This window comes from Streptacidiphilus sp. BW17 (assembly GCF_041262485.1).
In the GTDB taxonomy this organism is placed as follows: domain Bacteria; phylum Actinomycetota; class Actinomycetes; order Streptomycetales; family Streptomycetaceae; genus Streptacidiphilus.
Genome location: NZ_JBGCCR010000036.1, coordinates 1 through 55,569, shown reverse-complemented (window position 1 = coordinate 55,569; position 55,569 = coordinate 1). Strand labels below are relative to the sequence as shown.

Here is a 55,569-nt window from a genome sequence, read left to right as displayed (position 1 = left end):
ATCGGCCGTTCGCTGCGCGGCGTGATCGACCTGCGCGCGCTGTCGGAGAACACCATCGCCCTGGACTGCGACGTCCTCCAGGCCGACGGCGGCACCCGGACCGCCGCCATCACCGGCGCCTACGTCGCGCTGGTCGACGCCGTGCGCTGGGCCCAGGCGAAGAAGATCACCCGGGCCAAGGCCGAGCCGATCGTGGGCGCGGTCTCCGCCGTGAGCGTCGGCATCGTCGACGGCAAGCCGCTGACCGACCTCTGCTACGAGGAGGACGTCCGCGCTGAGACCGACATGAACATCGTCTGCACCGGCGACGGCCGCTTCGTCGAGGTCCAGGGGACGGCCGAGGGCGCGCCCTTCGACCGCGACCTGCTCAACCAGCTGCTCGACCTCGGCCAGCTGGCCTGCTCGGAGCTGGACGCGATCCAGCGCAAGGCACTGGAGGGCTGAGATGGCGGCGGTAGAACGGCAGCGCCTGGTCCTGGCCACGCGCAACGCCCACAAGGTCGGCGAGCTGCACGCGATCCTCGGCGCGGCCGGTCTCGACGTCGACCTGGTCGGCGCGGACGCGTACCCGGAGGTGCCGGACGTCCGCGAGACGGGCGTGACCTTCGCGGAGAACGCCCTGCTCAAGGCGCACGCGCTGGCGCGCGCCACCGGTCTGCCTGCGGTCGCGGACGACTCCGGCCTCTGCGTCGACGTCCTCGGCGGCGCGCCGGGCATCTTCTCGGCCCGCTGGGCGGGGAAGCACGGCGACGACACCGCCAACCTGGAGCTGCTGCTCGCCCAGCTCTCCGACATCGACACCCCCCACCGCGCCGCCCACTTCGCCTGCGCGGCGGCCCTGGCCCTGCCGGGCGGCGAGGAGCGCGTGGTCATGGGCCGTCTCCGCGGCACGCTGCGCTTCGCGCCCGTGGGGGAGTTCGGCTTCGGCTACGACCCGATCCTCCAGCCGGACGGATACACGGTCACCTGCGCGGAGTTGACGCCGGACCAGAAGAACGCGATCAGCCACCGCGGCGAGGCGTTCCGCGCCCTGGTCCCGGTGGTCCGGGAGCTGCTGGGCTGACGCCGGCGATGACGAGAGGGCTACCGCCGACTGGTGTCGGTGGCAGCCCTCTTCTCCGTGCGCCCGGTGGGACTCGAACCCACGACACACCGGACCTAAACCGGCGTCCTCTAGCCAACTGGGATACAGGCGCAGCAGGACCACCCTATCGCCCTGCGGCGTCACGGGGGATCGGGAGCCGGTTCCGGCTGTGGTTCCGGCCGCAGTAGGTGTCTGTTGTGGCGTGGCAGTTCGGGCAGAGGATGCGGAGGTTCTCCGGTCGGTTGTCGGCCCAGTCGCCATTGATGTGGTCGACCTCCAAGGTGAGGGCCCTTCCTTGCCAGACAGGGCCGATGCCGCAGGCAGCGCAGAGGTCCGGGCGGCCCAGCTCGTGCAGTGCCTGCCGCAGCCTCCAGCCTCGTACGCGACTGGAGTTCGGAGGGCGTCGGACGAGGACCTCGGCGGGGGACAACTTCTTCGGGCAGGAGCGACCCTTGTTGTAAGCCATGCCCGTGAAGTGACTTGTGTCGATCCCGAGGGCGCGGATTCGCCTGGCCACATGCGCGTGCGTGCCTCCCGCCGGCCGCAGATTCAGATGACGTAGCACCCCGGCATAGCTGTGCGAGGCGGCCACCGCCTCGGTGAGCAGCTCCGGCGAGTGTGTCCAGGAACGTGAGTCCGAAGGGATGGGCAAACCGTACTCGGCGAGCCGCTTGCGTAGGTAGCACCGTGCATGACTGCTGGGGTCCTTGCCCATGCGCCGCAGCATGTCGTCGAGTTGGCCGCCCTCGGCAGTGATCGCCGACAGGCATTCGCGCGTGTAGAGCACTCGCGTCGACATGGTCCACCCCCACAGCATCGGATCCAGATCTCATACGGAGAAACGAGGATCGAACGTGCGCGTCACGGCTGCGTGTGAGTGATCTGGGTCACACGCCCAAGGGGCGTTTGGCATCCATGTGGTTGAGACCAATAGGACTAGGCCAGTTTGAGCCATGGTGGCGCTGAGCTGCCTGTTTGGTGAACCTTAAGCGCTCTTAAGTGACACGTTGCCAAACGGGGTCTTGACGCTGGCCGATGGTCCAGGCCAATTTATCTGCGTGCGCAGCCGTTGACCCGAGACGACGTCCCTCGCGGAGGCAGCAGGTATGGAAGACAGACGTCCCACACGAGTGAAGGCACTGCTTGCAACATGTACCGCCGGGCTGCTGGCAGTCGGCGGGTTGGCGTTGGCCGGGGGATCGGCTCAAGCCGCAGCGACCGGGCAGTTGTTGGTGAACGGCGGGTTCGAGACCGGGGATCTGACCGGCTGGTCCTGCTCGGCCGACGACAAGGTGGTCACCACCCCTGTCGCGCAAGGGTCCTACGCGCTGTCGGGCACACCGACCGGCCAGGACGACGCGCAGTGTTCGCAGACCGTCTCGGTGCTGCCGAACTCCACCTACACCCTCTCCGGTGAGGTCGAGGGCGACTACGTCTACCTGGGCGACACCGGCACCGGTACCACAGATACGAGTAACTGGACGGCCTCCGCACCGAGTTGGCAGACGCTGTCGACCACCTTCAGCACCGGCGCGAGCACGACGTCGGTGACGGTGTGGGTCCACGGGTGGTACGGCGAGGGGACGTTCGGCGCGGACGCGATGTCCCTGGTCGGGCCGACGCCGACCGGCGGCGGGACCGGGAGTCCGTCCCCGAGTGCAAGCGCCAGTGCGTCCGCGTCCGCATCCGCATCCGCATCCGCGTCTACGAGCGCGAGCGCGTCGGCCAGTGCGTCCCCGAGCAGCACGGCGACGCCGCCGCCCGTGGACACGGGTTTCCACCACCCCGTCTACTTCATGCCGTTGGACAACTCGCCGCAGGCGATCTCCGACATCCTCGCCAACTCCTCGGAGAACCAGTTCAATCTGGCCTTCGTCCTCGACTCCGGCGGCTGCACCCCGGCGTGGGGCGGCAACGCGTCGACCCCCGTCTCCTCCGACTCCGCCGTGCTGGCGGACGTCAACGCGATCCGGGCCGCGGGCGGTGACGTCGCGGTCTCGTTCGGGGGCTACAACGGCACGGAGCTGGGCTCCAGCTGTGGCAGCGCGTCCGCGCTCGCCGCCGCGTACCAGTCCGTGATCAGCAAGTACAACCTGACCCGGATCGACCTGGACTGGGAGAACACCGCGCTCGACGCCAACATGGCCGTCCGCTGGGGCGCCATCAAGCAGTTGGAGTCCGAGGATCCCAACCTGATCGTCTCGCTGACGATTCCGGCCACCACCGTCGGCCTGCCCGACACCGGCAGGGACGAGATCCAGCAGGCCATCAACGACGGTGCGCGGATCGACCGGGTCAACCTGATGGACTTCGACTTCGGTCTGAACGGCGGTACCCAGACCGCTGCCGCCGAGACCGTCGCCTCGGACACGGCCGCCCAGTTGGAGACCCTCTACGGCTGGAGCGCGCAGACCGCCTGGGCGCACCTGTCCGTGCAGTTGATGAACGGTCACACCGACCAGCCCAGTGAGCTGTACACCCAGCAGACCTTCACCGACCTGCTCGGCTACGTGCAGGCCAACCACGCTGCGGCGTTCTCCTACTGGGACATCAACCGCGACCGTGCCTGCGACCCGAGCGTCGTGCACAACTGGGCCGACGGCGCGTGCTCCAGCGTGACGCAGAACCCGTACGACTTCACGAAGATCATCACCCAGTACAACGGCTGACCGCGCTCAACTGCCCGGAGAGCAGCCGTCGAGATCCCACCCGTGCCGGGAGGCCCCACACCCCGGCACGGGTGGTCGCGGAAGCACCACTCCGCATGACCGAGAAGCACCGCAGGTTCACCCCCACGACCCACGGAGTAGCTCCATGCACCAGCGTTCCCTGCCTGTTCCGTCCTCCCCGGAGCGGAGGACGAAACGCGGCACCGCCCTGGCGACGGTGACGGCGCTCGTCGCCGGATCCTTTGCGGTGGCTGCTGGATTCACCGGCGCCAGCGCCGCCTCCAGCAGTCTTCTGACGAACGGCGACTTCGAGGCCGGCAGCCTGAGCGGCTGGACCTGTTCCACGCTCGACTCGGTGGTCACCACTCCTGTCCACAGCGGTAGTTACGCGCTGGCGGGCGCGGCCTCGGCCGGTGACGACGCGCAGTGCACTCAGAACGTCGCGGTGCAGCCGAACACCACCTACACGCTGTCCGGCTTCGTGCAGGGCGACTACGTCTACCTCGGCGCCACCGGCACCGGCGTCAACGCCAGCACCTGGACGCCGGCCAACAGCAGTTACGGTCAGCTGTCGACCTCGTTCACCACCGGGGCGACCACCACCTCGGTGCAGGTCTTCACCCACGGCTGGTACGGCGAGGGCACGTTCTACGCCGACGACCTCACGCTGACCGGCCCGGCGGGTTCCGGCGGCGGGACCTCCAGCCCGTCCGCGAGTGCGTCCGCGTCGGCAAGTCCTTCGGCCAGCGCCTCGCCGTCGTCCTCCGCGAGCGCGAGCGCGAGCCCGAGCGCCAGCGCGTCCGCCTCGGCCAGCCCGAGTGCGTCGGCCTCTGCGAGCACCGGCAGCGGCGCTCCCGGCGGGGACGGGCTGGTCACCACCCCGAGCGGGATCACGGCCAAGGTCACCGGCAACGCGGTGACGCTCTCCTGGAGCGCCTCCACCGACAACTCGCAGACCGGCGACGCCCCGGCGTACTACGTCTACAGCGGCGCCAACCTGGTCGCGACCTCGATGGGCAGCTCGGTCACCGTCAGTTCGCTGCAGCCGAACACCGCCTACACCTTCACCGTCCAGGGCTACGACAAGGACGGCCACTCCTCCGCCCAGTCCGCGGCGGTCTCCGCGACCACGGGTGCGCTGCCGACGGGTGCGATGAAGTCGGCGTACTTCGACCAGTGGTCGATCTACGGCAACGCCTACTACCCGAAGAACGTGGACACGTCGGGCGCGGCCTCCGGCCTCAAGGTCATGACCTACGCGTTCGAGAACATCGACCCGACCAACCTGACCTGCTTCGAGACGGTCAAGGCCTCGGACTCGACCAACGAGTCGGACCCCAACGCCGGTGACGGCGCGGGCGACGCCTTCGCCGACTACCAGAAGTCGTACACCGGCGACATCTCGGTCGACGGCTCGTCCGACGCCTGGTCGCAGCCGATCAAGGGCAACTTCAACCAGCTGCGCGAGCTCAAGGCCAAGTACCCGAACCTGCGGATCGTCCTCTCCATCGGCGGCTGGACGTACTCCAAGTACTTCTCCGACGTGGCCGCCACGGACGCGTCGCGCAAGAAGTTCGTCTCGTCCTGCCTCGACATGTTCATCAAGGGCAACCTGCCGACCGGCATCTCCGGGGACGCCTCCGGCGGTCCGGGCTCGGCGGCGGGTCTGTTCGACGGCATCGACATCGACTGGGAGTACCCGGCGTCGGCCGCCGGCCACACCGGCAACCACTACTCGGCCGCCGACACCGCCAACTACACCGCGCTGCTCGGCGAGTTCCGCAGCGAGCTGGACGCGTACGGCGCGCAGGTGGGCAAGCACTACCTGCTGACGGCGGCGCTGCCGTCCGGCCAGGACAAGATCGCGCTGATCCAGCCCGCCGCGATCTCGAAGTACCTGGACTACGGCGACGTGATGACCTACGACATGCACGGTGCCTGGGAGACCGCCGGTCCGACGAATTTCCAGGACCCGCTGCACGACAGCCCGAACGACCCGAGCACACCGGTCGCGCCGGGCACGGAGAAGTACAACATCGACGAGACGATCAAGGCGTACACCACCGGCGATCCGGCCTACGGGATCACCGGCGGGTTCCCGGCCTCGAAGCTGGTGCTCGGAGTGCCGTTCTACTTCCGCGGCTGGAGCGGCGTCCCGGCGGGCAGCAACTACGGCCTGTACCAGACGGCGACCGGGGCCAGCCCCGTCCAGACCTACACCCAGCAGGCGGGCATCGCCGACTGGAAGGAGCTGGCGGCCCAGGGCCTGACGACAGGGGCCACCGTGCACTGGGACCCGACCACGCAGAGCTCCTGGATCTACAGCAACGGTGACTTCTACACCGGCGACACCCCGCAGGCCATCGCCGCACGCGGCGCCTACGCCACCGCGAACGGCCTGGGCGGCGTCTTCGCCTTCTCCTTCGAGGGCGACGACTCCTCCGGCTCGCTGATCCACGCGATGACCAGCTCGATGCAGTAACCGCTCGGCCCGTACGACATCAGCACGAAGCCCCCGCCGCACTGCGTCCGGCGGGGGCTTCGTGCTGATGTCGTACGGGGGCTGTCAGACCTTCAGGTCCTTGATCAGCTTGGCCACGTGGCCGGTCGCCCGGACGTTGTAGAAGGCGTGCTCGATCTTGCCCTGCTCGTCGACGACGAAGGTGGAGCGGATCACGCCGGTCACCGTCTTGCCGTACATGGTCTTCTCGCCGAAGGCCCCGTACGCCTGGAGCACCTCCTTCTCGGGGTCGGCCACCAGGGTGACCTTGAGGTGCTCCTTCTCGCGGAACTTGGCCAGCTTCTCGGGCTTGTCGGGGGAGACGCCGACGACGTCGTACCCGGCCTCGGCCAGCACGTCCAGGTTGTCGGTGAAGTCGCAGGCCTGCTTGGTGCACCCAGGTGTCAGTGCGGCCGGGTAGAAGTAGACGATGACCTTGCGGCCGAGGTGGTCCGCGAGGGAGACGGGCTTGCCGTCGGCGTCGGGCAGGGTGAAGGCGGGGGCGGTGTCGCCGGGCTCAAGTCGGGCACTCATGCTGCCGACGGTACCGCCTGGCACCGACGCGGACCGGTCGAGACCGGCCGGGACGCGGCCCCGGCCCGCCCGGCCCCGGCGATACCTGAGCCGGAGCGGGGTGCCGCTGCGCGCAAGGCGGTGCGACCTGACAGACTGTCCGTCAGGAGTAACAGTCGGGTAGGCGAGCGAGAGAGGTGTCCTCGTGGGCGAGGTCAGCACCAGGGACGAGAGCCGGGACAGGCGCAGCGCTGCCCAGATCGAGGCGGACATCGTCCGCACCCGTGCCCAGCTGGCGGAGACGCTCGACGAGCTGGCCGTCGCGGTGCATCCCTCGACGCTGATCGGTCAGGCGCGGGAGTCGGTCAAGGCGAGCATGGACCGCACCGTCGGCCAGGCCTTCGTCACGCTCAACCGCGGCGTCGAGCAGGTGAAGGCGCAGTTCGTGGACGAGAAGGGCCAGCTCCGCAAGGAGCGCGTGGTGCCGGTGGCCGCGGTCGGTGCCGCGGTCGTGGTCGGCCTGGTGCTGCTGCGCCGGAAGAAGTAGTCCTGCAGTAGTCCTTCGAACGAAGGAACCTTCGGCTGCCTGTACGGTTTCCGCGTGAACGCGGAAGCTCTGCGTGAGCGCGGAAGTCGACGCAGAGATCAGCGCGGATGAGATGGCGGACGGGACTGTGAGCAAGAAGCACGACTCCTCCTTCGGCGAGAAGCTGCCGATCCGGATGCTCCACGACCGGGTCCTGGTACGCACCGAGGGCCCGGAGGGGGATCGTCGTTCCACCGGCGGCATCCTTATCCCGGCGACCGCAGAGCTCTCCAAGCGATGCGCCTGGGCGGAGGCGGTCGCCGTGGGCCAGAACGTGCGCAGCATCGAGCCCGGCGACCGGGTCCTCTACGACCCGGAGGACCGCGCCGAGGTCGAGGTGCGCGGCATGCTCTACGTGCTGCTCCGCGAGCGCGACATCCACGCGGTCGCGTCCGAGCGCGTGAGCGAGGCGGACGGCAGCAGTACCGGGCTGTACCTCTAGCCGAAGCTGTCGCCGATCCTGCAGCCGAACTTCCGGCCGAGCCAGAGCCCCTCGCGGTTCGGCTCCGTCCCGTCAGTTCGTCACGGGACGCCGGGAAATCGCAGCTCAGCGGCCGTCGGCCTGATCGCGGGAGTGACGGCCGTGGCCGCCGCCCCGGCCGAGGCGGTGGCCAAGCCGGCCGCGGCCGCCTGCGCCTTCGCGAACGGCACGACGGGCACGTCGGGTGCCAACAAGCACGGTCTCCCCGAGTTCTTCGGCGGCTCGGAGTTCACCAAGCCGAGCGCGACCACCTGCCACGACTTCAACCTGTGGTCGGGCCAGGTCGGTGTCAGCTACGAGGGCTGGCTCTACTACGGCGACGGGAACTGGGGCGCGTGCACCGAGGGGTACGTCAGGTACTCCGGCGGCTCCATTCTCCTGTGCTCCAACGTGGCGGCGGGCACCATCGAGGGTGTGACCTCGAGCAACGGGTCCGGCCAGGGCATCGAGATCGAGGACTGACCTGATTCGACACGCCGCCCCACTGCCTTTCCGGCGGGCGCCGGCCCGCCGGAGGGGCGGTGGGGGTACGGACCGGCAACACGGGTCTGTATCTCTGATCACAGCCCAGGTGAGGGCCCCGCGAACGGCGTAGAGTCCGGGACATGAGTGAGCACTTTGATGTGGTGGTGCTGGGGGCAGGCCCCGGCGGTTACGTGGCCGCGATCCGGTCGGCGCAGCTGGGCCTGACCACGGCGATCGTGGAGGAGAAGTACTGGGGCGGGGTCTGCCTGAACGTGGGCTGCATCCCCTCCAAGGCGCTGCTGCGCAACGCGGAACTCGCGCACCTGTTCACCCAGGAGGCGGACACCTTCGGCATCCGGGTCGAGGGGAAGGTCAGCTTCGACTACAAGGCGGCGTTCGAGCGCAGCCGCCAGGTCGCGGACGGCCGGGTCAAGGGCGTCCACTTCCTGATGAAGAAGAACAAGATCAAGCAGTTCCAGGGCCGCGGCACCTTCGTCGACGCCAACACCCTGCAGGTCGCCCTGAACGACGGCGGCACCGAGACGGTCACCTTCGACCACTGCATCATCGCCGCCGGCGCGACCACCAAGCTGCTGCCGGGCACCTCGCTGAGCCCGCGCGTGGTCACCTACGAGGAGCAGATCCTCAGCGACTCGCTGCCGGAGAGCATCATCATCGCGGGCGCCGGCGCGATCGGCGTCGAGTTCGCGTACGTGCTGCACAACTACGGCGTCAAGGTCACCATCGTCGAGTTCCTGGACCGGATGGTCCCGCTCGAGGACGCCGACGTCTCGGCGGAGCTGGCCAAGCGCTACCGCAAGCTCGGCATCGACGTGCTGACCTCGACCCGGGTCGACTCGATCGACGACAGCGGCGAGAAGGTCCGCGTCACGGTCACCACCAAGGACGGCTCGCAGAAGGTGCTGGAGGCCGACAAGGTCCTCCAGGCGATCGGCTTCGCCCCGCGCGTCACCGGCTACGGCCTGGAGAACACCGGCGTGAAGCTGACCGAGCGCGGCGCGATCGACGTCGACGCGCGCTGCCGCACCAGCGTTCCGCACATCTTCGCCATCGGCGACGTCACGGCCAAGCTGATGCTGGCCCACGCGGCGGAGTCCATGGGCATCGTCGCGGCGGAGACCATCGCCGACGAGGAGACGATGGAGCTGGAGTACGTGATGATCCCGCGTGCCACCTTCTGCCAGCCGCAGATCGCCAGCTTCGGCTGGACCGAGGCGCAGGCGCGCGAGCAGGGCTACGACGTGAAGGTCGCCAAGTTCCCGTTCACCGCCAACGGCAAGGCGCACGGCATCGGCGAGCCGGGCGGCTTCGTCAAGATCATCGCTGACGCCAAGTACGGCGAGCTGCTCGGCGCGCACCTGATCGGCCCCGATGTCACCGAGCTCCTGCCGGAGCTGACGCTGGCCCAGCAGTGGGACCTGACGGTCACCGAGGTCGCCCGCAACGTGCACGCGCACCCGACGCTGGGCGAGGCGGTCAAGGAAGCGATCCACGGCCTGGCCGGACACATGATCAACTTCTGACGCGGCGACAGCACGCCGCGGCGGGAGGCGACAGGACGCGGCGACAGTTCGGCTGATCGTCGTTGATCGTACTGAGGGCATGGAGCACGATGGCTCCATGCCCTCAGATGTTTTTGTGCGTCAGGCAGTACCCGCGGACTACGACCGGATCGTCGCCGTCGCGGACGAGTGGTGGGGCCGTCCGATCAAGGCCACCCTGCCCCGGCTCTACCTGGACCACTTCCACGCCACGAGCCAGGTGGCGGAGGGAGCGGACGACGCCCGGCTGGCCGGGTTCTTCGTCGCTTTCCTCTCCCCCTCCCTGCCGGAGGAGGCGTACATCCACTTCGTCGGCGTCGACCCGTCCCTGCGGGGGACCGGCCTGGCGCGCCGCTTCTACCGCGAGTTCTTCGCGTACGCGACGCAGGCAGGGCGCAGCGTGGTCCGCGCGGTCACCTCGCCGCGGAACGAGGGGTCGATCGCGTTCCACAAGGCGCTGGGCTTCACGGCCGCGGGGCCGGTGGAGGGCTACAACGGGGAGGGCACGAGCCTCGTGCTCTTCGAGCGGGCGCTGGGCTGAACTTCTTGCAGGTGATGAGCCATGCACGTGCCAGGGGCCCGCGCCCCGCAGGTGCTGCGACTCCGCTGCGACGAAGTCCTCAAGGCACCAGCGGTGCCTGGGCCCGGCCGCCCTGGCTGCCGCTCGGGGTGGGGATCGGGGGGCCCGAAGGGGTTGAGGCCGTGGAGGGGATGGACGTCGGCGGGGTGAAGGGCGGGGAGTTGGACGGGGTGCTCGGCTGGGTGGTGCCGCCGCCCGTCGTGCCGCCGTTGGGGGTGCCGGTGTTGCCCGGGGACGGCGTGGCCGTCGGGGTCGGGGTGGCCGTGGTCGTCGGGGTCGGCGTCGCCGTCGGCTGCTGGGTCGGCGGGGTCAGCCAGGTGCCGGTCTGGAGGTCGAACGGCTGGTCCGGCTGGTTGGCCAGGGCCGCCGTCATGTAGTCCGTCCAGATCGCCGTCGGGAAGCTGCCGCCGTTGACGCGGCTGAGGCCGGCCGCCGAGCCGAGCGAGATCCGCTTGCTCGCGCCCTCCTGGGCGAACAGGCCGACAGACGTGGACAGTTGCGGGGTGTAGCCGACGAACCAGGCGGACAGGTTGCTGTCCGTGGTGCCCGTCTTGCCCGCCGCGTCGCGGCCCAGCGCCTGGGCCTTCGCGCCGGTGCCGTTCTGGATGACACCCTGGAGGACCTGGGTGACCGTGTCGGCGACGTTGCGGCTGAACGCCTGCTTCGCGGTGTGGCTCGGCAGTCCCGGGTTCTCGTTGAGATTGGCGTTGGAGATGGACTGCACCGCCCACGGGGTGATCTGCATGCCGTGGGCGGCGAAGGTCGCGTACGCGCCCGCCATCTGGATCGCGTTGGGGGAGGCGACGCCGAGCGCCAGCGTCGCCGAGCTCGCGCTCATCGACGGGGTGTCCGGCGGCAGGCCGGCGGCGATCGCGGCCTGGCGGACGTTGTTCAACCCCGCGTCCGCCGCGACCTGCGCGAACACCGAGTTGACCGAGTTGTCCATGGCGTTCTGGACGCTGATCTCACCGTAGTTGACATTGTCCTCGTTCGGCGGGGCCCAGGCGGCGACGTTCGAGGGCAGGCCCTGGACCGGGCGGCCGCTGGTGCCGTCGTAGAGGGTGTACGGGGTGATCGGCTGGCCGGACTGGGTGACCGCCTGGTTCTGCAGCGCCGCGGCCAGGTCGAAGGCCTTGAAGGTGGAGCCGACCTGGATGTCGGTGCGCAGCGCGTCGTTGTACGGCTGGGACGCGTAGTCCGGGCCGCCGTAGAGAGCGACGATCTTGCCCGTGCCGGGGTCGACCGAGGCCGCCGCGGCGCGGACGTCCTTGGCCTTCGAGGTGTTCGGCAGCGAGTTGCTGAGCTCGGTCTGCACCGAACCGACCAGGCTCTTCTGGTCGTTCTTGTCGAAGGTGGTGACGATCTTCCAACCACCCTGCGCCAGCTGGTCCCTGGTGACGACGTTGTTGCTGACCAGGTAGTTGTCGGCGGTGTCGATCAGGTAACCCGCCTGCCCCGACAGGCCCTTGACCGGGGCGACCGGCTTGACCTTCGGGAACGCGGCCTGGGCGCGCTGCTGCGGCGTCAGGTAGCCGAGCTTGGCCATGCCGTCGAGGACGTAGTTCCAGCGGTCCGTCGCGGCCAGCTTGCCCGCCGGGGTCGCGGTGGCCACGTCGTACGCGCTGGGCGCCTGCAGCAGGGCGGCCAGGTAGGCGCTCTGCTCGGCGTTCAACTGCGAGGCGTTGATGCCGTAGTAGGCCTGCGCGGCGGCCTGGACACCGTAGGCGTTGCGGCCGAAGTAGGAGGTGTTGAGGTAGCCCGCGAGGATGTCGCCCTTGCTTACGGTCTGGTCGACCTTGAGCGAGATGAAGAACTCCTTGAGCTTGCGGCTGACCGTCTGCTGCTGGTTCAGGTAGTAGTTCTTCACGTACTGCTGGGTGATCGTCGAACCGCCCTGCACGCCACGGCCGTTCAGGGTGTCCCAGGCGGCGCGGAGCATGCCGGTGGGGCTGACGCCCTGGTTGGTGTAGAAGGTGCGGTCCTCCGCGGAGACGGCGGCGTGCTGCATCTCCGGCGAGATCTGGTCGAGCGGGACGATGATCCGGTTCATGTCACCGGTCTGCCCGATCTCCGTCTTCCCGTCGGCGTAGTAGTAGACGTTGGCCTGCGCCACGGCGGCGGCGTTGGCGTTCGGCGGCTCGACCCGCAGGTAGATGCCGACGAAGGCGGCGACGCCGAGGCCGACCAGGCAGAGCAGGCCCACGGTGGACATGCGCCAGGTCGGGATCGCCCGGCGGTACCAGGGCATGGCCCTGCGCTGCGCCTTGCGAGCCGCCTTCTTCGCCCGCCGTCGATCGCGCCCACTGGCGCCCATGCCGCCTCCTTCAGCCCGGTCCTCGGCCTCCAGCGTGGTGCGGTCCATGGGGTTGGCGAGGCTGTCCGGATCGTCCATGCGGTCCATGCCTCTGTCGCTCCTGCCCATGCCGTCCTGCGCTTCGCCTTCGACCTGCCGGACCTGCTGTCCTGCAGAACCTCAGGGGCGAGGCCGCTCGCGCCGCCTCGCCCGCTTGATCATTAAACGCCCGAATCATGGCATTCCTGACTACTCTGCCGGATCGATCGTGCGGTGGCGAACAAAGATCACGCCGGAGGGCGTTTTGTGGCGGGCCTGTGACAGTCCTGCGTGGGCCTCGGCTACGCTGTGAGAGCTGAGTCACAGTGAGGTCGAGGAAAGTCCGCTCGTCGGACCGTCCGTCGAACCCTCGCTGCGGGTCGGTTGCACCGCAGCAGAACCCACAACCGAAGAGCGTTGGCGAGAGCCCCTTCGTGGCACCCCCCGGGTGTCGGCGAACGGGGCCATTTCGGCGTTCCCGCGCGAATGCGACCACCTCTCGCCATGGCCGCCGACATGTCGACTTTTGACGGGCATGCACGCGACAGTCCGCCGCTCCCACCTGGCCTGACCGCCACCGGTCCCCGGCCTGACCGCCACTGATCTGTTCGACCGCTGAGAGAGGAGTGTGATGTACGCCGCAGTCTGCGCACGCGGTTTCCGGCGCTACTCCACCTACCGCGCCGCCACCTGGGCGCGCGTGATCACCAACACCGTCTTCGGCTTCATCCTCGCCTACACCTACCTGGCCCTCTGGCGGGTCCGCCCCCACCTCGGCGGGTACGACCTGTCGGCCGCCCTCACCTACGTCTGGTTGGGCCAGGCCCTGTTCGCCTTCCTCTGCATGGCCGGCATGGGAGTGTTGGACGACCTGCAGACCCGGATCACCAAGGGCGACATCGCGGTGGACCTGTTCCGCCCGGTCGACCAACAGGCCTGGTGGCTGGCCGTCGACCTGGGCCGGGGCGGCTACCAGCTGCTCGCCAACGGCCTGGCGCCGATGCTGATCGGCGGACTCTGCTTCGACCTGCGCCTGCCACAGGGCGGCGCGTTGCCGGCCGCGGCGACCTGGGCGGCCTTCGCGGTCTCCGTCGTCCTTGCGCTGCTGGTCAGTTACGCGTTGCGCTTCCTGGTCGCGCTGACCGCCTTCTGGTTGCTCGACGGTCGTGGAGTGCAGATGATCTACTACCTGACCTGCAACTTCTTCGGCGGCTTCTTCCTGCCGATCACCCTTTTCCCGGCTCCGTTGGAGATGCTGGCCCGCGCGCTGCCCTTCGTCTCCGTCTTCCAGGTCCCCGCCGACGTCTTCCTCCAGCGCTACGACGCCGTTGGGACGGCGGCGGCGCTCGGCGTGCAGGCGGCCTGGGCGGTCGTGCTGCTCGGAGCCGGGCGTCTGGTCCAGGCCCGCGCCGTGCGGAAGGTGGTGGTCCAGGGTGGCTGACCTGACATCAGGCCAGGCATCGGGCCATGCATCGAGCCTGACCTCGGGCCTGGCATCGGGGTTCGCCACGGAGCTCCGGCACGCGTTGCGCAGCTACGGCTGGATCGTCGCGATGTGGACCCGCGCGGCCCTCGCCTACCCCGCCTCGTTCTGGATGACGACGGTCGGCAACATGGCCGCGTCCGGCATGGACTTCGTCGTCATCGCCGTGATCTTCCTGCACACCAGCGCGCTGGGTGGCTGGACGCTGCCCCAGCTCGCCTTCCTCTACGGCACCTCCGGGCTGACGCTGGGCCTCGCCGACCTGCTGGTCGGCAGCATGGACCAGCTCGGCGAGCGGGTGCGCGACGGTTCCATGGACACCACGTTGGTCCGGCCGGTGCCCGCGCTGGCCCAGCAGGCCGCGGACCGGTTCGCGCTGCGGCGGCTCGGCCGGATCGTGCAGGCGGGGACCGTCCTCACCTGGTCGCTCGGCCACCTCGATCTGGAGTGGACGCCGGCCAAGGTGTTGGTCTTCGTCTCGCTGGTGGTCTGCGGGGCGGTGATCTTCGGCTCGGTCTTCGTCGCCGGAGCGGCGTTCCAATTCGTCATGGCCGACGCGTCCGAGGTCCAGAACTCGTTCACCTACGGCGGTATGACGATGCTTCAGTATCCGCCGACCGTCTTCGCCAAGGACCTGGTCCGCTGCACCGTCTTCGGCGTCCCGCTGGCCTTCGTCAACTGGCTGCCCGCGCTCTATCTGCTCGACCGGCCCGATCCGTTGGGACTGCCCGGGTGGTTCCGCTTCGCCTCACCGGTCGCCGCACTGCTCAGCGCCGTCGTCGCCGGGCTGCTCTGGCGGGCGGGGGTTCGCGCCTATCGCAGCACCGGAAGTTGAGTCTGAGTCTTCGTCATCTCACTAATTCAGAAAGGGAATTGCCGTGAACGAGGTGCTGATCGAGGTCGAGGGCGTGACCAAGAGCTTCACCCTGCGCCGCCGCACCGGACGGTTCCGGCGCACCAAGGTCCGGGTGGACGCGGTCGCCCGGCTGGACTTCCAGGTCCGGCGCGGTGAGATGGTCGGCTACATCGGGCCGAACGGCGCAGGGAAGTCGACCACCATCAAGATGCTCACCGGCATCCTGCTGCCCAGCGGCGGCCGACTCCGGGTCGCGGGCGTCGACCCGATGCGCGAACGCGTGCGCCTGGCCCAGCGGATGGGCGTCGTCTTCGGCCAGCGCACCACGCTGTGGTGGGACCTGCCGCTGCGCGACTCGTACGAGCTGGCCCGGCGCATCTACCGGATCCCGGACGCCGTCTACCGGCGCAATCTCGACCGCTGCGTCGAACTGCTCGAACTCGGCGAGCTGTTGGACGTGCCCGTGCGCCAGCTCTCGCTCGGCCAGCGGATGCGCGGCGACATCGCGGCGGCGCTGCTGCACCAGCCGGAGGTGCTCTATCTCGACGAACCGACCATCGGGCTGGACGTGGTGAGCAAACGCCGGGTCCGCGAGTTCCTCGCCCAGGTCAACGCGGAGCAGGGGACGACCGTGCTGCTGACCACCCACGACCTCACCGACATCGAGCAGTTGTGCTCGCGCGTGATGGTGATCGACCACGGCCGGGTCGTCTACGACGGCGACCTGGACGGCCTCCACGACCAGGGCCGCAGCGAGCGCACGCTCGTCGTCGACCTGGACCGGGAGGTCCCGCCGATCGAGCTTCCGGGAACGCGGGTGCTGCGCGTCGAGGGCGCCCGCCAGTGGCTCGCCTTCCCGGCCGCGGCGAGCGCGGCTCCGCTGGTCGCGGCCCTGGCGGGCCGTTACGAGCTGCGCGACCTGTCGGTGCGTGAGCCGGAGATCGAGGACGTGATCGCCCGGATGTATGCGGGGGAGGGAGAGGGGGCGGTGGAGCCGGTCGCGGGGTGAGGCACTGAGGAGGTGGGCCTGTCGTAGCCGGATCCTGACGGCAGGCACACCCCCGTTTCGGGACAACTAACCCTCGGCGCAGTGAAGATGTTGTGCACTCAGCCACAGCGGGTGGGCGGGGCCTGCAGCGGCCCTAAGAAACGGATAAAGTCCGCATGTTTGAGAGTCAGCCGACATCGCGTTCCGTCGATGCCGACCGTTCGATGGGGGACAGTCCCGTGGCCACTCCGCCGCAACCGCCCGGCCCTGGCAACCCGTACGGGCAGCCCGGCCCGTACCAGTCCGCACCGCCGCCCGGCCCGTACTCGCAGCCGAATCCGTACGGCGGCCAGCCCAACCCGTACGGGGAGCAGGTGCCGGCGCAGGCCAACCCCTACGCGCAGCCGGCCGCGCCGCAGCAGGCGCCGCCCTTCCCGCAGCAGGGCGGAGCGCCGATGCCCCCGGCCCCGCCCGCGTACGGCTACCCGCAGCCGGGCGCACAGCCCGGGATGCAGCCGGGGATGCAGCCGGGGATGCCGGGCATGCAGCCGGGGATGGACCCCGGCGGGATGTACGGCGCGCAGCCGATGGGCGCGCCCGCGCCGAACGGGCTGACCTGCCGGTTCTGCGGCGGCTACCCGGCGATCGACGCCACGGTGCGTGGGCACCGCGGAATGTTCTTCGTCATGTCCTTTCGGCGGTTGCCCGGCCCGTTCTGCAAGACCTGCGGTACGGCGGCGATCCGCGACATGTCCGCCCAGACGTTGGTGCAGGGCTGGTGGGGTTACGGATCGTGGATCTTCGCGCAAGTTGCGCTGGTCCGGAACTTCCTGATTCACAACAAGATCAAGGCACTGCCCGAGCCCGCGCCCAACCCGCCCGGCCCGCCGATGTACCCGGGCAAGCCACTGATGAACCGCCCGCAGGCGCTGGGCTTCCTGATGCCGGTCTTCGTGGTGCTCATCTTCCTGATCGCCGTGATCGTGGGCTTGTCGAGCGGCAGCAGCGACCCCACCTACGTCCCGCCGGTGACCACCCCGACGGCGACCGCCACGGACAACCCGACGGACGCCCCGACGGACAGTCCCACCGACAACCCGACCGACAGCCCGTCGACGGGCGTCGGCACGGACCCGGCCCAGAGCGCTCAGGTGGGCGACTGCCTGAAGAACAACGGCACCAACTCCAGCCCGGACATGCAGATCGTCACCTGCGCCTCGGGCCTGTACCAGGTCGAGCAGCGTCTCAACAACACGACGGACACGACCGCGTGCCCGGCGGACTCGACGGAGAACTACACGTCGTACGGTGACAACTTCGTGCTCTGCCTGAAGACTTACTCCTGACGGACCGTCGCGTCACCGGTGGGGCGTCGCACATCACGTGCGGCGCCCCACCGGCGTTTCGCTCCGCCGCCTCAGACCGGCAGGGACGTGAGCGCCCGGTGCACCAGGTCGACGGTGGGCAGGGTCGTGGACGCGTGCGCGGAGAGCCGGAGTTGGTCGGGGCGGGTGGTGGCCACCACGCCGTGCTTGGCCAGGTGTTCGCCGACCAGCGGGGCCTGCGTGCGCGGCATGGCGAAGGCGACGATGCCCGCGCGTTCCTGCTCCGCCTCGGGGGAGAGGACGACGCCGCCCGCGCTGCGGACCGTGTCGATCAGCTCGGCGGTGCGCTGGGCGATGTGGGCCTGGATCCGCGCCACGCCCGCATGCTCGACCAGCTCCACCGCGGCGGCCAGCGCGCCCGCCGTGACCGGGCTGAGGTTGGTGAGCGAGAACCGTCCGGCGCCCGGGGCCACCGCGTGCTCCTGGCTGTCGAAGACGCCGACGTCGACCACGCCCGTCCAACCGGTCAGCGTCGGCTCCAGCCGCTCCAGGGCACGGTCGGAGGCGTAGAGGAAGCCCGTCGACCAGCCCGCGCGCAGCCACTTCTGACCGCCGGTCACCAGCAGGTCCGCCGCCGACCACGGCAGGTCGACGACGCCCATGCCCTGGATCGCGTCGACGATCAGCAGCCGGTCCGGGCCGATCACCTCGCGGATGCCGGCCAGGTCGGCGCGGTAGCCGGTGCGGTAGTCCACCGCGGAGACCGAGACGGCCACCGTCTCGGGCGTCAGCGCCTGCCGGATCAGCTCCGGCGTGATCCGGCCGAACGCGTCCGGCTCCAGCGAGACCGGCTGCACCCGCCCCAGCCGGGCCGCCCGCAGCCAGGGGTAGGCGTTGGACGGGAACTCCCGGGCGGGCACCAGCACCGTGCCGTGCGGCAGCCCGAACGCGGCGTGGAAGAGCCCGGTGCTCGCGTTCGGCAGCAGCGCCACCGCGTCCACCGGCACGCCGCCCAGCAGCCGCGCCGCCGCCTGACGGGCGCGCAGTTCCTGCTGCATCAGCTCGTCCACGGTGTCCGAGCCGGCGCGGGCGCTCTGCTCCATCAGCCGCCGGGTGATGTCCAGCACGTCCTTTGAGGGCGGTCCGAAGCGGCCGAAGTCGAGGTAGCCGGTGGGCTCGGAGAACCGCTCGCCGTAGCCGGAGAGCCCGGCCGTGGAAGGGGCCGCGCTGTGGGGTCGCGTGACGGAACTGCTGGACGACATCGTGGATCTCTCCGGCGGTTCGACCGTTTTGCTGGCGGGCGGGTGACACTTGCTGGGTGGATACGCTCCCGATGAAGCCGAAAGACGCGTCCGACGCGCAAGCCGACCGTATGCCAGCCGGGGCCGGTGCGGTGCGCTACACCGCCTCCGACGAGGTGAAACGGCGTGGCGTTCGGCGGATGAAGACCATTGCCACGGGGTTCCTCGTGGTGGCGACGGTGATCTACATCGTGACCACCTGGGCGCTGCGCTCCGGGGCGGGTTCGTGGGCCGGCTACGTCCAGGCCGCCGCCGAGGCCGGCATGGTCGGCGCGCTCGCGGACTGGTTCGCCGTGACGGCGCTGTTCAAGCATCCGCTCGGCCTGCCGATCCCGCACACCGCGATCATCCCGACCAAGAAGGACGCCTTCGGCGTCAGCCTCGGGACCTTCGTCGGGGAGAACTTCCTCTCCGTCGAGGTGGTCCGGGGCAGGCTCGCCGCGCTCGGCATCGGCAAGCGGGTCGGGCTCTGGCTGTCCGCGCCCGGCAGCGCGGAGAAGGTCACCCGCGAGGCCTCGGCCGCGCTGCGGGGCGCGCTGGCGGTGCTGCGGGACGAGGACGTCCAGGCGGTGGTCGGCGAGGCGGTCACCCGTCGCGCCTCCGCCCAGCCGATCGCCCAGCCGCTCGGGAGGATGCTGGCGCGCATCGTGGACGAGGGCGGTCACCGCGGGGTGGTCGACCTGTGCGTGATCCGCGCCCACGACTGGCTGGTCGAGCACCGGGAGCAGGTCGTCCGGACCATCTCCGAGGAGGCCCCGGGCTGGACGCCCAAGTTCATCGACAACCAGATCGGCGTCCGCGTCTACAAGGAGCTGCTCCGCTTCGCCACCGAGGTCCGCGACGACCCCGGCCACGCGGCGCGCGGCGCGGTGGACAGTTTCCTCTCCGACTTCGCGGAGGAACTGCGCGACGACCCGGAGACCATCGGCCGGATCGAGCGCGCCAAGGCCGACCTGCTGGCCCGCCCCGAGGTCCAGGACCTGATCGCCTCGGCGTGGAGCGCGGTCCGCGGCATGGTCCTGGAGGCGGCGGAGGACGAGAACAGCCAGCTGCGCGTGCGCATGCGCAGCGGCATCCGCAGCTTCGGCGGCCGTCTGGCCGCGGACGAGCGGTTGCAGGCCAAGGTCGACCGCTGGCTGGAGGACGCGGCGGAGTACGTCGTCGACACCTACCGCGCCGAGATCACTTCGCTGATCTCGGAGACGGTCGCAGGCTGGGACGCCAACGACGCCTCCCGCAAGATCGAGGCGAATGTGGGGCGCGACCTGCAGTTCATCCGCATCAACGGCACGGTGGTCGGCGCGATCGCGGGGCTGCTGATCCATACGGTCTCGGTGCTGGTGTGACGTTGTCGTGGCGGGGCGTCAGTGGCCCACGCGGCGCCAGGAGCCTCCTTGCCGCATGTTGCCGATGTCCGTCCGATCCATGTCCCGGAACCGCCAGGTGAACCCGTCCTGCTTGCGCGGCTTCTCGGGGCAGTCCGCCAGCCAGGTGGACCGCCCGTAGCGGTCCACCTGCTGGTAGGGCTCGCGCGGCAGGCGCTCCTGACCGGAGAGGAGCTGGCGTGCCAATTCCTCGGGGTCCTCCCTCAGCAGGTGTGATGCCGTAGCTTGGAAGAGGCCGAGCTCGGATCCGTGCAGGCTCAGCACCGCCTTGGAGAACGGGCTCCCGGCCAGCCAGACCCGCCCTGTGGGCCGCGGCAGCTCCACGCCACTCCCGAAGGGGAGCTGCTGAGGATCCAGATACATCTCGTTGATCGCCCGCCCCGAGCCGAGGTCGATCAGCTGCAGCACATCCGTCTTCTCCCATTCGACGAGTCGGAGCCCGCAGAACTCCCACGTCTGGACGCGCTCCCAGCGGCCCAGCCGGTAGCCGAACTCCCGCCAGGGGCAGTGCTGCAGCAGCAGTTCGTAGGCCGCCGCGTAGCGTCGCTTCTCCTTGAGCTTCGATTCCTTGCGCTTTTCGAGCTCGGCGCGCACCGCTGGGTTGTCGAGCGTGTTGGGGGATACGAACTGCTGCATGCAGGAACTCCAGGTTCTAGCCGAGCGCCGAGAGGATGCTGCTGGTCTCCGGCTCGGGCGGGGGCGCGTCGAAGCTGACGGAGGCGGCGAACTGGGCGAGCATCACCCGGAATTCGGGGCCCTGGTCGAGGAACGGTGTGGCGAACTCGACCGCGGCGAGAAGGTCTCCCTCGGGGGACGGGATCAGCGCCTCGATCGTGAACACGGGCGAGGTGGCAGCGGGATCGTCGTCCTCAGGCGTCGGCAGTCGACGGATGCCCTCGAGGAAGAGCACCGGGGTGCCCAGCAGGTCGACCAACTCCGCGTCGCCGTCCTCCACCGAGCTGGGGTCGACACGCTTCGCCATCTCGCCGAGCAGCTGCTTCGGGTCACCGGTCGCGTTGGTGGAGTGAAGCGTGACGACAAGCGTCGAACTGACCACGGTGCCGTCCAGCGGGGAGACGTGCTGTCCCAACCCGCAGTAGCTGGCGCCTCGTTCGCTGAGTTCGAGCAGCAGGACCTGCAGCAGGTCCGCGGTGGGCGCCACGAGCTCCAGTAGCGGTTCCGGGGCGAATTCGGCGACGACTTCCGCCGCACGTTCCAGGGTGCCGCTGATGTCGGTCAGCGGCAGGGCCGTGTAGCCCTCCGGGAGGTTGACCCAGATCTGCTGGGCCTCGTCCGGGGCCGGGCGGGCGCCGCCCAGCAGTTGGTCGATGCGGCTCATGCGGTGGCTCCCTGGCTGTTGCTCGACGAGTCGCCCGAGCCCGTGACGGTCTTGTAGATCGCGGTGACGGCCTTCTTGCCCTGGTTCACCTTCGTCGCGAAGAGTTCGGCGCTGTCGGTGGTCACCTTCGCGGCCACCTTCTGCACCAGCGGGCTCTTCGCCATCTGCTTGCCGGTGAAGCTCGCGGTCTTGATCGCGTCGTCGGCGATGTCCGAGAACTTCGACGCGAGCTTGACCCCTTCTTCCAGGCCCTTCGCGCCCTTGGTGATCCTGGCCGCCGCACCGATGCCCGGGATGACGCTGATCACGTCGGTGGCCACACTCAGCCCCGCTTCGAGGTTCTGCTTGGTGAAGTGCCCGGTCAGCAGACCGCCGATCGCGTCGCGGGTCTTCGGGTTGGCCAGGTCCGTCGCCAACGCTCCCACGCCCGCGGTCAGCGCGATGGCGCCGGCCACGATGTCGATCGGCGGCGGCGTGCACAGGGCGATCAGACCGGCGACAGCGGAGATGTCCGACAGGATCGTGTGGATCAGGTCCAGGTGGGACGAGACCCACTTGGCCACCGCGCTCAGGCCACTGGTGAATCCGTTCCACATCTGGCTGAGCAGGCCCGGCTTGTGCGGGGCCAGATCGTGGGCCGCGTGTTCCAGGTCCTGGGCGTAGCGGTGGGCCACGGATTCGTGCTCGGAGGCGAGTTCCTGGGCGCGCTTGAGGATCGCCTGGAGTTCCTCGTCGAGGTTGTTGACCGTCGAGGTCGCCTGTGAGAGCGCCTGTTGGGCCGCGTCGTACTCGGCCTGGGCCTCTTCCAGCATCTGCCGGTTGGCGTACTCGCGGCCCGCCAGGGAGAGGTTCGGGTTGGCCTCCGCCTGCTGCAGGTCGGCCTTGGCCTGCTGCAGCCGCGTCTGCACCGACGCCGCCTCAGCGTCGAGTTGTGCGGCGGTGTCCTTGAAGCCGACCAGGTTGCCGTGCCAGTCCGTCAGAACGGAGACCGCGGACTCCAGGGAGGTCTGCGCGGTCTGCAGACGCTTCGTCAGTTCGCTGTCCACGTGCCCGCGGAAGGCGTCCGCCGCCGCGCCCTGCCACAGTTCGCTGCCCGCCTGCTCGACCTGGCTGAGCAGTGAGGCCGACTCCTTGAGCGACCCCGTCGCCTGGGTCAGCGCGGCCGTGACCGACGCGACGTCCTCCGGGACGCCGGGGACCGGGTTGAAGCCCAGGTGCGGGTAGTCCTGGTGCAGCAATTCGATGACGCCGGTCACTTCGCAGCACCTCCTGCCGCGCCCGGCTGCATGACGCCGTAGTTGGGGTCCAACTGGTCGATCTGCGTGCCGAGCGGCTGAACCTCGGTCGTGCTGATCTGGTTCAGCGCCTGGCTGAGCGCGTCCTCCATCTGCTGGTAGCCCGACTTCGCCTGCTTGAGGCCGTCGTCGGTGTCCGAGAGGCTCTGCTTGAGCTGGCCCAGCCCGTACTGCCAGGTGCTCTGGAAGTCCTGGGTGGCCTGGTTGAGCTCGCCCGTGCCGATCTGGTCGCCGTCCGCGCCGCCGGTCATCATGCGCAGCGCGGCGTCCATCTGGTCCCCGGCCTGCTGCAGTGCGGAGGTCATCCGCCCCAGGGTGTCGAGATCCACCCGGTAGTAGTTCGCCACTGTTCCCCTGTTCCCCCGATCCAGGCCTCGCCTGGAGCGTTTCAGTGTCTGCGCCACGCTATCCCACACCGTGAGAGGCTGTGACCGGTGTGTCCGCCCGGTGCGGATGAGGGATGAAATGAGAGGAAGCAGCATGTCGATGCGGGCGTTCGTCGCCGGTCTGCCCAAGGCGGAGCTGCACGTGCACCATGTGGGCTCGGCGTCCCCGCACGTCGTGGCCGGGCTGGCCGCACGGTACGAGGGGCGCACCGACGTGCCCGCGGATCCGGCCGCACTGGCCAAGTACTTCGAGTTCACCGACTTCGCGCACTTCATCGAGGTCTACCTGTCCGTGGTGGACCTGATCCGCGACGCGGAGGACGTGCGGGCGCTGACCTACGGCGTGGCCGAGGACATGGTCCGGCAGAACATCCGCTACGCCGAGCTGACGGTCACCCCCTACAGCTCGGTCAAGCGCGGCATCCCGGGCGAGGCGTTCATGGAGGCCATCGAGGACGCCAGGCTCGCCGCCGAGCGGGAGCTCGGGATCGTGCTGCGCTGGTGCTTCGACATCCCCGGCGAGGCGGGGTTGGAGTCCGCCGAGGTGACCGAGAAGTTGGCGCTCGGACTGCGCCCGGACGGGCTGGTCAGCTTCGGGCTGGGCGGGCCGGAGATCGGCGTGCCGCGTCCGCAGTTCCAGCCGTACTTCGACCGGGCCCGCGCGGCCGGCCTGCACAGCGTCCCGCACGCGGGCGAGAGCACCGGTCCGGAGACCGTCTGGGACGCCCTGCGCCACCTGGGCGCCGAGCGCATCGGTCACGGCACGCAGTCCGTCAAGGACCCCGCCCTGGTCGACTACCTGGGCGAGCACCGGATTCCGCTGGAGGTCTGCCCGACCTCCAACATCGCCACCCGCGTCGTGGAACGGATGGAGGACCACCCGATCCGGCAGATGGTCGAGGCCGGGCTGGTGGTGACCGTCAACAGCGACGACCCGCCGATGTTCGGCACCGACCTCAACCGCGAGTACGAGGTGGTCGCCGACCTGCTCAAGCTGGACGAGGCCGGGGTCGCGGAGCTGGCCCGGCAGGCGGTCCGCTCCTCGTTCCAGGACGAGGCGGGCAAGGCCCGGTTGCTGGACGACATCGACACGCATCTGGCGGCCTGGCGCGCCCAGGCGTAGCCTGACGCACCGTCAGGAACGCACCAGGGGTTCGCTTGAGGGGGTGCGCATGGGACCGCGGTGGTTGTGGGGACTGCGCCGCGGTCTCATCCTCTTCGGCGAACTGGCCGTCACCTTGGGGCTGGTGCTGGTGCTGCTGGCCACCTACGAGCTGTGGTGGACCAACCACACCGCCGACGCCAACGCCGCGCAGACGGTCGCCACGCTGGAGCAGCAGTGGGACGCGGAGGCCAACGCCCACGCCTCGGCGTCCGCTTCCGGTCCCGCGTCGCCGAGCCCCTCCGCCCCCGGGTCCGCCTCGCCGAGCGCCTCGGCCACCCTCGCCGGAGGCAGCTCCGGCTCGTCGGGCGCGTCAGGATCGGGCGGATCGGCGGGCGGCTGGCCGAGCAGCGGCTACGGCATCGACAGCATGGTCCGCGACCTGCCCGCGTTCGCGGTGATCCGGATCCCCGTGCTCGGCCTGGTCTTCCCGGTCGCCCAGGGCGTCGACAAGTACGCGGTGCTCAACCACGGCTACATCGGCCACTACCCAGGCACGGCCATGCCGGGCCAGCTCGGCAACTTCGCGGTGGCGGGGCACCGCAACACCCACGGGCAGCCGTTCCGGTACCTGGACCAGGTGCACGTCGGCGACGTCGTCATCGTCGAGGTCCAGGGCTGGGACTACGTCTACCGGATCGACTCGGTCCTGCCGCAGACCGAAGCGTCCGACGGCACGGTGATCCTGCCCGAGCCCTACAGCTCGGTCCACCCCTCCGCGCAGTACGGCTACCGCACGCCCGGCCACTACATCACGCTGACCACCTGCACCCCGGCGTTCACCTCGCTCTACCGGATGGTGCTCTGGGGTCATCTCGTCGGCCAGCAGCCTCGTCCGGCTACCGTGGGAGGGTGAGCCCACCACCCTCGCAGGCCCCGCGCCTGCCGCACTCCCCGGGCGCGCCCGTCCGCGCCGGCATCCCGGAGCACGGGCGGATGCCCAAGTACTACCTCGCCAAGGCCCAACTCTCTGAGCTTTTGGCCGAGTTGGGGGAAGGAGCGACGCTGCCCGCCGAGCGCGAGCTGGCCGAGCGGTACGGCGTCGCCCGCGAGACGCTCCGGCTCGCCCTGCGCGAGCTGCTGCTGGAAGGGCGGGTCCGCCGCCAGGGGCGCGGCACGGTCGTCGCCGGTCCCAAGATCGAGCAGCCGCTCTCGCTCGGCAGCTACACCGAGGGCGTCCGCCGTCGCGGCCACGTGCCGGGCCGTGCCCTGATCGGCCTGGAGCGGTTCGCTGCCGACGCCGAGGCGGCGCGCGAACTCGGCGTCGAGCGCGGGGACTTCGTCTGGCACCTGGAGCGCGTGCTGCTCGTCGACGAGGAGCGGGTCGGCCTGGAGTCGACCTACGCCCCGACCGCGCTGCTGCCCCGGATGGACCAGGACTTCGATCCGAACGGCTCGTTCTACGCCTACGCGCAGGAGGCGGGCGGTCTGGTCTCCGGCGGGGGCGAGGAGCGGATCGAGACCGTGCTGGCCACCCCGCGCGAGGCGCTGCTCATCGGCACGCCCCCGGCGTTGCCCATGTTGCTGCTGCACCGCCGCAGTTGGGACCCGGACGGCCGCCCGTTCGAGCGGGTCCGCACGCTGTACCGGGGCGACCGGTTCAGCTTCTGGACGGAGCTCACGGCCGAGCGCTGAGCGCACCTGCCTCCGGGTTGTGCGAGAAGGAGAACGGGCTCATTCCATAACGAGAAGATAACGGGTCTAGTCCAAACGTGCCGTTCCTGTTCATGCTGGATTCACCGGGAAGGTCCCGTCGTGCAACCGGGGAGATCGAGGGTCGACGACGTGAAGGTCATCGTTGTGGGAGCAGGAGCGCTCGGAACCATGCATGCCTGGCATGCGGTCCAGCGCGGTCATCAGGTCGTCCATCTCGAGCGGGAGGAGCAGGCGCGCGGCGCGTCCGTGCGCAACTTCGGCCTGGTCTGGGTGAGCGGTCGGTCCGTCGGCGCGGAACTGGACACCGCGCTCCGTGCGCGGGAGATGTGGGAATCCATAGCCGCGGAGGTGCCCGACGTGGGCTTCCGCGCCTCCGGCTCGCTCACGGTCGTCCGCACCGACGCCGAACTGGCCGTCGCCGAGGAGGTCGTGGCCCGTCCCGACGCCGCCGTCCGCGGCTGGGAGCTGCTCGACGCGGACGCCACCCGGGCCCTCAACCCGGCTCTCGGCGGCAAGCTGCTCGGCGCGCTGTGGTCGCCCGCCGACGCCCAGGTCGAGCCGCGGGTCACCCAGCGCGCCCTCCAGGACCACCTGCGAGCCACCGGCCGCTACACCTTCCTCGGCGGACGCGAGGTCCGCGAGGTCGTCGGCGAGAACGCCGTTCGCGACGACCGCGGCGAGCTGCACACCGGCGACGTCGTGGTGCTCTGCACCGGCGCCTGGCTCGGCGGCCTGGTCCGCGAGCTGGCCCCGGAGCTTCCGGTGCGCCGGGTCCGGCTGCAGATGATGCAGACCGACCCGCTGGACGAGGTGCTCACCACCTCCGTCGCCGACGGCGACTCCTTCCGCTACTACCCCGCCTACCAGGGCCCGGCCCTGATGGATCTGAATACCCGTCAGGCGCAGGACCCGGTCGCCGCCGAGCACCGGATGCAGCTGCTGATGGTCCAGCGCCGTGACGGCTCGCTGACCGTCGGCGACACCCACGAGTACGACCAGCCCTTCGGCTTCGACGTGGACGAGGACCCCTACGCCTACCTGCAGGGCGTGGTCGAGGACCTGCTCGGCCGCTCGATGCCGCGGATCCGCCGCCGCTGGGCCGGCGTGTACGCGCAGTGCGTGGACACCACGCGCGTGGTGCACCGGGAGCGCGTCCGCGAGGGCGTCTGGCTGGTGACCGGCCCCGGAGGCCGCGGCATGACCTGCTCGCCCGCGATCGGCGAGGACACCGCGAACGAGATTGGACTGTGACGGACCGTGGTTGAGAACACTCAGAACACGCAGAACGCTGAGAAGGCCGAGCGCAAGGTGAAACTGGTCGTCCTGGACATGGCCGGGACCACCGTGCACGACGGCGGCCTGGTCGAGGTGGCCTTCGAGGCAGCGGCGCGTGAGCTCGGCGTCGAGCCGGGCACCGAGCGCCACGAGGCGATGCTCGCCGACGTCCGCGCCACGATGGGCGAGAGCAAGATCACCGTCTTCCGCCGCCTCTTCGGCGAGGAGGAGCTGGCGCAGCGCGCCAACGTCGCCTTCGAGGCCGCCTACGAGCGCCTGGTCGGCGAGGGTCACGTCGTGCCGATCCCCGGCGCGGAGGACGCCATCAAGCAGCTGCGCGCGGCCGGGGTCACGGTTGTGCTGACCACCGGCTTCTCCGGCCCGACGCAGCAGGCCATCATCACCGCCCTGGGCTGGGAGAACCTGGTCGACCTGGCCCTCTGCCCGGCCGACGCCGGCCGTGGCCGCCCGTACCCGGACCTGGCCCTCGCCGCCTTCCTGCGCACCGCCGCCGCGGACAGCGTCGCGGAGATGGCCGTCATCGGCGACACCGGCTACGACATGCAGTGCGGCGTCCGCTCCGGTGCGAGCCTGGTGGCGGGCGTCCTCACCGGCGCCCACACGGCGGACCGCCTGCGCGCCGACGGCGCGACCGCGGTGCTGCAGAGCGTCGCCGACCTGCCCGCGCTGGTGCTCTGACGGTTCGCCGCTTCGTGCGCCGGGTGGAGTCGTTCCCGTCGTCCGCGCACCGTCCTGCCTGCCGGGACGGTGCGCGGACGCGCTGTGTCTCGCCAGGCTGCAGCTTCCCGGCCGGGAATTGCCGGACCAGATCGCCCTCGGGCTGAGCGCGGCGGATCAGCAGCACCCAGCCGCCGCGTACCACCACCTCGGCGGCCACGCGCCGTGCATCCTGCATCAGCCGCGACGGGCAGTGACTGCGTCCGTGTAGAGCTCGGTCGTCAGGTCCGTATCGGTGATGCCGAACGACTTCATCACGGCCCGTACATCCTGCAGTGCGGCGGCGAGTTGCTGCTGCTCGACAAGAGTCTCCAGCTCCAGGAACGTGCCATCGAGCTCGGGCACCTGGACCAGCGTCGCGAGCATCTTCCGCCCGGCGTGCTCGAACTCGTAGTTCCTGCAGCGCTTGGAGAACGCGATCGCCTTCACATAGCCGAGGGCGGCCAGCATTGCGTGGACCGCGTCAGGCTCGTCGACACGGGTCTCGTGTTCCGGCTTCGACCCGGACGCATCGACCCGCGCGTCCTTGTAGGTGAGCACCGAGCGGGTGTCGTGCTGCCCGTGCACGGTCCGCACCCGCAGCTCCCTGTCGCCGGTCATCAGACTGCCGTCCGGCAGGTCGTAATAGGTGTCCTCGTACACTTGGGGGCGGCCCTCGGCGCGGCCGTCGAGCAGCGCCATCACGTGTTCCGGGTCTCGGACGACGGCCTTGAGTTCCGCCTCGATCAACGTCGGACTCCCCTCAGTTCAGTGGGTGCGCTCGCCGTCGGCGAGCATCGCGTCGAACATGCGCCGAAAGCCCCGGTAGAGCGGCCCGTGCGGCGTTTGCATGATCTTGTAGGTGGCGGACTCGTGGCCTTCCCACCCCGCGTCGAAGGCCGACAGGAACAACGTCGCATCCAGCCGGATGAGTCGCCATGTTGGCAGCAGACGGTATCGGTAGGTCTCCACGTCGCAGATCTCAGCAAGCTCCTTGAGGCGAGCTTCGGCCAACAGGACGCCGCTGGCAAGGGACTGCTCTGACTCGCCGATCTCCTTGGCTCGTACGGTGATCGTGGGTGATGTCGGGTCAAGCAACAGGGCACGCAGGCGGACCCGGGCGTCGGTGCCCGTGATGGACGGCCGCAACAGAGAGTCGTTCAGGCCGATCAGGCCGAGGCCGCGGACAGCGAGCAGGTCGATCTCGCTGGCGGTGCGGGCCTGGCGTCGGATGTCGTCAGAGGCACTGGCTTGCGAGGCGTAGACGCGGACGACCTCGGGGAACGCGGCTAGGTCGAAGGCTCTGCCGCTTGAACGCCTGGCGCGGTCGGACGCGAGGCCGAGGAGGTGCCTGGCGTCGTCCGGCATGGCGAGGCCGTCTGCGATGCGCTCGTACACGTCCAGGCGGGACACGTCGCGCCGGCCGTTGATGATCTCGTTCACGCGACCTTGGGCCATGCCAGTCGCTGCGGCGATCCGCGACTGGCTGATACCGAACTGCTGGGCACGGCGGAAGACGTCGGCGATACGCCGGCCGCGGAGAGCTTCGCGCATCTCCTGGCTTTGCCAGGCCCAGTCGGGTAACTCGATCGGTCCGAGCGGTGCCCCCACAGTTCCCCCTTGGCGTGGCGGAATCGAATCCATCTCACCGTGAGATTACCGCTCGGAGATCGTATGGACACCTAGCGTCACATGATCCTGTCTTCCATGGACAGCGCGATCGGTACCGGCACGTACAGAGCAGCGGGGCCGCTGCCCCGCGGCTATATGACGCCGGCGTGCCGGGTGGGCCAGCAGTGGTCCGACCTCCACGCGCAGTGCCACGCGCCCGGCTACCGGGACCGGATCCTCGGCTGGGTCAAGGTGCCGTGTGCCTGTGGCTGCCACCAGCCGGGCACGGGCGAGACGCCCGCCTGAGACTCCCGCCCGGATGTACGTGCTCCCTCGCCACCTGGGCGGGCTGCACAGCACGACCCGGCACCAAACCGGTTGCCGGGCACCGTCGATGAGAGGAACCACCCGTGAAGATGCCCGTTCCCACGATCCCTTTCGCCGCCCGCGGCGCCATGCTCCCGGTCCTCGTCGACCTCGAGCCCGAGCACCCCGCGTACGACTCCGTGCGGCAGATCAACGTCCTCGCCGACGGCACGGCGTGGCACCTGACCCCGCAGGCCGGCTCGTCGACCGACACCAACTGGGACAGCAGCCCCGACGACGTCCAGGACCCGTACATGGCGCAGGCCGCGTGATGGCGGCCGTGTCGGGCGGCCCGGTGCTGGTCGTCGCCGAGAACCTCGACGCCGCCGCCGACATGGTCGTCGACGAGCTCAACCGCCGGTCGGTGCCGGTGGTGCGGTTCGACGCCGCCGACTATCCCCAGCAGGTCACGCTGACGGCCGGTTACGACGCCGGGTGGGCAGGTGTGCTGGAGCACGCGGGTCGCTCGGTGCGGTTGGACACCGTGCGGTCGATCTACTGGCGCCGCCCCGGCCGTCCGGTCGTCGAGGAGGCTATCCCCGCCGAGTACCGGCCCTGGGCAACCGATCAGGCCGATGCCGCGCTGCTGAACGTCCTGGCGGCGCTGCCGGTGCGCTGGCTGAACAACCCTCACACCGACCGGCTCGGGGCGCACAAGCCGCAGCAGCTCGCTGTCGCCACCCGGTGCGGCCTCTCGGTGCCGCGGACGCTGGTCACCAACGACCCTGTGGCGGCGCGGAAGTGGGCAACCGGGATCGGCGGCCCGATCGTCGTGAAGCCGGTGCTCGGGGGCCGGTTGGCCGACCGGGCTGCACGTAGACGCATGGTCCCGACCCACGAGGTCGACCCGGACGAGATCGACGATTCAGTCCGATTGACGGCGCACCTGTTCCAGGAACGCATCCCCAAGTACCACGAGGTGCGCCTCACCGTGGTCGGCAGCGAGTTGTTCGCGGCGACGATCCACGCGGGCAGCGCCCAGGCCGGGCAGGACTGGCGCACCGACTATCCGAGTCTCTCGTACGGTACGTGCGCGATCCCGGAGCACGTCGCCTTGGGGGTGCGCGACTTCTGCACCTGGACCGGTCTTGCCTCCGGGGCGTTCGACTTCGCCGTCACCCCGGCCGGTGGCTGGGTGTTCTTCGAGTGCAATCCGTCCGGGACGTGGGCGTGGGTCGAGCAGCGCACCGGCCTGCCGATCGCTAAGGCTCACGCCACCTACCTGCAAGGAGCCACACCGTGACCGACACGATCGAGCGGGACGCCGAGCGGCTGCGCGCGGCCCTTGTCGACCAGCTCACCGCCTGCGGTGCACTCACTTCGCCGACGTGGCGGTCGGCGTTCGGGCAGGTGCCCCGGCACCACTTCGTGCCGGTCTACTACCGGCAGGGCATCACGGGTGTGGGCCTGTACGAGCCGGGCACACCGGGCTGGCTCGCCGGCGCCTACGTGAACGAGCCTCTGGTGACGCAGATGACTGGCGGTGTCCCGACGTCGTCCTCGACCGGGCCGTCGCTGATGGCGAAGATGCTGGAGGCCCTCTACTTTACCGACGGCATGCGGGTGCTGGAGGTCGGCACGGGGACCGGCTACAACGCCGCCCTGTTGTCCACCCGGCTCGGTTCGAAGAACGTGGCGACGGTCGATGTCGACCCGGCACTCACCAGCCCGGCCGAGCAGCGCCTGAACGCCCTCGACCTCACCCCGACGGTGGTCACCGGCGACGGTGCCGGCGGCCACCCGGCGGGAGCACCGTACGACCGGATCATCGCTACGTGCGCCGTGCGCTCGATCCCGCTGGCGTGGCTGGAGCAGCTCACCCCCGACGGCTGGGCCATGGCCACCCTCGTCAACGGCCTGCACGGCTACGCCCTGGCCCGGGTGGACCAGGACGGGCACGGCCGGATCCTGGACATCGAGTCGTCCTTCATGCCGATGCGTTCCCACGCCGACCCTGCGTTCGCCACCCTCAAGATGCAGGCCGGGCCGCCGGTCATGGTCGGCACCACCAGCGAGCCGGTCATCAACGACAAGGAGCGGTTCGCCCTCGGCCTGGCCCTGCCCGAGGTGGTCGTGTTCGGGCTGCCGGACGGCCGGACCCCGGGTAGCTACCTGGCACACCGCTCGGACGGCTCGTGGGCCCACGCGCTCGCGGACGGCGCCCTGTCGCAGGGTGGCCCGCAACGGCTGTGGGACCAACTCACCAAGGCGCGGGAGGCGTACCGGGCGGCTGGTTCGCCGCGCCCGGACCAGTTCGAGGTGCTGGTCGACGGGAGGCTGCAGCGCGTCCGGCACGGCCAGTTGGTGTACGAGCTTCCTGGCTTCGTCCGGCAGTAGCAGGCTCCCGACGGGGTACTGCCACCAGGCGTCCGCGGGCGGGACGTCCACGACCGTAGAGGGTTTTGTGGACAGCAGAAGGCCCCCGACGCCAGGGACTCGGCGTCGGGGGCTTCGACGGGAACGTCACAGCGGGCGCCGCCGAGCCGAGGGCGATGGCGGTCACGGCGACCCGGTTCGCAGCAGCCCTGCGTGCCAGTCGGTGGTGGTGTCCCAGGAGTCAGTCATCAAAACCTGGACGCTACTTGCTCCCGCCCAGGGCACCACCATCGACCTTCAGCCCCGCCCCAGGCCTCGGCATAAGTCATCTAGGCTGGGTGGTGGTCAGGGCAGACAACGATTCACCGGATCACAGATCACCCAGAGTGGAGAGACCGTCGTGGCTCAGAGCAACTCCGCCGCCGAGGCGAACCCCGTCGAGCGCAAGCCGATCGAGTCGTGGCTGACCGACATGGACGGCGTTCTGGTCCACGAAGGAACGATCATCCCCGGCGCGGACGACTTCATCCGCCGACTGCGGGAGTCCGGCAAGCCGTTCCTGGTGCTGACCAACAACTCCATCTACACCCCGCGCGACCTGCACGCCCGCCTGGCAGGCATGGGCCTGGACGTCCCGGAGGAGTGCATCTGGACCTCCGCCCTGGCCACCGCGAAGTTCCTGGCGGGCCAGCGCCCCGGCGGCACCGCGTACGTCATCGGCGAGGCGGGCCTCACCACCGCGCTGCACCAGGTCGGCTACGTGCTCACCGACTCCAACCCGGACTACGTCGTCCTCGGCGAGACTCGCACCTACAGCTTCGAGGCGCTGACCAAGGCCATCCGCCTGATCAACGCGGGCGCGCGCTTCATCTGCACCAACCCGGACGAGACCGGCCCCTCGACCGAGGGCGTCCTCCCGGCGACCGGCTCCGTCGCGGCGCTGATCACCAAGGCGACGGGCGTCGAGCCGTACTTTGTGGGCAAGCCCAACCCGCTGATGATGCGTGAGGCGCTGAACGCGGTGAACGCGCACTCCGAGACGACGGCGATGATCGGCGACCGGATGGACACCGACATCAAGTCGGGTATGGAGGCGGGGCTGAAGACCTTCCTGGTCCTGAGCGGGCTGACCTCGCTGGACGAGGTGGAGCGGTTCCCGTACCGCCCGTCGCGGGTGGTGAAGTCGGTTTCGGAGCTGATCGATCTGATCTGATGAGCTGGTCGATCTCATCCGGTCCGAGGGACCCGAACGGGTGTCGGGATGTTTGAACAGTCGGGCGATCGTCATATTTCTAACGGTCAGTCAGTGAATTTCTGACGGGCCGAAAGGAACCCCGATGGCAGCCACCCTGCGGACCGCGTTCGCATGTGTCGCGCTGCTGTTGCTGGGCGCGGCTCAGGCTGCGGCTGACGCCGCGCCTGGTGGCGGGACGACGCTGGTCACCGTCGGCGACAGTACGCCGGGCGGTGGGCCGCGGATCGCGCCTCCCGTCGTGCTGGCGCCGCTCACCGTCGACCCCGCCGACACCCGGCCCGGTGCCACCGTGGACCTGCGGACCTTCGCCGACTGCGGCGGGGTCACCACAGGTCAGGTCAGCTCCGAGGCCTTCGCCGCGCCCGTCGGGCTCGCACTCGCCGCCGACGGCGGGCTCTACGCGCAGGCCAGGATCGCGGGCGACGCCGCGCCAGGTACGCACCTTGTGCGCGAGGTCTGCTCCGGACGGCCGGTCGCCGCCGGTCAGGTGACGGTAGTTCAGCTCAGCGCGTCCGCGCCTGCTCCCGCGGCCGGTCGTGGCTGGCGGCAGATGCCGGCGGCGTCCTCGGCCTCCGCCGACGTCGCCGCGTCCGCATCGGGGTCCGGCGCGGGGGCGGTCAGGGACGGCGCGGTCGGGATCCTGCTGGTTTCGGGGGCCGTGTACAGCGTCGTCGTGCTCCGACGAAGGGTGACGAGCGCGGATGTCTGAACGCAGCAAGGTCCGTTCGAAGCGGACCGCCAAGGCCGGCCGCCCCGCGGGTGCCGAGTCCCGTCCGTCCCGTCGACCCCGTCCGCCCTGGCGGCCTTTGCGGCGGCCGCTCGGTGGGGTGTCCGTCGGGTTGTTGGCCGTCGCGTTGGCGGGGGCGGCGCTCGGCGTGGGGGAGCACGTGAGGAGCCAGGTGGCCCGGCAGGGCGCGGCGGTCGTCGCTGCTGTGCAGGGGCGCCAGTCGGCGTCGGACGCGGTCCGGCCAGGGGGCGCGTCCGTGCATGTCGCGCGCCCGGCACATGCCTCCTCGCTACGGCCCGCCGTTGCCATGCTGCCGCGCTCGACGCCGCTGACCATCGCCGTCCCCTCGGTCCGGCTCAGCGCGCCGCTGCTCGGGCTGGGGACGGACGGCAAGGGCGCGGCCGAGCTGCCGCCCTTCTCGCTGCCGCACACGGCGGGCTGGCTGCGCGACTCGGCGGCGCCGGGGGAGCGGGGCATGGCGGTGATCGTCGGCCATGTCGACACCAGCACCGGCCCGGCCGTCTTCTGGAACCTGTCGGCCGTGCGGCCGGGTGCGGAGGTGGACGTCAACCGCGTCGACGGCCGGACGGCCGTCTTCACCGTGGACCAGGTCCGGTCCTCCCCCAAGCCCGCCTGCCCGGCCGCCCAGGTCTACGGCCCGGGCCCCGGCGCGCAGTTGCGCGTGATCACCTGCGGGGGTGGTTTCGACCGGGTGCGGCATGAGTACACCGGCAATGTGGTGCTCTTCGCCCATCTCAGCGGATCCCGCTGACACTGGGTGCGTACAATGTACGCACCCAGTGTGTGGAGGAGGCCGCCTTGGCGGAAGCCCGTACCCCCGTGTGGGCCCGGCCGCGTAGCGCCGGGCGGGGGCCCCAGCCGTCCCTGAGCGTGGAGAGCATCGTCGACGCGGCGGTCGCGCTCGCCGACGCCGAGGGGGTGGAGGCGGTGTCGATGCGCAGAATCGCCTCGGAGCTGAGCGTGGGCACCATGTCGCTCTACCGCTACGTCGAGACGAAGGACGACCTGCTCGATCTCATGATCGACCAGGTCGTGGGGGAGTGGCGGGCCGAGCCGGAGTCCGCCCCGGCCGGTGACTGGCGCGCCCAACTGCGCGCGATCGCCTTCGGCTACCGGGCCATGGTGCTGCGTCATCCGTGGGTGTTCGCGATCACCGCGAGCCGTCCGCCGCTCGGCCCCAACATGATGGGCAACACCGAGCGGATGCTGGGCGCGATGGACGGCCTCGGGCTGGACATCGACGCGATGGCGGGCTTCGGCTGGACGGTCATGGCCTTCGTGCGCGGCTTCGTGATGAGCGAGATCGCCGAGGCCGAGACGATCCGCCGGACCGGGCAGACCGAGGACGACTACCGCCGCTCCGTCGGCCCCTACCTGGGCCGGGTCCTGGCCGAGGGGAACCACCCGCTGCTTGCCCGGTTCGTCCACGACGCGGACGACGACCGCGACGTCGAGGAGGGGTTCGCGTTCGGGCTGGACGTCGTCCTGGACGGCCTGGCAGCGGAGTTGGGCCGGTTGTCGGTGGCGGGCGATAGCGTGTCCGGGACGAATTAGCCAGTCCTGGAGGCCCGCATGTCCCACCCCGCCGTCACCCCCGCCGAAGCCGGCGAGTTCGTGCTGCCCGAGTCGTGGCGGGCGGCGCTGCAAGACGAGGTCGAGCAGCCGTACTTCCAGGAGCTGACGCGGTTCGTCGCGGCCGAGCGCGCCGCCGGCCAGGTCTTCCCGCCGCGCGGCGAGGTCTTCGCGGCGCTGGAGTCGACCCCGCTCGACCAGGTGAAGGTCCTGCTCCTCGGCCAGGACCCGTACCACGACGACAACCAGGCGCACGGCATGTGCTTCTCGGTCCGACGCGGCGTCAAGGTCCCGCCGTCGCTGCGGAACATCTACAAGGAGCTGGCCAGCGACATCGACGTCACCGCGCCCGCCCACGGCAACCTCCAGGAGTGGGCCGACCAGGGTGTGTTGCTGCTCAACGCGGTGCTGACGGTCCGTGCCCACGAGGCCGGCTCGCACGCGGGCAGGGGCTGGGAGAAGTTCACCGACGCCGTCATCAAGGCGGTCAACGCCCGCCAGGAGCCGGTGGTCTTCGTCCTCTGGGGCGGTTACGCCAAGAAGAAGCTCCCGCTGATCGACACCACCCGCCACGTGGTCGTCCAGAGCGGCCACCCCTCGCCGCTCTCCGCGCGCTACTTCCTGGGCAGCAAGCCCTTCTCGCAGATCGACAAGGCCCTGGCCGACTTCGGCCAGGCCCCGATCACGTGGCAGCTCAGCGAGTAGCCGCTGACTCGGTTGTCCGCTGACGCAGGTAGTTGCAACCCCAGGGGCGCGGGGCTCTGATCGTGGTCTGCGCCTTGCCGGGCGGCGTTTGCCGGGCCGCCCGCCCGGCTCAGGTCGAGGAGGAGGTCGAAGGCATGACGGTTCCTGGGTGCGGCGAGCTCGACGGGTTCGAGGAGCTCGACGGGTGCGGCGAGTTCGACGGGTTCGAAGAGGTCATCCTCCCGGTCGAGGGCGGCGAGTTGACGGTGCTGCGCTGGCCCGCGAGCGTCCCCGACGCGCCGGTGGTCGTGGCCCTGCACGGCATCACCGCCAACGGCCTGGCCTGGGGCGCGGTGGCTCGCGCGCTGGCCGGGCGGGCCACCCTGCTCGCCCCGGACCTGCGCGGCCGTGCGGCGAGCGCGGGTGTCAGCGGCCCGTGGGGCATCGGCGCGCATGCGGCGGATGTCGCCGCGGTCGTCGAGTCCCTCGCGGGCGGCGGCCCGGTGGTCCTGACGGGGCACTCCATGGGCGCGTTCGTCGCGGCGCTGGCCGCTGCGCGGTACCCGAGGCTGTTCCGCAGCGTCCTGCTGGTCGACGGCGGCGTCGGCTTCCCGCCTCCGGCGGGGCTGGCGGGCGACGAACTGCTCACCGCGGTCCTGGGGCCCGCGATGGAGCGGCTCTCCATGACCTTCGAGAGCAGGGACGCGTACCGGGCCTTCTGGCAACCGCATCCTGCGCTGCGCGCGGCGTGGTCACCGGAGATCGACGCGTACCTCCAACGCGATCTGGTCGGCGAGGCGCCGACGTTCCGCTCTTCCTGCATCCTGGACGCGATACGCACCGACGGTGTGGGGCTCTTCGACCCCGAGATCCTCGCCTCGGTTCACACCCTCACCCCACCGACGCGTCTGCTCCTGGCGGAACGCGGCCTCTTCGACGAGCCCCAGGCCCTGCTGGACGCTGAGCGCTTGGCTGCCGCGGGCTTGGACACCGACCGCGTGCCGGTCGAGGTCGTGCCGGACACCAACCACTACACGCTCCTGACCGAGGCCGGCCCTGCGGGGCGGATAGCGGAGCTTTTGACAATGACGTGAGTTGCACCACCTCAGGGGCGGGGGGCTCTGCTCATGTGCGGCTCCGCCGCGTGGGCGCGACAAGCCACCCACGCACGTGACACACCGAACGAGCAGGGCCATCCGCACAGGGTGGTTGTTCGCGCAGTTCCCCGCGCCCCTGAGGTGGTGCAACTACCCTGCCTGCAGAAGGAACTACGCCGCCTCTGCGAGCGCCGCGTCTTCCTCCGCCGCGGCCGCGACTCCGGCGGCGCGCGCCCGGGCGCGGTGGCGGGTGACGTGGCGGGCGACGAACGCGCTGACCGTGGTGGTCGCTAGGAAGGAGACGGCGACGCTCAGCCAGGCCGTACGAAACGCGTCCTCGTTCAGCCAGCCCATCGCGATGATGTAGGTCGCCCAGACCACCGCCGAGACGGCGGACCACTGCACGAACCGGGCCGGAGGCCGCTCCGCCGTGCCGGCCGCCAGGTCCAGCACGCTGCGACCGCCGGGCACGAAGCGGGCGACGACGACGGTGCGTCCGGGCTTCTGCTCCAGCGCCTCCAGCACGGACGCCGCAGCGTCCGCCGTGCCCGCGCGGCGCGCGATCCAGCGACGCGCGCGTCCCGCGCCACGGCGGGCGACGTTCAGCAGCACCAGGTCGGCCGCGAAGGACGCGGCCGCGACACCGCAGCCGACGAACGGCAGCGGGAGATGGTTCTCGTTGGACTCCAGGGCCGCCGCGACGACGATGGTGGCGCTCGGCACGAAGGGAACGAAGGCGTCCGAGAAGACGGCGAGCAACGCGACGATCAGGAACCACCAGGACGCGAAGAAGCTCAGCACCATGCTCACGCTGCCAGCTCCCTTGTCCTGCTCTGTCGTGTTTCCGCCTGCTGATCCGCCGGTGGCCCGGATGCCCCAGGATGCCCGAGCAACACAGACCGCTGACCAACGCTAGCGGCTCACATGATCACACCGGAAACCGACTCTTGGTAACCCTGCTCACTCCGTTCTTACCTGGGTAAACGCTGTGAACACGAAGAGTGGAACCGGCGACACGGAAAGATATCGCGTATAGACCCTCTGCTGTCGCATCGTGACAACGAGTTCACCAAATGGCTGACTGGATGTCAGATGAGGCCGGGCTCGCCTGTCTACCGTCGTCACCGTGACCGCCACTCTCTCGTCGGCCTCTCTCCCCGCCCGCGCGGGCATACGCGGTGGTCTGGTGCGCCGAAGCCTCGCCGGACCCGTGGCCCGGCTGCGGACCCAGGCCGGTGTCGCGCTGCTGCTCACCGCGGCCCTGCTGGTCGCCGCACTGCTCGGCCTCGCGGACACCGCCGCGCGGACGCGGCAACTCACCGACATCTCCGAGCCGCGCGCGGTCGCGGCCGGGCAGTTGTACCGGGCGCTGTCCGACCTCGACGCGCAGCGGGCCAAGTCGCTGGTCGTCGGCTACTCCGCGGTGCCGCCCGCGCCGGGGGCCACCCCGGAGCTGGTCGACGACGGCGTGCTGGCCGCGTTGACCGCCCAGACCGACCAGACCGACGCGTCGCAGCAACTGGCCGCGCTGGCCGTCTCCGCCGGGGCCGACAAGGTCCAGCCGCTGCTCGACCAGCTCTCCCTCTACGACGCGTGGACCGGCACCGAGGAGTATGCGGTCGGCACCCAGGCCGACCCTGTGGTGGGCCAGCCGTCGCCCGTCGCGCTCGACACCTACGCCCAGGCCGACGCACTGCTGCAGAGCAGCCTGTTGCCGCAGGTCCGCTCCGTGATGGCCACCGCGGACGCGCAGGTCGACTCCGACCGGGACGCCGCCCACACCGCGGCCCTCGTCTCCGTCTGGCTGCTGGTCGCGCTCGGCGTGCTCGCGCTGTTGGCCCTGCTCTGGTGGCAGCGGGACCTGGCCCGCTGCTACCGGCGCGTCCTGAATGTGCCGCTCCTGGTCGCGACCGCCTGCGTAATGGCCCTCGTGCTCGGCTCGGCCTCGGCGCTGCTGGGCGCGGCGAGTGAGGTCGACGCAGCGGTGAACCAGGGCTACACGCCCTACGCGCGGCTTGCCCAGGCCTCGGTGGTCGCCGTGGACGCGGAGGCGCGGGAGAGCCGCTGGGTCGTCGACCCCGGTTACCGCGACGCGCTGGCCGCCCAGTTCCAGGCGGACGCCGGGCAGGTCCGGACGCTGCTGGCAGCCGACGGCAGCGGTGACGGCGGCGGTGGCGACAGCACCGCCAGCACCGACGGCAGCGCCGCCGCGTCCGTCGTCCAGCAGCGGTTCTCGGCCTACCTGGCCACCGACGCCGGCCTGCGCGCCGTCGCCGACGGCGGGGACGTCAACCAGGCGGCCATCCAGCTCACCGGTGTGGGCCGTAGCGACGTGGGCTTCGCCTACTACGACTTCTCGGTCCACCTGGACGACCTGGCCGCGACCCATGCCGCAGCCTTCACCTCCCACGCCGTGGCCGCAGACAGTGACCTGAACGGCTGGGCCGCGACGTCCGCGGTGCTGCTCGGCCTGGCGCTGCTGCTGGTGCTGACGGGCGTCAGACCGCGGCTGCGCGAGTACGCCTGATCGCGGGCGCGCTGTTCGGCGCTTCGGTACTCGGCGCTTCGGTACTCCGCGCTTCGGTACTCCGCGCGTCAGTGCCTGGCGTGCTGGTAGAGCCAGTCGACAACCGGGACCACCCCGTCCACGCCCTCCGGAACGATGAACGGCGAGGTCCGGTACGTCCCGCCGACGATCACGCTGGGCATCTCGTCGGTCTGGTACCGGTCGCGCAGCGCGGGGGCGGCCTGGGTCTCGTCCCAGACCTGCGGCGACTCGTAGGCCTGCTTGACCGCGTTGGGGTCCAGCCCCTGGCTCTCGGCCCAGTCCAGCACGGCGGGCTCCTGGGTCAGGTCCATCTGCTCGTCGCGGACGGCCTGGAAGACCTGCAGCGCCTCCTGGTCGGCGACGCCCAGCTTGGCCAGCGTGTAGTAGAGCCGGGCGTAGGCCATCATCACCGGCTTGTCCGGCCACGCGGCCGGGATGCGCTTGATCACCACCGGCGGGTTCTGCTGCGCGGCCCACTCGTCCAGCGGCTGCTCCAACTGGTAGGAGTGCGAGCAGTTGTACCAGAAGACCTCGACGACCTCCCGGGGCGACGTGTTCACCGGGTGGGCGAGGTGGACGAAGTCGGCACCCTCACGCGGTGCGTCGGGCGTGGCGGGGGCGCCGGCACCCAGCAGAGCGGTGCAGGCGGCGGCGACGAGGGCGAAGCGGAGAAGGACGCGCATGCTGGCACGATGACAAGTCCCGTCGACTCCAAGTGGGCTGACACGGCGACAGAAGCTGCGCATTCGCTCGAACGGGGACGCCCGCTTGGGCGAAGGACAAGGACGCGCGACGGCGTTCCGCACCGGTGACGGAAAATCCTTTGCGCCGCCCGCATGCCCGCCGTACCGTGGAACACGACCTTGTTGCCGCCCCGAAGGAGTAGGCCGTTGCTTTGCTGAGCTCGGAGACCACGCACCCGACCTCAGCCAGACGTGCCTTCTCGCCCGGGCGGCTTTTGCATGCCCGCGCGCAGCAGCTGCGCCATTCCTCCGCGCACCGCGCTCTGAGCACACCCCTGTGCCGCGCAAGCGCCTTTCCCTGAGCCCCCGTCGGGTCGCCTAAGTCTCCCTCCGTGCCGCTGGATCCACCACCACGACACCGGGAGTCGCCCCATGCATCGCACCGACAACCTGCCCCTGCCCGCCGTCGTCTGCACCGGCCTCGACTACAGCTGGCCCGACGGCGTACCGGTCCTCACCGGCCTCGACTTCGTCGTCGGCACCGGCTGTACCGGGCTGATCGGCCGCAACGGCAGCGGTAAGTCCACCCTGCTCCGGCTGATCGCCGGGGAACTCACGCCGGAGGCCGGACGCATCCGGATCGACGGCACCCTCGGCTACCTGCCGCAGCACCTCCCGCTCGCCGCCGACCTGCCGGTGGACGTCGCGCTCGGCATCGCCGCCAAGCGCGCCGCCCTCCACGCGATCGAACGCGGCGAGGCCACCGACGAGAACTACGCCGCCATCGGCGACGACTGGGACGTCGAGGAGCGCGCCCTGGCCGAGCTGGACCGGCTCGGCCTCGGCCACCTCGGCCTGGACCGGCGGATCGGCGAGCTCTCCGGAGGCGAGGGTGTCCTGCTCGGCCTGGCCGGGCAACTGCTGCGGCGGCCGGACGTGCTGCTGCTCGACGAGCCGACCAACAACCTGGACGCCGGTGCCAGGGAGAGGCTCTGTCGCTCCGTCACCGAGTTCCGCGGCACGCTGGTCCTGGTCAGCCACGACCGGACGCTGCTGGACCTGGTCGACCGGGTCGCCGAACTGCGGGACCACGAGGTCTCCTGGTTCGGCGGCAACTACTCCGAGTACGAGCAGGCGTTGACGGTGGCCCAGGAGGCGGCCGAACGCGACGTCCGCGTCGCCGAGGCGGACCTGCGCCGCCAGCGCCGCGAACTGGCGGACACCCAGGTGAAACTGGCCCGCCGCAAGCGCTACGGCCAGAAGATGTTCGAGATCAAGCGCGAGCCGAGGGCGGTCATGCGGGTCCGCAAGCGCACCGCGCAGGAGTCGGCGGGTCGGCTCCGCACCGAGCACGAGGAGAAGGTGAGCGCAGCCCGCGAACGCCTGTCCGCGGCCGAGCTCGCGGTGCGGGACGACGACGAGATCCGCGTCGACCTGCCGGCGACCGAGGTCCCGGCGGGCCGGACCGTGCTGGCGCTCATGGACGTCCTGCTCGCCCACGGCGCGGCCCCCGCGGGGGTTGTCGAGGGCGACGGCGTGCTCGACCGCGTGCTCGACCCCGCGCTCGACGGCGTGCGGATCGGCCTGGAACTGCGCGGCCCCGAGCGGGTCGCGCTGGTCGGTCCGAACGGGAGCGGCAAGACCACGCTGCTGCGCACCGTCGTCGGCGAGCTCGCGCCGCTGGCGGGCGAGGTCCACCGGCCGGTGCCGGTGCGCTATCTGCCGCAGCGCCTCGACCTGTTGGACGAGGAGCTGAGCGTGGTCGCCAACGCGGCCCGGTTCGCGCCGCAGGCGACCGAGAACGACCTGCGCGCCCGGCTGGCCCGGTTCCTCTTCCGCGGAGCGCGGGCGGACCAGCCGGTCGGCACGCTCTCCGGCGGCGAGCGGTTCCGGGCGACCCTGGCCGCGCTGATGCTGGCCGAGCCCGCCCCGCAGGTGCTGCTGCTGGACGAGCCGACCAACAACCTGGACCTGGCCGGGGTCCGTCAGCTCACCACGGCCCTGGCGGGCTACCGCGGTGCGCTGGTCGTGGTCAGCCACGACCAGCGCTTCCTCGACGAGATCGGTATCGACCGCGAGGTGCGGATGGCCCGAACTGACGTAAGTCAGCCGGTCAGCCCGTCGGCGCCGTCGAGGTCGCCGGAGGCTTGATCGCGGCGGTGAAGAAGTCGAAGTAGATCGCGGCGGAGATGAAGAGGCCGATGACGCCGAGGACGACACCGGCCCACGCCACCGCGCGCACCCAACTCGGCAGCTCCTTGGAGGAGAGGAACCGCCCGCCGAACACGGTGAAGCCGCCGACCAGCACGGCCACCAGCGCGAACGCGCCGTTCCACGCGGCCAGCAGGTGCCACGGGTCGGTGTAGCCGGCCTTGATCTGGTCAGCGGCGGCCTTGCTCGAGGAAGCGATGTTGCCGATCAGCTGCTGGCGCTGCTGCAGCAGCGTGCCCAGCCAGGTCCCGCTGATCGACACCAGCCCGAGCGCGGCGGCGACGACCGCGCTCGCTCCGCCGAGGACGCCCGTGGAGATGCTCTCCTGGGTGAGCGCCTCCAGCTCCTCGTCGGTGAGCTCGTCCATGTCCTTCTGCTCGGGGCTGAGCACCTCGTTGGGCCGGGGTGACCAGCTCTTCTTCTCGGTGACCGCCATGGATACGACTGGAGTCGCGGTCGCTGTGGGGAGTTCGGCGGCAGCCTCGGCGGCCGAGACGCCGCCGATGCCGGAGATGCCGCTGGGGCCGCTAGGGCCGCTGGGGGTGCTGGGCGTAGTGGGGCCGGTAGTCGTCATGCGCGGCACCCTAGGACTTCTTTGTGAGGAACGGATGAATTCTTGACCCCTTCATGGGATCAGCTGTCCCACCGATCCTCGCTGCTACGCAGGTGGCCGCTGTGCACTCCTGTACATCCTCACCAGGAACCGGGCCCAGGTCTTGTACAGAGTCGCACCCCTTGTTGACTGGGTCGTCCTCGTAGGGTCGTAGAGGTGAGCTGGTTCGCCTCTTCAGCGGCGGACCGTTCCGCACACACCTTGGAGAGTTCTTCATGACCGTCCTGCGTGAAGCCCCTGTCGCCGTGAGCGATGCGAAGGGTCGCGTCGCCGAGTTGCACGCGATTCGTGAGCAGGTGCTGGCGGGTCCGAGTGAGGCGGCGACCGAGGCGCAGCACGCGAAGGGGAAGCTGACCGCGCGTGAGCGGATCGAGCTGCTGCTGGACGAGGGCTCGTTCAACGAGGTGGAGTCGCTGCGGCGGCACCGGGCGTCCGGTTTCGGGCTGGAGAACAAGAAGCCCTACACCGACGGTGTGATCACCGGGTGGGGCACGGTCCACGGCCGCACGGTCTTCGTGTACGCGCACGACTTCCGGATCTTCGGCGGCGCTTTGGGCGAGGCGCATGCGCAGAAGATCCACAAGATCATGGACATGGCCATCTCGGCGGGCGCGCCGCTGGTCTCGCTCAACGACGGTGCGGGGGCGCGTATCCAGGAGGGCGTCACCGCGCTCGCCGGCTACGGCGGCATCTTCCAGCGCAACACGCGCGCGTCGGGTGTGATCCCGCAGATCTCCGTGATGCTCGGCCCGTGCGCGGGTGGTGCGGCGTACTCGCCGGCGCTGACCGACTTCGTCTTCATGGTCCGTGAGACCTCGCAGATGTTCATCACCGGTCCGGATGTGGTCAAGGCCGTCACCGGCGAGCAGATCTCGCAGAACGGGCTCGGTGGCGCGGACGTGCACGCCGAGGTCTCCGGTGTCGCGCACTTCGCCTACGACGACGAGCGTGCGTGCCTGGAGGAGGTCCGGTTCCTGCTGTCGCTGTTGCCGCAGAACAACCGGGAGACCCCGCCGGTCGAGATGACCGAGGACCCGGCCGACCGCCGCTGCGAGTCGCTGCTGGACCTGGTCCCGGCGGACGGCAACCGTCCGTACGACATGCGCAAGGTGATCGAGGAGCTCGCCGACGAGGGCCAGTTCATGGAGGTCCACGAGCGCTGGGCCACGAACGTGATCTGCGCGCTGACCCGGATGGACGGCCAGGTCGTCGGCATCGTCGCCAACCAGCCGCAGTCCCTGGCCGGTGTGCTGGACATCCACGCCAGCGAGAAGGCGGCGCGGTTCGTGCAGCTGTGCGACGCGTTCAACATCCCGATCGTGACGCTGCTGGACGTGCCGGGCTTCCTGCCCGGTGTGGACCAGGAGCACGGCGGGATCATCCGCCACGGCGCGAAGCTGCTGTACGCGTACTGCAACGCGACGGTGCCGCGGATCTCGCTGATCCTGCGGAAGGCGTACGGCGGCGCCTACATCGTCATGGACTCGCGGAGCGTCGGGGCGGACCTGGCCTTCGCGTGGCCGACCAACGAGATCGCGGTGATGGGCGCGGAGGGTGCGGCCAACGTGATCTTCCGTCGCGACATCGCGGCCGCCGATGACCCCGAGTCCAAGCGCGTCGAGATGGTGCAGCACTACAAGGACGAGCTGATGCACCCCTACTACGCGGCCGAGCGCGGCCTGGTCGACGACGTCATCGACCCCGCCGCCACCCGTGAGGTGCTCATCCGCTCCCTGCAGATGCTCCGCACCAAGCACGCCGACCTGCCTGCCCGCAAGCACGGCAACCCCCCGCAGTAGGCCCCCACAGTCCACAGCCGGCCTCGCCGTCGAGACCAGCCAACCCCGCTGATCCTTTCAGGAAGGCACCGATGACCTCCGCAACCGCACCGATGGTCCAGATCGTCAAGGGCGAACTGGCGGACGACGAGCTGGCCGCGCTGACCGCCGTGCTGATGGCCCGCGCCGCTGCCGCGGCCAACGCCGAGAGCGAGGCGCAGCCGCGCTTCGCCCACGGCAGCCGCCACCCGCAGGCCCGCTGGCGCCGCCTCGAGCGCGTCACCAGCTACCGCAACCCCGTCAGCTGGCGCTGAGCGCAGGACGCACACACCGGCATGTCGACGCCGGACGCCCGCACGTGCAGTACGTGCGGGCGTCCGGCGTTCCTGTTCTCAACTGCTGTTCTCAGCTGCCTTTCTTGACCGCTGTTCTTGACTGTGTGTCAGGGCTGCTCCTCAGAGCCACTGCAGCAGCGTGCGCATGCAGCGGTCCACCAGGGCGACCGGGCCCTCCGGGCCGTCCGGCGCGGCGTCGGTCGCGGCCCAGGCCTCCAGCGACAGCCGGATGGCGTCCGTCGCGCCCGCGGCGATCATCCGCAGCTCGAGCGCGCTGCGGCCGGCCAGGCTCGGCAGCGCCGCCAGGACCGGGGCCAACTGCTCCTCCGACTCCTGGTTGACCCGGTACCAGACCGCCCGCAGCGCGGCGTCCGCATCGGCGGCGCGGAGCAGCCCGCGGGTGCCCTCCAGCGCCTCGGCCCCCGATGCGTCGACCGGGGTCATCGACGCCTGCGCCGCCGCGACCAGGGCGTCGCGCAGGTCGCTCCCCGACGGTGCCGACCCGCCGGCGTGACCGGACCCTCCGGCCTTCTCGGCCAGCAGCGCCCGCCACTGCGCGCCGCCCGCGCTGAGCAGCGGCGACACCGCGTCCTCTTTGCTGCGGAAGTAGCGGTAGAAGGTGCGCAGCGCGATCCCGGCCCGCTGGGCGATCTCCTCGGCGGTGGTCCCGTCCGGCCCGCGCTCGGCGAAGAGCTCGGCCGCGGCGCGCGCGATGTCGAGCTGCGTCGCCGCCTTCCGGCGCTCGGTCAGGGAGAGCTGGGGGGAGTGGGGGAGCTGAGGGGAGCCGGGGAGCTGGGGAGGCGGTGCGCTGGTCACAGGACACACCTTAGGACGTCGGCGCTCGCGCATGTCACAACTGCACGCACTGCAAGTGTGGCAAATCGTGCCACCAAGGCGTACGGTGTCCAGTGACGCCGGAAATCTCGACGTCAAGACATTCAGCTGTGAACGGAGCAACCTCATGAACCGCTACGAGGGTCGTCGAGTCCTGATCACCGGCGGTGGCTCCGGCATCGGCCAGGCCACCGTGCTGCGCGTACTCGCAGAGGGCGGCCACGTCGTCGCCGCCGACGTCAACGAGGCCGGTCTTGCCGCTACCCGCGAACAGGCCGTCGCCGCCGGGACGGACGCACGCCTCCACGCTGTGACCGTCGACATCGCCGACGAGGCCTCGGTCCGCAACGCCGTCGCCGCCGCCCTCGCCGCGCTCGGCGGTCTGGACATGCTGGTCAACGCCGCGGGCATCCTGCGCTCGTCGCACACCCACGAGACCAGCCTGGACTTCTTCAACAAGATCATCGCGGTCAACCTGACGGGGACCTTCCTGATGATCCGTGAGGCGATCCCGGCGCTGCTGCACGGCGACGCCCCGGTCGTGGTCAACTTCAGCTCCACCTCGGCCGGCTTCGCCCACCCGTACATGGCGGCCTACGCCGCGAGCAAGGGCGGCATCCAGTCGATGACCCACGCCCTCGCCTCGGAGTACAGCAAGCAGGGCATCCGCTTCGTCGCCGTCGCGCCCGGCTCCATCTCCAGCGGCATGACCGACGGCACCGGCTCCAGCAAGGAGAACGTCGGCCCTGGCCTCCCCGAGGACGCCGACATGTCCCTCTTCATGAAGCTCGCCCCGGCGCTGGGCGCGGGCTTCGCGGGTCCGGAGGCGGTGGCCGGCGTGGTCGCCATGCTCGGCTCGGTGGACGGTTCCTTCATCACCGGCACCGAGATCCGCATCGACGGTGGCACGCACTTCTGATCGAGCCGTGCTGAACGTGTCGGTGGGGGAGGCCTGTTGGCCGCCCCCACCCTCGTGCTGTCACGTCATCCGGTCAGCGGTCAGCGGTCAGCGGTCAGCACTGCCCGTCGTCGGTCCAGACGCCGGCCGGGCCGCCCGGGGTGTCGTTCTGTGTCCACCACTTGGCGGTCCACTGGTGGCCGCCGTAGCTCACCACTGCGCCGCCGTTGTAGGCGGTCGCGGAGCTCCACGGCGTCGCCGTGCAGGTCCCGCCGCCACTCGTCGCCGTCGCCGTCGCCGTCGCCGAGGCGCTGGTGCTCGCGCTGGGCGGCGTGGTGACCGTCGAGGTCGGCATCGGCGTCGGCGTGCCGGTGGGCGGGGTTGCCCCGGCGAACTGCACGTCGTACTTGGTGAAGTCCCAGTCGTTCTGCGTCACGCTGCTGCAGCTACCGGACGTCGTGCCGTTGTTGTCCGGCGGGGTGCACTCGCGGTCGCGGTTGACCGACCAGAAGGTGTACCGGGCCATGTGGTTGGTCTCGGCGAAGTTCAACACCGTCTGGAAGTCGGACTGGTAGAAGAACTCGCCGCTGTCGCTGCGGCCGTTCATCATCGAGATGCCCTCGTGGGCATAGGCCGTGGCGCTGTCCCAGCCGAAGGTGTTCACCAACAGGGTGTTGAACTGCTGCAGCGCGGAGATCTGGCTGGCCGCGCCGTTGAACCCGCCGTCGAACGGCATGATGGAGAAGTTGTTCGGCGTGAAGCCGTCCGACTTCGCCTGGTCCAGCACCTGCTGCCCGAACCAGCCGGTCCCGGAGGTGGTTCCCGGCATGGTGATCGAGATGTAGAGGCCGGGGTTGCTCTGCTGCAGGATCTGCGCCGCGCCGACCTCGTTGGCGACCGCGGTGGCGTTCTCGTACTCCGGCTCTTCGAGGTCGAAGTCCATCGCGTGCAGGCCGTACTTGTCGATGACCTGCTGGTATGCGGCGGCGGTCGCGGCCGGGGTGGCGCAGGTCTGGCCCAGCTTGGTGCCGCCGTAGCCGCCGATCGAGACCGAGACGTCGCCGCCCGCGGCGCGGATCGCCTGGATCGTCGACGCCACGGCCGTGTCACTGGAGACGGGCGCAGTGCCGCCCCAAGTCGGCGTGCAGCCACCGCTGTTGGGCGCAAGGATGAACGCCAGCTGGAAGGCCTTGAGCCCGGTCGCGGCCATCACGTCAGTCGGGTTGGGCGGGTTGTTGTCGAGCGGCATCAGATACGGGGCTGCGGCGTACCAACTGCTGCTGAGAGCAGCGCTGTTGCCAGTGCTGGTACTGCTACTCGTGCTGGCCTGGGCGCTGGCGCCCATGGACGCGAGCAGCCCGCCCGCGGCGAGCGCGGCGGCGCCGACCGTCGCGATCGCGCGGTTGGGGGTGAAGCGGAACACCTGGACGCTCCTTGTGGGGAGGAGTGGGCTTTCCGGAAGCGGGGGCGTGCGCGCCATGGGGGTGTGCGCCGCCTGCCTGGTCCAGGGTGGGCGAGGTGTCGATGGTCCGTCAATAGATTGGACTAGACCTTGGGCTAGACCACTTGGGGATTAAGGCCGACTTGAGCTTCCTTTAGGCCTCACCGCCGGTCCGGTCAACCAGCGATGACGACGGCCACTGTCGAGCCCGCCGGGAACTCCTCGCCACCGAGCCGTTCCAGCACTGCGTACAGCACTTTCGCCTCGTACGTCGGGTCCAGTGCGATGCCGTGCCGTTCGGCGAACTCCGCGCGAAACGCGTCGAGTTCGGGGGTGCGGCGGCCGTATCCGCCGAAGGTCGCCGTGGTGTCGACGCGCCACGAGCCGCGACGGCCGCCGAAAGCGGCGTGCTGCAGCACCAGCGTCTCGGACTCCAGATCCGCATGCGTCAACGCGGCGAAGCCGACTGTGCGTTGGTCGTCCGACAGGCCCGCCGCGAGGCCGGCCAGCATCCCGCCCGTGCCGACCGCGCACACGGCCACCTGCACGTCGGTCGTCGCCAACTCCTCACCGAGGGACACGCATCCGAGCACACCCGCCGCATTGCTGCCGCCCTCGGGCACCACCAGCGCCGGGCCGTGGCGGCGCTGCCACTCCCGCAGCGAGTCCGGCTCCATCCGCGAGCGCCAGGCGCTGCGGCTGATGAAATCCAGCTCCATCCCGTCGTCCACGGCTGCGCGCAGCACCGGGTTGAGCTCGCGATCACGCAGCTCGTCCCCGCGGACCACGCCCACGGTGCGCAGTCCCGCCTCCCGTCCGGCGGCGGCCGTGGCGCGCAGGTGGTTGGAGTACGCGCCGCCGAAGGTCAGCAGGGTGTCGTGGCCGTCCGCGCGGGCACGTTCCAGATTCGGCCGCAGCTTGCGCCACTTGGTGCCCGAGACCGGCGGATGCAGCAGGTCGTCCCGCTTCAGCAGCAGCCGAACGCCCGCGCGTCGGGCGCGCGGGTCGTCGATCTGCTGCAGCGGGGAACTCACGCCCGGTCCGCTCCCCGGCCCGAGCCCTGGCTCGGATCCTGACCCGCAACCTGACCCAACCCCCATGCCTGCGCCACGAGTTCGTACGAGCGATGACGGGCGTCGTGCCCGTGGATATTGCTGGTCACCATCAACTCGTCCGCGCCGGTGCGCTTGCGCAGCTCCTGCAGACCCTCGCGGACCTGGTCCGGAGCCCCGATGACGACGTTGGCCAACCAGGAGTCGACGAACTCGCGCTCGAACTCGCTGTACGGGTAGGCCTCCGCCTCCTCCGGCGTCGGCACCTGGCCGGGACGCCCGCTGCGCAGCCGCAGCATCGACAACGCGCCCGACCCCGCGAGCCGCCGGGCCTGCACGTCGTCGTCGGCGGCCACGACGCCGACGCCGATCAGCGCGTACGGCTCCGCCAGCGCCTCGGACGGCCGGAACGACTCCCGGTAGAGGTCGAGTGCGGGCACCGTGTTCTGCCCGCTGAAGTGGTGCGCGAACGCGAACGGCAGCCCCAACCTCCCGGCCAGCTGCGCACTGAACCCCGACGACCCCAACAGCCACACGGGCGGACGCCCGCTCCCGGGCGCGCTCGCCTCACCCGGCACCGCCCGCAGCCGCGCGTACGGGTGCCCGGCGGGGAAGTCCGCGTCCAGGAAGTGCAGCAGTTCACTGAGCTGCTGCGGGAACTCGTCGACGGCATCCATCCCCGCCCCGCGCCGCAGCGCCCGCGCGGTGGCCGGATCGGTACCGGGCGCGCGGCCGATCCCCAGGTCGACCCGGCCGGGGTGGAGCGCGTGCAGCAGCCCGAACTGCTCTGCCACGACCAGCGGTGCGTGGTTGGGCAGCATCACCCCGCCCGACCCGAGCCGGATGCGGCTCGTGTGCGCGCCGAGGTGCGCCAGCAGCACGGCGGGGGAGGAGCTCGCCACCCCGGGCATCCCGTGGTGCTCGGCGACCCAGAACCGGTGGTAGCCCCACTCCTCGGCGCGCTGCGCGAGCACGGTGGTCGCGGCCAGCGCCTGGGACGGGGTGTAGCCGTCGCCGACGGTGGCCAGGTCGAGGATCGACAGCGGCGTCTCCGGACCCTGGTCGCGGGCGTCGACCGGTATTCCGGCGGTGCCTGCTTCGGCGCCTGCGCTGCTCTGGCTCATCGTGCGGCTCCTGTGGTCCGTTGTGGTCCGTGCGGCGGTCCTGGTGGCCCTTTCTCGGGCGATCCCTCTGGGCAACCTCGCGTGGACCGCCCCTGTTCCCCGTCGCGGCGCGTGACACTTCTCATACGGACCGCCGCACGGCGACAACGGCGGCATGGGCGGGAACAGCGACACCAGCGACACCAGAGAGACCAGCGACAACACTGACAACAGCGACAGGAGACCGCTTCATGCCGGGCACGTCGGGTACTCCGAGCTCCTCTCTCCCCTCTGTCCCCTCACTCCCCGAGGACCTGCTGATCCTCTGCGCCACCGGCCCGGACGGCCGCCTGCGCCGACCGCCCCACCTCGACTACGCCCTGGCGGGTGGCGTGCTGGCCGAGTTGGTCCTCGCCGGCGCCGCGACGGTCGACGGCGTGCGTCTGCGCCTACGTGTACCGGATCCGACGGCCGTCTCCGTCGACTCGGTCTCGGGCTTCCCGCCGGAGCTCCTCGGGCGCCTCCCGTCCGGCGAAGTGCGCCTCACGGTCTGCCTCAACCGTCTCCGGCGCCCGGGGCGCGGAGTCAGCCGCCCGGTCCTGGGCAGGATGGTCGCGACCGGCGTTCTCGCGGGGCACACCGGCCGTCTGCTCGGCGTCCTGCCGCACACCCGCTACACCGTCCCGGACCCCTCCGCCCGCGCCGCCCGTACCGCCCGCATCGCCGGCGTGCTCGCCTCTCCGGACACGGCGTCTCCGCGCGACCTCGCACTGACCACCCTCGCCCACGCCGCCGGCCTCACCTCCCACCTCACCCCGTCCCGCCCGGACCGCGCCACCCGCCACCTCCTCACCGACCTCACCCGCGCCGACCCCCTCGCCCACGCCGTCTCCCTCTCCATCCGCCGCGCCAAGAGCAGCAGCTCCTGACGGCCCCCGCCGGACGCCCCACATGGTCGTGAGCACCCCCGCTGGTCAGGTAGTATTTCCGTCGTGCCGAGGCGCGGGAGATCGCGAACGGAGCACACCGGCGCCGCTAGCTCAGTTGGTTAGAGCAGCTGACTCTTAATCAGCGGGTCCGGGGTTCGAGTCCCTGGCGGCGCACAATCAAAAGCGGTACCGACCTGCCCCTTCTCGAAGGGGCAGGTCTTTTTTGTGCCTGTGGTGGGAGCCAGGTGGGAGCGCGGGCGCGAGGCCGCCGCGAACGTTGCTGATGAGCCTCTATTTTTCGGGCTTGGTGGTGGGAACACGCGGCTCAGGCCGAGCAAGAGCCGGTGAGCATGCGTTCGACGGCTGCAAGCCCCTTCTTGCTTGTTCGGGTCGCGGGGGCAGGCGATGCCTGCGAGCGCCCCGACGCTGGGCTCGGCCGCGCACACGGCGGCCGTAGGCCCCATGCCGTCGTCGCTCACTCCAAGGCCTGCACCGGATGGCGAGGAACATGCTCCGGCCTGTGGGGCGTGGTTCGCGTGCCCTCCGCTTAAGGTCTTTTGCGGTAGCGGAAGTCGAAGTCAAGGGGTGATGGTGGGCGCCGCCGCCGAGGACTGACGGCACCCTCTGACGATGGGTCAGTTGACCTGGATGGTGGTGCTGGTGGAGGCGTTGGTGTTCCAGGGGCTGCTGGTCTGGTAGGTGAGGGACCAGGTGCCGGTGGCGGTGGGGCGCGCCCACAGGGCGAAGTCGCCGTGTGTGTTCGTGTGTGCCGTGGTCACTAGGTAGGAGCGGGTGGAGCCGGTGGGGCGGAACCACAGCTGGACGGTCTGGTTGGCGCAGGCGGTCCAGGGGCCGTAGCCCTGCTGGGCGAGGGTGCCCGTGAAGTGGACCCAGGTGCCGGGGCGGACGCTGGTGGTGCTGGGGCCGCCGGTGATTCGGGTCTGGTAGCGGAAGGTGTGGATGGTGTCGCTGATCGCCTGGGCGTAGCCGGGGGCTGCGGGGGTGTACAGGCGCCAGTAGCCGTGCGGGTTGGACACATGCACGGTGTGCGTCGCGGTGGCGGCGGCCAGCGTGGTGACGGTGGTCCAGCCGGTGCGCCCGTCCGGGGACTGCTGGAGCTGGACGGTCCCGCCCGGCGTGCCGGTGGTGCTGGTAACAGTCTGGTGGAACGTCAGGTTGCTGTTGGCGTCGATGGATGCGCCGGACAGCTGCAGGACGGGTTGGTCGGGGACGGAAGTGACAGTGTCGTCGGTGTGCGCGGTGGCGAGGTACCAGCCGGGGCCGTAGAAGGTGTAGAGGGGCCAGGTGGTGCTGGTGCCCGGGACGGTCATGGTGAAGGAGAAGCGGCCGTCGGCGTTGGTGGGGGTCTGTATGGCGGACCAGGTGCTGCCGTCGCCGCCCAGGAACACTGTGTTGTTAGGAACGGGGTGCCAGCCGGCGGCGTTTTGGTACTCCAGGGTGCCCGACACGGTGGTCTTGGTGCCGGCGGTCTGGGTGATCCCCGGTTGGTCCAGGACAATCCTGGTGGGAGTGTTCGTGATGGCAGGCACGGACGTGCTTGGGCCGGGCACGGCTTCCCCTGCACAGCCGGGGCAGGGCAGGCCTGGCAGGACGGCCTGCACGCTGACCGGCAGGGTGGTCAGGCCGCCGGGCTGGGGCCGGAACGGGAGGGTCCAGCTGCCGTCGGCGCCGATGGCCTGGGTGGTGGCGGTGTTGCCGCTGTCCTGGGTGTATCCGGCGCTGGCTACGACGGTCAGCGGGCCGGTCCAGGGGGTGCCGGTGTCGCCGCTGTCGGGGTCGTAGGTGGTGAACCGGCCTGTGACGGTCTCAACGTGGCTGTCGTACGACAAGGGCCCTTGGCTGAACACGGTGTCGTGGAAGACCGGCAGCAGGGTCAGCGGGATCGGGTCACCGCCCAGCACGGACTCGTAGCTGGAGGTGCCGTCTGCGGCGTAGGCGTAGGCGGAGAGCCAGTAGAAGCCGTGGGGCACGTGCAGCGGACCGGTGGTCTGCCAGCTCCCGTTGGCCTGGGGCTGGCTGACGGTGATCTCGGTCTTGGGGCCTGGGCCGCCGGCGGGCAGGGTCTGCTGCAGCACGAAGACGACGTGGTCCACGGGCCCGGAGGCGGTGGCGCCCAGGACGTAGCCGTGGTCGCTCCGCTTCGCCCCCACGTCGGTGATCTGGGTGGTCGGGTCCGTCGAGGGCGCGCTGGACCCGGGGGCGGCACCGGTGGTGGGGGCGGCGTCCGCCGCGGCGGTGGTGGCGGGCAACAGCAGGGCTGCGGCGAGCAACGCGGTGGTGGCGGTTGCGGGCAGGGCGGTGCGGCGGCGCATGGAGGGACTCCCGGGTGTGGTGGGTGGCTTCAGTTGCGGGGTTGGAGCGGACCGAGCCCGGCCCCGCAAGGGTGCGAGTGCCGGGCTCGGTCCGCGCGTTGTCTTACGGGAGGCCGTACTGGGACTGCTGTTGGTACAGGGCTGAGACCTGCTCTTGGGGCAGCGCCTGTTGGTAGGTGCGGACGTTGGCGATGCTGCCGGGGAAGTTGGCGATGTTGCCGGGGGTGTTACCGCCGTCGGCGCCGCCGATCAGGAAGGGGCCGCTTCCGGTCCAGGGAGTGGTGTTGGCTCCGCCCCCGGCGATCTGGCCGTTGATGTAGAGGGTCATGGTGTGGTTGGTGGCGCTGTAGACGCCGACGAGCTGGGTCCAGACGCCGGGCTTGGGGGTCTGGTTGTCCCCGGCGTGGGCGTAGCTGGATGCGCCGGCGGAGTCGGTGTTGGGCGCGACCAGGGCCCAGCCATGGAACGCGGCGGAGTATTGCAGGTAGGCGGAGCAGCGGGCACCGGTGGTGTCGCGTTGGCACAGGGCGGTGTAGTAGCCGCTGGGGTTGTAGCCCGCGTTGAGGTTGACCCAGGCGGAGATCGTGTAGTCGTGGCTCGTGTCGACGGCCTTGGTGGCGCTCAGGTAGTTGGTGCTGCCGTCGAAGGTTGCAGCCTGCATGGATGCACCCGCGCTGTCGGTGATCAGGCCGTGGGTGGGAGTGCCGGTGGGGGCGGCAGGGTTGAGTCCTGCGGTGTCAGCCCAAGGGCTGCCAGCACTTGAGGATGTGTTGGGCAGCCATTCGTCGGTGCCGGAGACGGTGGTGCCGACCGTGGCGGGGGTGGTGGCGAAGCCGGTGACAGCGGTGTTTGCGGTGCCGTCACTGGTGGTGCCGTTCCATTCCTGGACGGTGCCGCTGGTGTTGAGGGTCCACAGGTCGGGGATGCCGGTGGGGCCGGTGAGGGCGCCTTCGGAGCCGATCTTGGGGTAGGCAGCGGCGGTGAAGGTTCCGGTCAGGGCGGTGGGGCCGCTGATGGCGGTGGCGACAGGGACGGGGACGGTGTTGCCGAAGCTGTCGGTCGTGTTGATGGTGCCTGTGGTGAAGGTGTAGGCGTCGATGGCGCCAGTGGTGCAGTTACGGGCCCAGGGGACTGTCATGAAGTTTGTGGGTTTGGCCTGGTGTGACCCGATGGGCATGGACCGGGGTCCGTGCTGGGAAGGATCACGATGGGCACCACGAAC

General features: G+C 70.4%; 54 protein-coding genes and 2 tRNA genes (1 of these 56 only partly in view). 36 read left to right on the top strand and 20 right to left on the bottom strand.

The window, feature by feature from the left end; genetic code table 11:
* Together rph and rdgB are read left to right on the top strand one after the other, a co-directional pair.
* Positions 1-444: the 3' portion of a ribonuclease PH gene (rph, locus tag ABH940_RS31265; protein ID WP_370067834.1), read on the top strand. 282 nt of this gene lie to the left of the window's left edge; the window shows 444 of its 726 coding nt (coding positions 283-726); its start codon lies beyond the left edge, outside the window; the stop codon is at positions 442-444.
* Position 445: 1 nt separating this feature from the next.
* Positions 446-1,063: an RdgB/HAM1 family non-canonical purine NTP pyrophosphatase gene (gene rdgB, locus ABH940_RS31260; protein WP_370106819.1), complete on the top strand. Its 618-nt coding sequence runs from the start codon at positions 446-448 to the stop codon at positions 1,061-1,063.
* Between the two features lie 58 nt (positions 1,064-1,121).
* On the opposite strand, the gene ABH940_RS31255 is transcribed toward rdgB, so the two are convergent.
* Positions 1,122-1,196, bottom strand: a tRNA-Leu gene (locus ABH940_RS31255).
* Positions 1,197-1,208: 12 nt separating this feature from the next.
* Positions 1,209-1,871 (bottom strand): HNH endonuclease signature motif containing protein, encoded by a 663-nt coding sequence (locus tag ABH940_RS31250; protein ID WP_370067829.1) that lies wholly within the window; start codon positions 1,869-1,871, stop codon positions 1,209-1,211.
* Positions 1,872-2,190: 319 nt separating this feature from the next.
* Between ABH940_RS31250 and ABH940_RS31245 the strand changes: the two genes are divergently transcribed.
* Both ABH940_RS31245 and ABH940_RS31240 read left to right on the top strand, forming a co-directional pair.
* Positions 2,191-3,753 carry a carbohydrate binding domain-containing protein gene (locus ABH940_RS31245; RefSeq protein WP_370106818.1) on the top strand — a complete coding sequence of 521 codons (1,563 nt, stop codon included), beginning with the start codon at positions 2,191-2,193 and terminating at the stop codon, positions 3,751-3,753.
* A gap of 145 nt (positions 3,754-3,898) precedes the next feature.
* The gene (locus ABH940_RS31240; protein WP_370067824.1) at positions 3,899-6,235 is read left to right on the top strand and encodes a glycosyl hydrolase family 18 protein; all 2,337 of its coding nucleotides are present in this window, start codon (positions 3,899-3,901) and stop codon (positions 6,233-6,235) included.
* Positions 6,236-6,319: 84 nt separating this feature from the next.
* Here the strand turns inward: ABH940_RS31240 and bcp are convergent, their stop codons facing one another.
* Positions 6,320-6,787, bottom strand: a complete 468-nt coding sequence (gene bcp, locus ABH940_RS31235) for a thioredoxin-dependent thiol peroxidase (protein WP_370067821.1) — start codon at positions 6,785-6,787, stop codon at positions 6,320-6,322.
* Between the two features lie 184 nt (positions 6,788-6,971).
* Here bcp and ABH940_RS31230 point away from each other — a divergent pair, with 184 nt between their 5' ends.
* From ABH940_RS31230 to ABH940_RS31210, 5 genes are all read left to right on the top strand, one after another.
* A complete protein-coding gene (locus ABH940_RS31230) occupies positions 6,972-7,313 on the top strand; it encodes a DUF3618 domain-containing protein (protein ID WP_370067819.1) in 342 nt (113 codons plus the stop codon).
* Between the two features lie 112 nt (positions 7,314-7,425).
* Positions 7,426-7,794: a co-chaperone GroES gene (locus tag ABH940_RS31225; protein ID WP_370067966.1), complete on the top strand. Its 369-nt coding sequence runs from the start codon at positions 7,426-7,428 to the stop codon at positions 7,792-7,794.
* Between the two features lie 141 nt (positions 7,795-7,935).
* Complete coding sequence (locus ABH940_RS31220; protein ID WP_370067817.1) at positions 7,936-8,295, top strand: hypothetical protein; 360 nt, start codon at positions 7,936-7,938, stop codon at positions 8,293-8,295.
* A gap of 143 nt (positions 8,296-8,438) precedes the next feature.
* A complete protein-coding gene (gene lpdA / locus ABH940_RS31215) occupies positions 8,439-9,842 on the top strand; it encodes a dihydrolipoyl dehydrogenase (RefSeq protein ID WP_370067815.1) in 1,404 nt (467 codons plus the stop codon).
* A gap of 97 nt (positions 9,843-9,939) precedes the next feature.
* On the top strand, positions 9,940-10,401 hold the full coding sequence (locus tag ABH940_RS31210) for an N-acetyltransferase family protein (RefSeq protein WP_370067813.1): 462 nt from the start codon (positions 9,940-9,942) through the stop codon (positions 10,399-10,401).
* Positions 10,402-10,480: 79 nt separating this feature from the next.
* On the opposite strand, the gene ABH940_RS31205 is transcribed toward ABH940_RS31210, so the two are convergent.
* The gene (locus ABH940_RS31205; RefSeq protein WP_370106817.1) at positions 10,481-12,841 is read right to left on the bottom strand and encodes a transglycosylase domain-containing protein; all 2,361 of its coding nucleotides are present in this window, start codon (positions 12,839-12,841) and stop codon (positions 10,481-10,483) included.
* A 562-nt stretch (positions 12,842-13,403) separates the two neighbouring features.
* Here ABH940_RS31205 and ABH940_RS31200 point away from each other — a divergent pair.
* From ABH940_RS31200 to ABH940_RS31185, 4 genes are all read left to right on the top strand, one after another.
* The gene (locus ABH940_RS31200; RefSeq protein WP_370067809.1) at positions 13,404-14,213 is read left to right on the top strand and encodes an ABC transporter permease; all 810 of its coding nucleotides are present in this window, start codon (positions 13,404-13,406) and stop codon (positions 14,211-14,213) included.
* A 37-nt stretch (positions 14,214-14,250) separates the two neighbouring features.
* A complete protein-coding gene (locus ABH940_RS31195; RefSeq protein ID WP_370106824.1) occupies positions 14,251-15,090 on the top strand; it encodes an ABC transporter permease in 840 nt (279 codons plus the stop codon).
* A 37-nt stretch (positions 15,091-15,127) separates the two neighbouring features.
* On the top strand, positions 15,128-16,120 hold the full coding sequence (locus tag ABH940_RS31190; RefSeq protein WP_370106823.1) for an ATP-binding cassette domain-containing protein: 993 nt from the start codon (positions 15,128-15,130) through the stop codon (positions 16,118-16,120).
* Between the two features lie 218 nt (positions 16,121-16,338).
* Complete coding sequence (locus tag ABH940_RS31185; RefSeq protein ID WP_370106816.1) at positions 16,339-17,445, top strand: hypothetical protein; 1,107 nt, start codon at positions 16,339-16,341, stop codon at positions 17,443-17,445.
* Positions 17,446-17,516: 71 nt separating this feature from the next.
* Here the strand turns inward: ABH940_RS31185 and ABH940_RS31180 are convergent, their stop codons facing one another.
* Positions 17,517-18,686, bottom strand: coding sequence for an aminotransferase class V-fold PLP-dependent enzyme (locus ABH940_RS31180; protein ID WP_370067805.1), 1,170 nt, complete (start codon positions 18,684-18,686; stop codon positions 17,517-17,519).
* Positions 18,687-18,757: 71 nt separating this feature from the next.
* On the opposite strand from ABH940_RS31180, the gene ABH940_RS31175 reads away from it, so the two are divergent.
* Positions 18,758-20,071, top strand: coding sequence for a DUF445 domain-containing protein (locus ABH940_RS31175; RefSeq protein WP_370067960.1), 1,314 nt, complete (start codon positions 18,758-18,760; stop codon positions 20,069-20,071).
* An 18-nt stretch (positions 20,072-20,089) separates the two neighbouring features.
* Here the strand turns inward: ABH940_RS31175 and ABH940_RS31170 are convergent, their stop codons facing one another.
* The 4 genes from ABH940_RS31170 to ABH940_RS31155 are packed head-to-tail and all read right to left on the bottom strand — an operon-like array spanning position 20,090 to position 23,091.
* Positions 20,090-20,746: a hypothetical protein gene (locus ABH940_RS31170; RefSeq protein WP_370067803.1), complete on the bottom strand. Its 657-nt coding sequence runs from the start codon at positions 20,744-20,746 to the stop codon at positions 20,090-20,092.
* A gap of 16 nt (positions 20,747-20,762) precedes the next feature.
* On the bottom strand, positions 20,763-21,449 hold the full coding sequence (locus ABH940_RS31165) for a hypothetical protein (protein ID WP_370067801.1): 687 nt from the start codon (positions 21,447-21,449) through the stop codon (positions 20,763-20,765).
* Positions 21,446-22,705, bottom strand: a complete 1,260-nt coding sequence (locus ABH940_RS31160) for a hypothetical protein (RefSeq protein ID WP_370067799.1) — start codon at positions 22,703-22,705, stop codon at positions 21,446-21,448. Before ABH940_RS31160 ends, ABH940_RS31165 begins: the two co-directional genes overlap by 4 nt.
* On the bottom strand, positions 22,702-23,091 hold the full coding sequence (locus ABH940_RS31155; RefSeq protein ID WP_370067797.1) for a hypothetical protein: 390 nt from the start codon (positions 23,089-23,091) through the stop codon (positions 22,702-22,704). The genes ABH940_RS31160 and ABH940_RS31155 overlap by 4 nt, the downstream gene beginning before the upstream one ends.
* A gap of 133 nt (positions 23,092-23,224) precedes the next feature.
* Here ABH940_RS31155 and ABH940_RS31150 point away from each other — a divergent pair, with 133 nt between their 5' ends.
* The 5 genes from ABH940_RS31150 (at position 23,225) to ABH940_RS31130 (ending at position 27,922) form a co-directional block, all read left to right on the top strand.
* Complete coding sequence (locus ABH940_RS31150; RefSeq protein WP_370106815.1) at positions 23,225-24,253, top strand: adenosine deaminase; 1,029 nt, start codon at positions 23,225-23,227, stop codon at positions 24,251-24,253.
* 49 nt (positions 24,254-24,302) lie between these two features.
* Positions 24,303-25,148 (top strand): sortase, encoded by an 846-nt coding sequence (locus ABH940_RS31145; RefSeq protein WP_370067793.1) that lies wholly within the window; start codon positions 24,303-24,305, stop codon positions 25,146-25,148.
* The gene (locus tag ABH940_RS31140) at positions 25,145-25,927 is read left to right on the top strand and encodes a GntR family transcriptional regulator (RefSeq protein WP_370067791.1); all 783 of its coding nucleotides are present in this window, start codon (positions 25,145-25,147) and stop codon (positions 25,925-25,927) included. Before ABH940_RS31145 ends, ABH940_RS31140 begins: the two co-directional genes overlap by 4 nt.
* Positions 25,928-26,077: 150 nt before the next feature.
* Positions 26,078-27,199 (top strand): TIGR03364 family FAD-dependent oxidoreductase, encoded by a 1,122-nt coding sequence (locus ABH940_RS31135; protein WP_370106814.1) that lies wholly within the window; start codon positions 26,078-26,080, stop codon positions 27,197-27,199.
* A gap of 6 nt (positions 27,200-27,205) precedes the next feature.
* The gene (locus ABH940_RS31130) at positions 27,206-27,922 is read left to right on the top strand and encodes a phosphonatase-like hydrolase (protein WP_370067787.1); all 717 of its coding nucleotides are present in this window, start codon (positions 27,206-27,208) and stop codon (positions 27,920-27,922) included.
* Positions 27,923-28,138: 216 nt separating this feature from the next.
* Here ABH940_RS31130 and ABH940_RS31125 read toward each other — a convergent pair whose 3' ends face one another.
* Together ABH940_RS31125 and ABH940_RS31120 are read right to left on the bottom strand one after the other, a co-directional pair.
* Positions 28,139-28,690: a class IV adenylate cyclase gene (locus ABH940_RS31125; RefSeq protein WP_370106813.1), complete on the bottom strand. Its 552-nt coding sequence runs from the start codon at positions 28,688-28,690 to the stop codon at positions 28,139-28,141.
* 18 nt (positions 28,691-28,708) lie between these two features.
* Complete coding sequence (locus ABH940_RS31120) at positions 28,709-29,551, bottom strand: helix-turn-helix domain-containing protein (RefSeq protein WP_370106812.1); 843 nt, start codon at positions 29,549-29,551, stop codon at positions 28,709-28,711.
* Between the two features lie 96 nt (positions 29,552-29,647).
* Here ABH940_RS31120 and ABH940_RS31115 point away from each other — a divergent pair, with 96 nt between their 5' ends.
* From ABH940_RS31115 to ABH940_RS31070, 10 genes are all read left to right on the top strand, one after another.
* Entirely contained in the window at positions 29,648-29,857 is a 210-nt protein-coding gene (locus ABH940_RS31115) for a hypothetical protein (protein ID WP_370106811.1), read from the top strand.
* A 104-nt stretch (positions 29,858-29,961) separates the two neighbouring features.
* Positions 29,962-30,189, top strand: coding sequence for a hypothetical protein (locus tag ABH940_RS31110; protein ID WP_370106810.1), 228 nt, complete (start codon positions 29,962-29,964; stop codon positions 30,187-30,189).
* Positions 30,189-31,160 (top strand): ATP-grasp ribosomal peptide maturase, encoded by a 972-nt coding sequence (gene tgmB, locus ABH940_RS31105; RefSeq protein WP_370106809.1) that lies wholly within the window; start codon positions 30,189-30,191, stop codon positions 31,158-31,160. The genes ABH940_RS31110 and tgmB overlap by 1 nt, the downstream gene beginning before the upstream one ends.
* Positions 31,157-32,254, top strand: coding sequence for a methyltransferase domain-containing protein (locus ABH940_RS31100; protein ID WP_370106808.1), 1,098 nt, complete (start codon positions 31,157-31,159; stop codon positions 32,252-32,254). Before tgmB ends, ABH940_RS31100 begins: the two co-directional genes overlap by 4 nt.
* A gap of 451 nt (positions 32,255-32,705) precedes the next feature.
* On the top strand, positions 32,706-33,446 hold the full coding sequence (locus ABH940_RS31095; RefSeq protein ID WP_370067958.1) for an HAD-IIA family hydrolase: 741 nt from the start codon (positions 32,706-32,708) through the stop codon (positions 33,444-33,446).
* 124 nt (positions 33,447-33,570) lie between these two features.
* Positions 33,571-34,197, top strand: a complete 627-nt coding sequence (locus ABH940_RS31090; RefSeq protein WP_370067785.1) for a hypothetical protein — start codon at positions 33,571-33,573, stop codon at positions 34,195-34,197.
* Positions 34,190-34,987: a class F sortase gene (locus ABH940_RS31085; protein ID WP_370067783.1), complete on the top strand. Its 798-nt coding sequence runs from the start codon at positions 34,190-34,192 to the stop codon at positions 34,985-34,987. Before ABH940_RS31090 ends, ABH940_RS31085 begins: the two co-directional genes overlap by 8 nt.
* 119 nt (positions 34,988-35,106) lie before the next feature.
* The gene (locus ABH940_RS31080; RefSeq protein ID WP_370106807.1) at positions 35,107-35,790 is read left to right on the top strand and encodes a TetR/AcrR family transcriptional regulator; all 684 of its coding nucleotides are present in this window, start codon (positions 35,107-35,109) and stop codon (positions 35,788-35,790) included.
* An 18-nt stretch (positions 35,791-35,808) separates the two neighbouring features.
* On the top strand, positions 35,809-36,513 hold the full coding sequence (gene ung / locus ABH940_RS31075) for a uracil-DNA glycosylase (RefSeq protein ID WP_370067779.1): 705 nt from the start codon (positions 35,809-35,811) through the stop codon (positions 36,511-36,513).
* 134 nt (positions 36,514-36,647) lie between these two features.
* The gene (locus ABH940_RS31070; RefSeq protein WP_370067777.1) at positions 36,648-37,586 is read left to right on the top strand and encodes an alpha/beta hydrolase; all 939 of its coding nucleotides are present in this window, start codon (positions 36,648-36,650) and stop codon (positions 37,584-37,586) included.
* 174 nt (positions 37,587-37,760) lie between these two features.
* On the opposite strand, the gene ABH940_RS31065 is transcribed toward ABH940_RS31070, so the two are convergent.
* Positions 37,761-38,393, bottom strand: a complete 633-nt coding sequence (locus tag ABH940_RS31065) for a DedA family protein (RefSeq protein WP_370067956.1) — start codon at positions 38,391-38,393, stop codon at positions 37,761-37,763.
* A gap of 322 nt (positions 38,394-38,715) precedes the next feature.
* On the opposite strand from ABH940_RS31065, the gene ABH940_RS31060 reads away from it, so the two are divergent.
* A complete protein-coding gene (locus ABH940_RS31060; protein ID WP_370106806.1) occupies positions 38,716-40,116 on the top strand; it encodes a hypothetical protein in 1,401 nt (466 codons plus the stop codon).
* Positions 40,117-40,184: 68 nt separating this feature from the next.
* On the opposite strand, the gene ABH940_RS31055 is transcribed toward ABH940_RS31060, so the two are convergent.
* Entirely contained in the window at positions 40,185-40,820 is a 636-nt protein-coding gene (locus ABH940_RS31055; protein ID WP_370067773.1) for a thiol:disulfide interchange protein DsbA/DsbL, read from the bottom strand.
* Between the two features lie 432 nt (positions 40,821-41,252).
* On the opposite strand from ABH940_RS31055, the gene ABH940_RS31050 reads away from it, so the two are divergent.
* On the top strand, positions 41,253-42,971 hold the full coding sequence (locus tag ABH940_RS31050; RefSeq protein WP_370106805.1) for an ABC-F family ATP-binding cassette domain-containing protein: 1,719 nt from the start codon (positions 41,253-41,255) through the stop codon (positions 42,969-42,971).
* On the opposite strand, the gene ABH940_RS31045 is transcribed toward ABH940_RS31050, so the two are convergent.
* On the bottom strand, positions 42,934-43,605 hold the full coding sequence (locus ABH940_RS31045; protein WP_370067769.1) for a hypothetical protein: 672 nt from the start codon (positions 43,603-43,605) through the stop codon (positions 42,934-42,936). The two genes, ABH940_RS31050 and ABH940_RS31045, sit on opposite strands and share 38 nt — an antisense overlap.
* A 254-nt stretch (positions 43,606-43,859) precedes the next feature.
* Here ABH940_RS31045 and ABH940_RS31040 point away from each other — a divergent pair, with 254 nt between their 5' ends.
* Positions 43,860-45,443, top strand: a complete 1,584-nt coding sequence (locus tag ABH940_RS31040) for an acyl-CoA carboxylase subunit beta (protein ID WP_370106804.1) — start codon at positions 43,860-43,862, stop codon at positions 45,441-45,443.
* A gap of 71 nt (positions 45,444-45,514) precedes the next feature.
* The gene (locus tag ABH940_RS31035; protein WP_370067765.1) at positions 45,515-45,736 is read left to right on the top strand and encodes an acyl-CoA carboxylase epsilon subunit; all 222 of its coding nucleotides are present in this window, start codon (positions 45,515-45,517) and stop codon (positions 45,734-45,736) included.
* A gap of 141 nt (positions 45,737-45,877) precedes the next feature.
* On the opposite strand, the gene ABH940_RS31030 is transcribed toward ABH940_RS31035, so the two are convergent.
* Entirely contained in the window at positions 45,878-46,573 is a 696-nt protein-coding gene (locus ABH940_RS31030; RefSeq protein WP_370106802.1) for a TetR family transcriptional regulator, read from the bottom strand.
* A gap of 145 nt (positions 46,574-46,718) precedes the next feature.
* Here ABH940_RS31030 and ABH940_RS31025 point away from each other — a divergent pair, with 145 nt between their 5' ends.
* The gene (locus ABH940_RS31025; RefSeq protein WP_370106801.1) at positions 46,719-47,510 is read left to right on the top strand and encodes an SDR family NAD(P)-dependent oxidoreductase; all 792 of its coding nucleotides are present in this window, start codon (positions 46,719-46,721) and stop codon (positions 47,508-47,510) included.
* A 94-nt stretch (positions 47,511-47,604) separates the two neighbouring features.
* Here ABH940_RS31025 and ABH940_RS31020 read toward each other — a convergent pair whose 3' ends face one another.
* From ABH940_RS31020 to ABH940_RS31010, 3 genes are all read right to left on the bottom strand, one after another.
* Complete coding sequence (locus ABH940_RS31020) at positions 47,605-48,834, bottom strand: chitinase (protein WP_370067954.1); 1,230 nt, start codon at positions 48,832-48,834, stop codon at positions 47,605-47,607.
* Positions 48,835-49,106: 272 nt separating this feature from the next.
* Entirely contained in the window at positions 49,107-49,964 is an 858-nt protein-coding gene (locus tag ABH940_RS31015) for a 1-aminocyclopropane-1-carboxylate deaminase/D-cysteine desulfhydrase (protein WP_370067759.1), read from the bottom strand.
* Positions 49,961-51,106: an LLM class flavin-dependent oxidoreductase gene (locus ABH940_RS31010; protein WP_370106800.1), complete on the bottom strand. Its 1,146-nt coding sequence runs from the start codon at positions 51,104-51,106 to the stop codon at positions 49,961-49,963. Before ABH940_RS31010 ends, ABH940_RS31015 begins: the two co-directional genes overlap by 4 nt.
* 230 nt (positions 51,107-51,336) lie before the next feature.
* Between ABH940_RS31010 and ABH940_RS31005 the strand changes: the two genes are divergently transcribed.
* Together ABH940_RS31005 and ABH940_RS31000 are read left to right on the top strand one after the other, a co-directional pair.
* Entirely contained in the window at positions 51,337-52,014 is a 678-nt protein-coding gene (locus ABH940_RS31005) for a GPP34 family phosphoprotein (RefSeq protein ID WP_370067755.1), read from the top strand.
* A gap of 100 nt (positions 52,015-52,114) precedes the next feature.
* A tRNA-Lys gene (locus tag ABH940_RS31000) sits at positions 52,115-52,188 on the top strand.
* A gap of 461 nt (positions 52,189-52,649) precedes the next feature.
* Here the strand turns inward: ABH940_RS31000 and ABH940_RS30995 are convergent.
* Complete coding sequence (locus ABH940_RS30995) at positions 52,650-54,347, bottom strand: hypothetical protein (RefSeq protein ID WP_370106799.1); 1,698 nt, start codon at positions 54,345-54,347, stop codon at positions 52,650-52,652.
* Between the two features lie 103 nt (positions 54,348-54,450).
* Entirely contained in the window at positions 54,451-55,485 is a 1,035-nt protein-coding gene (locus ABH940_RS30990) for a LamG domain-containing protein (protein WP_370106797.1), read from the bottom strand.
* Between the last annotated feature and the right edge of the window lie 84 nt (positions 55,486-55,569).

Bases quoted from the DNA above. Each gene is read 5' to 3' on its own strand.
- ABH940_RS31170 (WP_370067803.1), bottom strand. From the start codon at position 20,746: ATGCAGCAGTTCGTATCCCCCAACACGCTCGACAACCCAGCGGTGCGC.
- ABH940_RS31145 (WP_370067793.1), top strand. From the start codon at position 24,303: ATGGGACCGCGGTGGTTGTGGGGACTGCGCCGCGGTCTCATCCTCTTC.
- ABH940_RS31245 (WP_370106818.1), top strand. From the start codon at position 2,191: ATGGAAGACAGACGTCCCACACGAGTGAAGGCACTGCTTGCAACATGT.
- ABH940_RS31005 (WP_370067755.1), top strand. From the start codon at position 51,337: ATGCCGGGCACGTCGGGTACTCCGAGCTCCTCTCTCCCCTCTGTCCCC.
- ABH940_RS31085 (WP_370067783.1), top strand. From the start codon at position 34,190: ATGTCTGAACGCAGCAAGGTCCGTTCGAAGCGGACCGCCAAGGCCGGC.
- ABH940_RS31045 (WP_370067769.1), bottom strand. From the start codon at position 43,605: ATGACGACTACCGGCCCCACTACGCCCAGCACCCCCAGCGGCCCTAGC.
- ABH940_RS31225 (WP_370067966.1), top strand. From the start codon at position 7,426: ATGGCGGACGGGACTGTGAGCAAGAAGCACGACTCCTCCTTCGGCGAG.
- tgmB (WP_370106809.1), top strand. From the start codon at position 30,189: ATGGCGGCCGTGTCGGGCGGCCCGGTGCTGGTCGTCGCCGAGAACCTC.
- ABH940_RS31010 (WP_370106800.1), bottom strand. From the start codon at position 51,106: ATGAGCCAGAGCAGCGCAGGCGCCGAAGCAGGCACCGCCGGAATACCG.
- ABH940_RS31040 (WP_370106804.1), top strand. From the start codon at position 43,860: ATGACCGTCCTGCGTGAAGCCCCTGTCGCCGTGAGCGATGCGAAGGGT.
- ABH940_RS31175 (WP_370067960.1), top strand. From the start codon at position 18,758: ATGAAGCCGAAAGACGCGTCCGACGCGCAAGCCGACCGTATGCCAGCC.
- rdgB (WP_370106819.1), top strand. From the start codon at position 446: ATGGCGGCGGTAGAACGGCAGCGCCTGGTCCTGGCCACGCGCAACGCC.
- ABH940_RS31065 (WP_370067956.1), bottom strand. From the start codon at position 38,393: ATGGTGCTGAGCTTCTTCGCGTCCTGGTGGTTCCTGATCGTCGCGTTG.
- ung (WP_370067779.1), top strand. From the start codon at position 35,809: ATGTCCCACCCCGCCGTCACCCCCGCCGAAGCCGGCGAGTTCGTGCTG.
- bcp (WP_370067821.1), bottom strand. From the start codon at position 6,787: ATGAGTGCCCGACTTGAGCCCGGCGACACCGCCCCCGCCTTCACCCTG.
- ABH940_RS30995 (WP_370106799.1), bottom strand. From the start codon at position 54,347: ATGCGCCGCCGCACCGCCCTGCCCGCAACCGCCACCACCGCGTTGCTC.
- ABH940_RS31025 (WP_370106801.1), top strand. From the start codon at position 46,719: ATGAACCGCTACGAGGGTCGTCGAGTCCTGATCACCGGCGGTGGCTCC.
- lpdA (WP_370067815.1), top strand. From the start codon at position 8,439: ATGAGTGAGCACTTTGATGTGGTGGTGCTGGGGGCAGGCCCCGGCGGT.
- ABH940_RS31070 (WP_370067777.1), top strand. From the start codon at position 36,648: ATGACGGTTCCTGGGTGCGGCGAGCTCGACGGGTTCGAGGAGCTCGAC.
- ABH940_RS30990 (WP_370106797.1), bottom strand. From the start codon at position 55,485: ATGACAGTCCCCTGGGCCCGTAACTGCACCACTGGCGCCATCGACGCC.
- ABH940_RS31180 (WP_370067805.1), bottom strand. From the start codon at position 18,686: ATGTCGTCCAGCAGTTCCGTCACGCGACCCCACAGCGCGGCCCCTTCC.
- ABH940_RS31150 (WP_370106815.1), top strand. From the start codon at position 23,225: ATGTCGATGCGGGCGTTCGTCGCCGGTCTGCCCAAGGCGGAGCTGCAC.
- ABH940_RS31115 (WP_370106811.1), top strand. From the start codon at position 29,648: ATGGACAGCGCGATCGGTACCGGCACGTACAGAGCAGCGGGGCCGCTG.
- ABH940_RS31095 (WP_370067958.1), top strand. From the start codon at position 32,706: ATGGACGGCGTTCTGGTCCACGAAGGAACGATCATCCCCGGCGCGGAC.
- ABH940_RS31090 (WP_370067785.1), top strand. From the start codon at position 33,571: ATGGCAGCCACCCTGCGGACCGCGTTCGCATGTGTCGCGCTGCTGTTG.
- ABH940_RS31055 (WP_370067773.1), bottom strand. From the start codon at position 40,820: ATGCGCGTCCTTCTCCGCTTCGCCCTCGTCGCCGCCGCCTGCACCGCT.
- ABH940_RS31020 (WP_370067954.1), bottom strand. From the start codon at position 48,834: ATGGGCGCCAGCGCCCAGGCCAGCACGAGTAGCAGTACCAGCACTGGC.
- ABH940_RS31200 (WP_370067809.1), top strand. From the start codon at position 13,404: ATGTACGCCGCAGTCTGCGCACGCGGTTTCCGGCGCTACTCCACCTAC.
- ABH940_RS31035 (WP_370067765.1), top strand. From the start codon at position 45,515: ATGACCTCCGCAACCGCACCGATGGTCCAGATCGTCAAGGGCGAACTG.
- ABH940_RS31050 (WP_370106805.1), top strand. From the start codon at position 41,253: ATGCATCGCACCGACAACCTGCCCCTGCCCGCCGTCGTCTGCACCGGC.
- ABH940_RS31205 (WP_370106817.1), bottom strand. From the start codon at position 12,841: ATGGACCGCATGGACGATCCGGACAGCCTCGCCAACCCCATGGACCGC.
- ABH940_RS31210 (WP_370067813.1), top strand. From the start codon at position 9,940: ATGCCCTCAGATGTTTTTGTGCGTCAGGCAGTACCCGCGGACTACGAC.
- ABH940_RS31165 (WP_370067801.1), bottom strand. From the start codon at position 21,449: ATGAGCCGCATCGACCAACTGCTGGGCGGCGCCCGCCCGGCCCCGGAC.
- ABH940_RS31240 (WP_370067824.1), top strand. From the start codon at position 3,899: ATGCACCAGCGTTCCCTGCCTGTTCCGTCCTCCCCGGAGCGGAGGACG.